General features: G+C 63.8%; 39 protein-coding genes and 1 pseudogene. 21 read left to right on the forward strand and 19 right to left on the reverse strand.

Annotation, left to right across the window (positions count from 1 at the left end; all coding sequences use genetic code 11):
- Positions 1 to 238: 238 nt before the first annotated feature.
- On the reverse strand, positions 239 to 1,168 hold the full coding sequence (locus AC0L21_RS33580) for a response regulator (protein WP_473265940.1): 930 nt from the start codon (positions 1,166 to 1,168) through the stop codon (positions 239 to 241).
- Entirely contained in the window at positions 1,152 to 4,523 is a 3,372-nt protein-coding gene (locus tag AC0L21_RS33585) for a hybrid sensor histidine kinase/response regulator (protein WP_473265941.1), read from the reverse strand. The genes AC0L21_RS33580 and AC0L21_RS33585 overlap by 17 nt, the downstream gene beginning before the upstream one ends.
- Before the next feature lie 166 nt (positions 4,524 to 4,689).
- On the opposite strand from AC0L21_RS33585, the gene urtA reads away from it, so the two are divergent.
- The 8 genes from urtA (at position 4,690) to AC0L21_RS33625 (ending at position 12,491) form a co-directional block, all read left to right on the forward strand.
- The gene (gene urtA / locus AC0L21_RS33590; protein ID WP_473265942.1) at positions 4,690 to 5,949 is read left to right on the forward strand and encodes an urea ABC transporter substrate-binding protein; all 1,260 of its coding nucleotides are present in this window, start codon (positions 4,690 to 4,692) and stop codon (positions 5,947 to 5,949) included.
- Between the two features lie 129 nt (positions 5,950 to 6,078).
- Positions 6,079 to 7,005, forward strand: a complete 927-nt coding sequence (gene urtB / locus AC0L21_RS33595; protein WP_473265943.1) for an urea ABC transporter permease subunit UrtB — start codon at positions 6,079 to 6,081, stop codon at positions 7,003 to 7,005.
- An 18-nt stretch (positions 7,006 to 7,023) separates the two neighbouring features.
- Positions 7,024 to 8,166 carry an urea ABC transporter permease subunit UrtC gene (gene urtC, locus AC0L21_RS33600; RefSeq protein ID WP_473265944.1) on the forward strand — a complete coding sequence of 381 codons (1,143 nt, stop codon included), beginning with the start codon at positions 7,024 to 7,026 and terminating at the stop codon, positions 8,164 to 8,166.
- A 64-nt stretch (positions 8,167 to 8,230) separates the two neighbouring features.
- Positions 8,231 to 8,986, forward strand: coding sequence for an urea ABC transporter ATP-binding protein UrtD (urtD, locus tag AC0L21_RS33605; protein WP_473265945.1), 756 nt, complete (start codon positions 8,231 to 8,233; stop codon positions 8,984 to 8,986).
- Between the two features lie 11 nt (positions 8,987 to 8,997).
- Positions 8,998 to 9,687: an urea ABC transporter ATP-binding subunit UrtE gene (gene urtE, locus AC0L21_RS33610; protein WP_007615918.1), complete on the forward strand. Its 690-nt coding sequence runs from the start codon at positions 8,998 to 9,000 to the stop codon at positions 9,685 to 9,687.
- Between the two features lie 27 nt (positions 9,688 to 9,714).
- Complete coding sequence (fmdA, locus tag AC0L21_RS33615; protein ID WP_473265946.1) at positions 9,715 to 10,944, forward strand: formamidase; 1,230 nt, start codon at positions 9,715 to 9,717, stop codon at positions 10,942 to 10,944.
- A 91-nt stretch (positions 10,945 to 11,035) separates the two neighbouring features.
- Complete coding sequence (locus AC0L21_RS33620; RefSeq protein WP_473265947.1) at positions 11,036 to 11,410, forward strand: FmdB family zinc ribbon protein; 375 nt, start codon at positions 11,036 to 11,038, stop codon at positions 11,408 to 11,410.
- A 40-nt stretch (positions 11,411 to 11,450) separates the two neighbouring features.
- Positions 11,451 to 12,491 carry an aliphatic amidase gene (locus AC0L21_RS33625; protein WP_473265948.1) on the forward strand — a complete coding sequence of 347 codons (1,041 nt, stop codon included), beginning with the start codon at positions 11,451 to 11,453 and terminating at the stop codon, positions 12,489 to 12,491.
- Between the two features lie 67 nt (positions 12,492 to 12,558).
- On the opposite strand, the gene AC0L21_RS33630 is transcribed toward AC0L21_RS33625, so the two are convergent.
- The 4 genes from AC0L21_RS33630 to AC0L21_RS33645 all read right to left on the reverse strand — a co-directional run bounded on the left by AC0L21_RS33630 (position 12,559) and on the right by AC0L21_RS33645 (position 18,953).
- The gene (locus tag AC0L21_RS33630) at positions 12,559 to 13,389 is read right to left on the reverse strand and encodes an MlaD family protein (protein ID WP_473265949.1); all 831 of its coding nucleotides are present in this window, start codon (positions 13,387 to 13,389) and stop codon (positions 12,559 to 12,561) included.
- 149 nt (positions 13,390 to 13,538) lie between these two features.
- Positions 13,539 to 15,758 (reverse strand): acetate--CoA ligase family protein, encoded by a 2,220-nt coding sequence (locus tag AC0L21_RS33635; protein WP_473265950.1) that lies wholly within the window; start codon positions 15,756 to 15,758, stop codon positions 13,539 to 13,541.
- A 191-nt stretch (positions 15,759 to 15,949) separates the two neighbouring features.
- On the reverse strand, positions 15,950 to 16,522 hold the full coding sequence (locus AC0L21_RS33640) for a class GN sortase (protein ID WP_473265951.1): 573 nt from the start codon (positions 16,520 to 16,522) through the stop codon (positions 15,950 to 15,952).
- A 169-nt stretch (positions 16,523 to 16,691) separates the two neighbouring features.
- Entirely contained in the window at positions 16,692 to 18,953 is a 2,262-nt protein-coding gene (locus tag AC0L21_RS33645; RefSeq protein ID WP_473265952.1) for a marine proteobacterial sortase target protein, read from the reverse strand.
- 183 nt (positions 18,954 to 19,136) lie between these two features.
- Here AC0L21_RS33645 and AC0L21_RS33650 point away from each other — a divergent pair, with 183 nt between their 5' ends.
- A complete protein-coding gene (locus AC0L21_RS33650) occupies positions 19,137 to 19,907 on the forward strand; it encodes a helix-turn-helix transcriptional regulator (RefSeq protein ID WP_473265953.1) in 771 nt (256 codons plus the stop codon).
- Between the two features lie 63 nt (positions 19,908 to 19,970).
- On the opposite strand, the gene AC0L21_RS33655 is transcribed toward AC0L21_RS33650, so the two are convergent.
- Positions 19,971 to 21,191 (reverse strand): ABC transporter substrate-binding protein, encoded by a 1,221-nt coding sequence (locus tag AC0L21_RS33655; protein ID WP_473265954.1) that lies wholly within the window; start codon positions 21,189 to 21,191, stop codon positions 19,971 to 19,973.
- Between the two features lie 88 nt (positions 21,192 to 21,279).
- On the reverse strand, positions 21,280 to 22,830 hold the full coding sequence (locus AC0L21_RS33660; RefSeq protein ID WP_473265955.1) for an acyl-CoA synthetase: 1,551 nt from the start codon (positions 22,828 to 22,830) through the stop codon (positions 21,280 to 21,282).
- Between the two features lie 264 nt (positions 22,831 to 23,094).
- On the opposite strand from AC0L21_RS33660, the gene AC0L21_RS33665 reads away from it, so the two are divergent.
- The 8 genes and pseudogenes from AC0L21_RS33665 (at position 23,095) to AC0L21_RS33700 (ending at position 33,192) form a co-directional block, all read left to right on the forward strand.
- Positions 23,095 to 24,231 carry an acyl-CoA dehydrogenase family protein gene (locus tag AC0L21_RS33665; protein WP_473265956.1) on the forward strand — a complete coding sequence of 379 codons (1,137 nt, stop codon included), beginning with the start codon at positions 23,095 to 23,097 and terminating at the stop codon, positions 24,229 to 24,231.
- Between the two features lie 131 nt (positions 24,232 to 24,362).
- A pseudogene (locus AC0L21_RS33670) lies at positions 24,363 to 25,527 on the forward strand (acyl-CoA dehydrogenase family protein).
- Positions 25,527 to 26,183, forward strand: coding sequence for a glutathione S-transferase family protein (locus AC0L21_RS33675; protein ID WP_473265957.1), 657 nt, complete (start codon positions 25,527 to 25,529; stop codon positions 26,181 to 26,183). Before AC0L21_RS33670 ends, AC0L21_RS33675 begins: the two are co-directional and overlap by 1 nt.
- A gap of 298 nt (positions 26,184 to 26,481) precedes the next feature.
- Positions 26,482 to 27,282, forward strand: coding sequence for an AraC family transcriptional regulator (locus AC0L21_RS33680; protein WP_354205983.1), 801 nt, complete (start codon positions 26,482 to 26,484; stop codon positions 27,280 to 27,282).
- 300 nt (positions 27,283 to 27,582) lie between these two features.
- Complete coding sequence (locus AC0L21_RS33685; protein ID WP_473265976.1) at positions 27,583 to 28,530, forward strand: IS110 family RNA-guided transposase; 948 nt, start codon at positions 27,583 to 27,585, stop codon at positions 28,528 to 28,530.
- Between the two features lie 116 nt (positions 28,531 to 28,646).
- Positions 28,647 to 29,513, forward strand: a complete 867-nt coding sequence (locus tag AC0L21_RS33690) for a beta-keto acid cleavage family enzyme (RefSeq protein ID WP_473265958.1) — start codon at positions 28,647 to 28,649, stop codon at positions 29,511 to 29,513.
- A gap of 92 nt (positions 29,514 to 29,605) precedes the next feature.
- The gene (locus AC0L21_RS33695; protein WP_473265959.1) at positions 29,606 to 31,222 is read left to right on the forward strand and encodes an acyl-CoA carboxylase subunit beta; all 1,617 of its coding nucleotides are present in this window, start codon (positions 29,606 to 29,608) and stop codon (positions 31,220 to 31,222) included.
- On the forward strand, positions 31,219 to 33,192 hold the full coding sequence (locus tag AC0L21_RS33700) for an acetyl/propionyl/methylcrotonyl-CoA carboxylase subunit alpha (RefSeq protein WP_473265960.1): 1,974 nt from the start codon (positions 31,219 to 31,221) through the stop codon (positions 33,190 to 33,192). The genes AC0L21_RS33695 and AC0L21_RS33700 overlap by 4 nt, the downstream gene beginning before the upstream one ends.
- A gap of 147 nt (positions 33,193 to 33,339) precedes the next feature.
- Here the strand turns inward: AC0L21_RS33700 and AC0L21_RS33705 are convergent, their stop codons facing one another.
- The 7 genes from AC0L21_RS33705 to AC0L21_RS33735 all read right to left on the reverse strand — a co-directional run bounded on the left by AC0L21_RS33705 (position 33,340) and on the right by AC0L21_RS33735 (position 41,848).
- Positions 33,340 to 34,326: an ABC transporter ATP-binding protein gene (locus AC0L21_RS33705; protein WP_473265961.1), complete on the reverse strand. Its 987-nt coding sequence runs from the start codon at positions 34,324 to 34,326 to the stop codon at positions 33,340 to 33,342.
- Entirely contained in the window at positions 34,323 to 35,330 is a 1,008-nt protein-coding gene (locus AC0L21_RS33710) for an ABC transporter ATP-binding protein (protein ID WP_473265962.1), read from the reverse strand. Before AC0L21_RS33710 ends, AC0L21_RS33705 begins: the two co-directional genes overlap by 4 nt.
- On the reverse strand, positions 35,330 to 36,223 hold the full coding sequence (locus AC0L21_RS33715; RefSeq protein ID WP_473265963.1) for an ABC transporter permease: 894 nt from the start codon (positions 36,221 to 36,223) through the stop codon (positions 35,330 to 35,332). Before AC0L21_RS33715 ends, AC0L21_RS33710 begins: the two co-directional genes overlap by 1 nt.
- A gap of 9 nt (positions 36,224 to 36,232) precedes the next feature.
- A complete protein-coding gene (locus tag AC0L21_RS33720; protein ID WP_473265964.1) occupies positions 36,233 to 37,180 on the reverse strand; it encodes an ABC transporter permease in 948 nt (315 codons plus the stop codon).
- Positions 37,181 to 37,215: 35 nt separating this feature from the next.
- Positions 37,216 to 38,814, reverse strand: a complete 1,599-nt coding sequence (locus AC0L21_RS33725; protein ID WP_473265965.1) for an ABC transporter substrate-binding protein — start codon at positions 38,812 to 38,814, stop codon at positions 37,216 to 37,218.
- 309 nt (positions 38,815 to 39,123) lie between these two features.
- Positions 39,124 to 40,674 carry an AMP-binding protein gene (locus AC0L21_RS33730; protein ID WP_473265966.1) on the reverse strand — a complete coding sequence of 517 codons (1,551 nt, stop codon included), beginning with the start codon at positions 40,672 to 40,674 and terminating at the stop codon, positions 39,124 to 39,126.
- 19 nt (positions 40,675 to 40,693) lie between these two features.
- A complete protein-coding gene (locus tag AC0L21_RS33735; protein WP_473265967.1) occupies positions 40,694 to 41,848 on the reverse strand; it encodes an iron-containing alcohol dehydrogenase in 1,155 nt (384 codons plus the stop codon).
- 282 nt (positions 41,849 to 42,130) lie between these two features.
- Between AC0L21_RS33735 and AC0L21_RS33740 the strand changes: the two genes are divergently transcribed.
- The 3 genes from AC0L21_RS33740 to AC0L21_RS33750 all read left to right on the forward strand — a co-directional run bounded on the left by AC0L21_RS33740 (position 42,131) and on the right by AC0L21_RS33750 (position 47,969).
- Positions 42,131 to 43,336 (forward strand): efflux RND transporter periplasmic adaptor subunit, encoded by a 1,206-nt coding sequence (locus AC0L21_RS33740; protein ID WP_473265968.1) that lies wholly within the window; start codon positions 42,131 to 42,133, stop codon positions 43,334 to 43,336.
- Positions 43,333 to 46,497 carry an efflux RND transporter permease subunit gene (locus AC0L21_RS33745; RefSeq protein ID WP_473265969.1) on the forward strand — a complete coding sequence of 1,055 codons (3,165 nt, stop codon included), beginning with the start codon at positions 43,333 to 43,335 and terminating at the stop codon, positions 46,495 to 46,497. The genes AC0L21_RS33740 and AC0L21_RS33745 overlap by 4 nt, the downstream gene beginning before the upstream one ends.
- Before the next feature lie 278 nt (positions 46,498 to 46,775).
- On the forward strand, positions 46,776 to 47,969 hold the full coding sequence (locus AC0L21_RS33750; RefSeq protein WP_473265970.1) for an ABC transporter substrate-binding protein: 1,194 nt from the start codon (positions 46,776 to 46,778) through the stop codon (positions 47,967 to 47,969).
- A gap of 159 nt (positions 47,970 to 48,128) precedes the next feature.
- On the opposite strand, the gene AC0L21_RS33755 is transcribed toward AC0L21_RS33750, so the two are convergent.
- The 4 genes from AC0L21_RS33755 to AC0L21_RS33770 are packed head-to-tail and all read right to left on the reverse strand — an operon-like array spanning position 48,129 to position 52,727.
- The gene (locus AC0L21_RS33755) at positions 48,129 to 48,515 is read right to left on the reverse strand and encodes an MAPEG family protein (protein WP_473265971.1); all 387 of its coding nucleotides are present in this window, start codon (positions 48,513 to 48,515) and stop codon (positions 48,129 to 48,131) included.
- 27 nt (positions 48,516 to 48,542) lie between these two features.
- A complete protein-coding gene (locus tag AC0L21_RS33760) occupies positions 48,543 to 49,625 on the reverse strand; it encodes a lipocalin-like domain-containing protein (protein ID WP_473265972.1) in 1,083 nt (360 codons plus the stop codon).
- Positions 49,615 to 52,077 (reverse strand): FtsX-like permease family protein, encoded by a 2,463-nt coding sequence (locus AC0L21_RS33765; RefSeq protein ID WP_473265973.1) that lies wholly within the window; start codon positions 52,075 to 52,077, stop codon positions 49,615 to 49,617. The genes AC0L21_RS33760 and AC0L21_RS33765 overlap by 11 nt, the downstream gene beginning before the upstream one ends.
- Positions 52,074 to 52,727, reverse strand: a complete 654-nt coding sequence (locus AC0L21_RS33770) for an ABC transporter ATP-binding protein (RefSeq protein ID WP_473265974.1) — start codon at positions 52,725 to 52,727, stop codon at positions 52,074 to 52,076. The genes AC0L21_RS33765 and AC0L21_RS33770 overlap by 4 nt, the downstream gene beginning before the upstream one ends.
- 145 nt (positions 52,728 to 52,872) lie before the next feature.
- Between AC0L21_RS33770 and AC0L21_RS33775 the strand changes: the two genes are divergently transcribed.
- Positions 52,873 to 54,219: an MFS transporter gene (locus tag AC0L21_RS33775; protein ID WP_473265975.1), complete on the forward strand. Its 1,347-nt coding sequence runs from the start codon at positions 52,873 to 52,875 to the stop codon at positions 54,217 to 54,219.
- Positions 54,220 to 54,416 lie beyond the last annotated feature (197 nt).

A 54,416-nucleotide genomic window follows, 5' to 3' on the forward strand; every position in this document is an offset into this window, starting at 1 on the left:
CCTTCAAAAACGGCCTCGAATACTTCCACGCCGTTGCAGCAGGATGGAGCCTTAGAGATATGTGCATGCCCTAGGGCGAAGGCCGGGACCCATACCGCGTGATCTGTCGACTGCGGTTGGTAGTAGTCCCACGATAACGAGTCATCGCCAAACTATGTCTTGTGGCTATGGGTCCCGGCCTGCGCCGGGACGACACTGGTTATTGGGGTGGGCAGGTCTCAACTCACCCGCAGCAAGACTACGAATTCCTTCTCGTCGCATTCGTTGCAATCGCCGCCGCAGCCGTCCGGTTCTCGACGCCGAGCTTGGCGTAGATCTGCTCGAGATGCTTGTCGACCGTGCGCGGGCTCAAGCCCAAAATCTGCGCGATATCGCGGTTGGTCTTACCCTTGCTGAGCCAGGTCAGCACCTCGCCTTCGCGGGTGGTGAGGCCGAGCTCGCTGGTAAATTCGGGTGGCGGCGCGGTGCCGGACTCCCTGGAGAGCCGCAGCAGGAACTCGTTCGGCGCGGTCTCGCCCATGTAGTACAGCCGGAGCTGAGGATTGTCGGGCAAGGAAGCCGCCTGAGACTTCGAACTGCCCTTGCCCTTCGCCTGCTCCAGCCATTGCAGCAATGATACTGGCAGGATGAAGTCGTCGTCGGCTTGCGCGCCGTGGTGGTCCGCCAGCAGCTTCTGCGCCTGCGGGGTCGCCCACAACAATTTGCCCTGGCGGTTGACAGCGAACAGGAAACGGCCGGAGACGTCGAGCGCGGCGCGTGCGCTTTGCGTCAGCCGCGCATTGCCGAGATGAACGCGGATGCGCGCCAGCATCTCCTCGATCACGATCGGCTTGGTCACGTAGTCGACGCCGCCGGCCTCCAGACCGCGCACGATGTGCTCGGTCTCGGCGAGCCCCGTCATGAAGATCACCGGGACATTGGCAAGGCCCGCATCACGCTTGAGGCGGCGGCAGGTCTCGAACCCGTCCATGCCCGGCATCACTGCGTCGAGCAGCACGATGTCGGGCGTGATCTGGTCGACGATGCGCATCGCGGCCGCGCCGTCGAGCGCCACCATCACCGTCATCCCTGCGCTGTCGAGCGCGTCGGTGAGCAGCCGCAGCGTCTCCGGGGAGTCGTCGACAACGAGCGCGACGTCGCGCTTTTTCGACTCAGTGCTCATACGCATGCAACGTCTTCAATGTGGCCATGTACTGGTCGAGATCGAAGCGGTCGACCAGCGACCGCATTTCCGCGACGAAGTCGGCATGTTCAGGGTGCTCGCTGCCAATCTCGTCCAGCTTCAACTGGATAGCCTTGACGTAGCCGATCTGACCGAGCCCGATCAGTGCCTCGACGTGTTGTACCGGCGGTCGCGAGCCGCTCTCCGGCCGCCACAGCGGCACCGCGATCTCCTCCGAGCCGTATTGCCATTCGACCTTGAGAAGCTGGCGGATGCTTTCCAAAAGCCTGGGAATGTCGATCGGCTTCATCAGATAGCCGTCGTGGAAAGGCTGTGCCAGCGGTGTGCCGTGGGCCTCGAGCGCGCTGGCAGACACCATCAGGATGCGCGCCTGATGGTGGCCGTTGGCGCGTAGCGTCTCCGCGACCGTCCAGCCATCCATGCCGAGCATGGAGATATCGAGCAAAAACAGATCGGGCCGGCAGTGCTGGGCCAGCGCCAGGCAACCAGGTCCGTCGGGCGCGCTGAGCAGGATGAAGCCGAGTGGTGTCAACACCTCACGCAGGAGGTCGCGATGCACGGGATCGTCGTCGGTGATGAGGATGGTCTTGCGCGCGCCGTGATAGCCTGAGATCGGGGCCTCCACCGGCGCAATACGCTGCGGATTGGTGACTTCCGAGAGCAGCATCTTGACCTTGAACGTGCTGCCGTTGCCGACCGTGCTCGAGACCTTGATGTCGCCGCCCATGACGCCGGCGAGCAGCCGGCTGATGGTCAGGCCCAGCCCGGTGCCGGTCTGCGGCTGCGAGACACCGAGCGCGCCGCGTTCGAAGGGTGCGAAGATGCGTTCGAGATCGTCGCCCTGGATGCCGGGTCCGGTGTCGATCACCTCGAACTCCGCGACCGGGCTGCGATAGTGCACCACGAACTGCACGCTGCCGGCCTGGGTGAATTTGATCGCGTTGGACAGCAGATTGATCAGCACCTGGCGCAGCCGCTTCTCGTCGGCATAGACCACGACCGGCAAATGCGCCGGCCGCCTGAACACGAAGTCGATGCTCTTGGCCGCGGCTTGAAGGCGGAACATGCCGACGAGCTGGTCGAGGAATTCGGTCAGGCGCACCTCGTCGCGCGACAGGTACAGCCGCCCCGCCTCGATCTTGGAGATGTCCAGAATGCCGTCGATCAGGCCGGAGAGGTGATCAGCGCTGCGGCGGACGACGCGGACCTGGTCGCGCGGCTTGGTGTTAAGCGTCGTATCCTGCTCCAGGAGTTGGGCATAGCCGCTGATCGCATTCAGCGGCGAGCGCAGCTCGTGGCTCAGGCCCACCACGTAGCGGCTCTTGGCGAGGTTGGCGGATTCGGCGATTTCCTTGGCGCGCTGGAGCTCCGCGTCGGTGCGCTTGTGTGCATCGATCTCCTGGATCAGCAGCGTGGTCTGGCGCCGGGTCTCGGCCTCGGCGGCCCGTCGGCTCTGCTGCGCCAGCACGAACAGCCAGGCCACCACGCCGATGATGATGCTGAGCGAGAAGAACACCTTCCAGAGCACGTTGGAGACGAGCATGTTCTCGCCGGGCACGCTGACGGAGGTCTGGAGGTAGATCAGCCCCAGCACCAGCGCGACGAGGCCCGCGGAGATCACGAACACACCGATGTAGTGGCCGAACTGCGAGTTGATCCGCTGGTAGATCGGCTGCGGTAAGATCCTGGCGAGCGCGTCGGCGAACTGCACCTGCGCCCGCGCATGCGGTTTGCACAAATCATGGCAGCGCGCATCGAGCGAGCAGCATAGCGAGCAGATCGGGCCGGCATAGGCTGGACAGGAGGTCATGTCCTCCGGCTCGAAATGGTGCTCGCAGATGCAGCACTGGATCGATTCGATATTGGCCCAGCTCCTCTTCGGCTTGCGCGCGATGTAGTATTTTCCGTCGGTGAGCCATGCGATGACGGGCGCGGTGACGAAGGCGACCGTCAGCGCGACAAAGGCCGCGAGCGCTTTCATGGTCGATCCGAACAAGCCGTAGAAGGCCGCGATCGAGACGATGGTCGCGATCGTCATCGCGCCGACGCCGACCGGGTTGATGTCGTAGAGATGGGCGCGCTTGAACTCCATCTGCGGTGGGCGCAGGCCGAGCGGCTTGTTGACCACGAGATCGGCCACCAGCGCGCCGACCCAGGCGATCGCGACATTGGAGTAGAGCGCGAGCGTCTGCTCCAGCGCCTTGTAGACGCCGATTTCCATCAGCAGCAGCGCCACCATCACGTTGAACACCAGCCAGACGACCCGGCCGGGATGGCTATGCGTCAGACGCGAGAAGAAGTTCGACCAGGCGATCGAGCCTGCATAGGCGTTGGTGACGTTGATCTTGAGCTGCGACAGGATCACGAACGCGCCGGTGAGTGCCAAGGCCATGTCCGGCTGCGACAGCACGTAGCGAAACGCTTCGAGATACATGTGCGCCGGCTCGGCCGCCAGCTCGCTGGAGAGACCGTGGCTCAGCGCGAAGAAGGCGAGAAACGAGCCCAGCAGCAGTTTCAGCGCGCCGAAGATGATCCAGCCGGGGCCCGCGATCAGCAGGGCGGCCCACCACGACGTTCGCGAGGTGCGGCGGTCGCGCGGCAGGAACCTGAGGAAGTCGACCTGCTCGCCGATCTGGGCCACCAGCGAAAACACCACGGAGGATGCGACACCGAACAGCAGCAGATCGAAATGTCCGCTGGGGTCGCCGTGCTCGCCGGCGAATTTCCGCCACTCCGTGAACGAATAAGGGTTGGCCCAGGCGATCGCGGCGAAGGGCAGGATGTGCAGAATGATCCAGATCGGCTGCGTCCAGAGCTGGAAGCGGCTGATCAGCGTGATGCCGTAGGTGACAAGCGGGATGATCGCAACCGCGCTGATGAGATAGCCGATCGGGCGCGGAATGCCGAAGCACATCTCGAGCGCCGTCGCCAGGATCACCGCCTCGATGGCGAAGAAAATGAAGGTGAAAGAGGCGTAGATCAGCGAGGTGACGGTCGAGCCGATATAGCCGAACCCGGCGCCGCGGGTGAGCAGGTCAATGTCGATGCCGCATTTGGCGGCATAATAGGCAATCGGAACGCCGCAGCAGAAGATGATGGTGGAGACGACGAGGATCGCGGCGGTGGCGTTGGTCACGCCGTAGTTCAGGGTGATGGTGCCGCCGATCGCCTCCAGCGCAAGAAAGGAGATGGCGCCCAGTGCAGTGTTGGCGACGCGGGCGGCGGACCACCGGCGCGCGCTCTTGGCGGTGAAGCGCAGCGCGTAGTCTTCCAGCGTCTGGTTGGCGACCCATTGATTGTACTGGCGCCTGACGCGATCTATCCGCTGCCGCCCTGCCACTTAACCCCCACTCCCGAACTCCCGGATCCCTCGCAAAACCTGTACCAAAAGCCTACGTCGTCATTTTGCGGTGCAGTATACGCGATCTTGCGTATGCTTGCAGTGCACAAATTCGAGCCATCCTCACGGCACCAATCGCGTGTCCTCGAACAACAGTGGGGTGCTCATGTCAGACGAAGCGAACAAGGGCCTGTTATCGCCGCTCCGGCGCAAATTATTGATGGGAATGGCGGCCGTGCCGGCCATCACCATGCTACCGCGAGCGTCTTTTGCGCAGACCCCGGCGACCTCCGCGGTCAATACCACGGGCCTCGCGGTCACCGACACCGAGGTGACGGTCGGCATCCTGCATTCGGCGACCGGCACCATGGCGATCTCCGAGACCGGCTCGATCGAGGCCGAAAAGCTCGCCATCGAGCAGATCAATGCCATGGGCGGTGTGCTCGGGCGCAAGATCAAGTTCATCCAGGAAGACGGCGCAAGCGACTGGCCGACCTTTGCCGAAAAGGCCAAGAAGCTGCTCGTCAACGACAAGGTCGCGGCGATCATGGGCTGCTGGACCTCGGCGTCCCGCAAGGCCGTGCTGCCCGTGATGGAGCAGTACAACGGCATGCTCTATTACCCGACCTTCTACGAAGGTCTCGAGCAGTCCAAGAACGTGATCTATACCGGCCAGGAAGCCACTCAGCAGATCCTCGCCGGCCTGAACTGGATCGCCAAGGAGAAGGGCGCGAAGTCGTTCTTCTTCATCGGCTCCGACTACATCTGGCCGCGCACCTCGAACAAGATCGCGCGCAAGCATGTCGAGAACGTGCTGAAGGGCAAGGTGGTCGGCGAGGAGTACTATCCGCTCGGCAACACCCAGTTCAACTCGGTCATCAACAAGATCAAGCTGACCAAGCCCGACGTGATCTTCACCGACGTCGTCGGTGGATCGAACGTCGCGTTCTACAAGCAGCTCAAGGCCGCCGGCATCGACCTCTCCAAGCAGGCTCTGCTGACGATCTCGGTCACCGAAGACGAGATCGACGGCATCGGCGGCGAGAATATCGCGGGCGCCTATGCTTGCATGAAGTACTTCCAGTCGCTCGACAATCCGAACAACAAGACCTTCGTCCCGGCGTTCAAGAAAATGTGGGGCGAGAAGACCGTGATCGGAGACGTCACCCAGGCTGCCTATCTCGGCCCGTGGCTGTGGAAGTTGACCGTCGAGAAGGCCGGGTCCTTCGACATCGACAAGATCGCGGCGGCGTCGCCGGGCATCGAGTTCAAGGGCGCTCCGGAAGGCTATGTGCGCATCCACGAAAATCATCACCTCTGGTCGAAGACCCGGGTGGGACGCGCCAAGCTCGATGGCCAGTTCGAACTGATCTACGAGACCGCCGACCTGGTCGAGCCGGATCCGTTCCCCAAGGGCTACCAGTAAGTCACGGCGTTCGCCGCCGTTTCCCTCTCAGGCAAAACCTCTCCCTGGCGTGGACCGCAAATCCACGCCCAAGACCCCGCGTCGCGAACCTGCTCGCGACGCGGGACCCCTTCCCGACGGAGGACATCGATGTTCGGCGACTACTCGCTTGGTGACCTTGGCTCCATCTTCGTCATGCAGGGCTTTGCAGGACTGATCCTGTTCTCCGTCTACGTGCTGATGGCGCTGGGTCTCGCGATCATCTTCGGCCAGATGGGCGTCATCAACATGGCCCATGGCGAGTTCATGATCCTCGGGGCCTACGTCACCTGGATGACTTCGAATTTCTTCCAATCCTATTTGCCGAGCCTGTTCAGCGGCTACTTTTTCCTCGCGATGGTCCTGGCCTTTGTCGCCTCCGGTGCGCTGGGGATGCTGGTGGAATGGGTGCTGATACGGCATCTCTACAAGCGTCCGCTCGACACTCTGCTTGCGACCTGGGGCCTCAGCCTGATGCTGCAGCAGGCCTATCGCTCCGTGTTCGGCGCGCGCGAGGTCGGCGTCGAGCTGCCGCAATGGATGCTTGGCTCGCTCCACGTGACCGACAGCATCGAAGTGCCCATCAACGGCGTCTTCGTGATGTGCCTCACTGTCCTGATCACCGTCGGTGTCGCCTACGTGATGTACAAATCGCGCTGGGGTCGGCAGGTGCGCGCCGTCGTGCAGAACCGCATCATGGCCGGTGCCGTCGGCATCAACACCGAAAAGGTGGATCGCTACACTTTCGGTCTCGGCTGCGGCATTGCCGGTGTCGCCGGGAGCGCCTTCACGATGATCGGCTCGACCGGGCCGACCTCCGGACAGCTCTACATCGTCGATACGTTCCTGGTGGTCGTGTTCGGCGGCGCGGCGAGCCTGCTCGGCACCATCGCATCGGCCTTCTCGATTTCGCAGACCCAATCCACCCTCGAGTTCTTCATGTCGGGCTCGATGGCCAAGGTGCTGACGCTGCTTGCCGTTGTCGGAATCCTGATGCTGAGGCCGCAAGGGCTGTTCGCCCTCAAGGTCCGCAAGTGAGAAACTGGGGCTGATGCAATGACCGACAATCGCTTTTTCAATCGATCGGAGCTCATCGGAATTCTGGTGCTCGCGGTCTTCCTGGTGGTGGTGCTGCCCCTCACGCTCGATGTCTTCAGGCTCAACCTGGTCGCAAAATACCTGACTTATGCCTTCGTTGCGTTGGGGCTGGTGGTCTGCTGGGGCTATGGCGGCATTCTCAGCCTTGGCCAGGGCGTGTTCTTCGGGCTCGGCGGCTACTGCATGGCCATGTTCCTGAAGCTCGAGGCGTCGAGCGTGGCGAACACCAAGATCCAGTCGACCCCCGGCATTCCCGATTTCATGGACTGGAATCAGATCACCGCGCTGCCGCTGTTCTGGAAGCCTTTTGGCAGCCTGACCTTCACGATCGCCGCCATCATTCTGGTGCCCGGCATCTTTGCTCTCATCATCGGCACTGCGATGTTCAAGCGCCGCGTCGGTGGCACCTACTTCGCCATCATCACCCAGGCGGTCGCGGCCATCCTGACCATCCTGATCGTGGGCCAGCAGGGCTACACCGGCGGCATCAACGGCATGACCGATCTGCGCACGCTGAAAGGATGGGACATCCGGCCCGACCACGCCAAAATCGTGCTGTATTTCTTCGAGGTCGGATGCCTGTTGGTCTGCATCATGATCGCGCAGTTCGTCCGGCACTCCAAGCTCGGGCGCATCCTGGTCGCGATGCGGGAGAAGGAGGACCGCGTCCGCTTCTCCGGCTACAGCGTCGCCAACTTCAAGATCTTCGCCTTCTGCGTCGCCGCGGTGTTCGCCGCCATCGGCGGCGCCATGTTCGCGCTCAATGTTGGCTTCATGTCGCCGTCCTTCGTCGGCATCGTGCCGTCGATCGAAATGGTGATCTACACGGCGGTCGGCGGCCGGTTGTCGATCCTAGGCGCAGTCTACGGCACGCTGCTGGTCAACTTCGCCAAGACCAGCCTGTCGGAAACCTTTCCTGAATTGTGGCTGTTCGGACTGGGTGGGCTGTTCATCGCCGTGGTGCTGGCGTTTCCGAACGGCCTTGCCGGGATCTGGGGCGATTATGTGCAACCGCGCATCGACAGCTTGATCTCGTCGCGCAAACCGAAGCCCGAAGGCTGGACCGACAGCTCGGTCGCCGACGGCGCCCCGGCGGAGTGAGGGGATCGTCATGCTCGTCGGTCATCACGATGCCGATGCCATACTGGCAGTGAGGAAATAGATCATGCTCATCGGTCATCAGCCCAAGGAATTCCTGCTCGCCGTCGAAGCGCTGACCGTGTCGTTCGACGGGTTCAAGGCGGTCAACGATCTCTCCTTCTATGTCGACGAGAACGAGATCCGCGTCATCATCGGTCCGAACGGCGCCGGCAAGACCACCGTGCTCGACCTGATCTGCGGCAAGACCAAAGCGACCTCCGGTTCGATCCAGTTCCGCGGCAAGGAGCTGACGCGGATGCGAGAGAACGAGATCGTCAAGACCGGGGTAGGCCGCAAGTTCCAGAACCCGTCGATCTATGACGATCTCACGGTGTTCGAGAATCTGGAGATTTCCTACCCGCGCGGACGCTCGGTGTTCGGGGCGCTGACCTTCACCCGCGATGCCGCCGTGCGCGACCGCGTGCATGAAGTCGCCGAAATGATCTTCCTGAAGGACCGGCTGAACGTGAATGCCGATCTGCTCAGCCATGGCCAGAAGCAATGGCTCGAGATCGGCATGCTGCTGATCCAGGACCCGGATCTGCTGATGCTGGACGAGCCCGTCGCCGGCATGAGCGTGTCCGAGCGCGCCAAGACCGCCGAGCTTCTCAACCGCATCATCAAGAACCGCTCGGTGCTCGTCATCGAGCACGACATGAAGTTTGTCGAGGACATCGCGCACAAGGTCACCGTGCTTCACCAGGGCCAGATCCTCTCGGAAGGGACCATGGAGAAGGTGAAGAACGATCCCAAGGTCGTCGAAGTCTATCTGGGTCACTAAGGAGCGCGACGATGCTGGCAATTTCTGATCTTCACGTCGCCTACGGCCAGAGCGAGGTGCTGCACGGGCTCAACGTCAAGGTCGCGCCCAATGAGATCGTGGCGATCATGGGCCGAAACGGCATGGGCAAGACCACGCTGATGAAATCGCTGATGGGCATCCTGCCGGCCAAGAGCGGCTCGGTGACCATGGACGGCGCCGAGCTCGGTGCCTTGCCGAGCTACGAGCGCGTCGCCAAGGGTCTCGCCTATGTGCCGCAGGGCCGCATGATCTTCTCCACCATGACAGTGAAGGAGAACATCGAAACTGGCCTCGTGGTCTCCGGCGGGACCGAGGTGCCCGGCGACATTTACGAACTGTTTCCGGTGCTGCTGGAGATGAAGGACCGCCGCGGCGGCAATCTCTCCGGCGGCCAGCAGCAACAACTCGCGATCGCTCGCGCGCTGGCGACCAAGCCAAAGGTGCTGCTGCTGGACGAGCCGACCGAAGGCATCCAGCCGTCGATCATCAAGGAGATGGCGCGCACGCTCAAGCGCATCCGCGACGAGAAGGGGCTTTCGATCGTGGTGTCCGAGCAGGTCCTGAGCTTCGCACTCGATATCGCCGACCGCGTGCTGGTGATCGAGAACGGCGAGATCGTCCGCGACGATCCGCGCGACGCCGTCGATGCCGCGCAGGTCTCGAAATATCTGTCCGTCTAACCAACCGTGTAAAAGGGGAGCATCTCGATGCCAGAGACACTGATCAAGGTCGATCTCACCAAATCGGCCTATGAAAATGACATGGTGCATAACCGCTGGCACCCCGACATTCCGATCGTGGCCTGGGTCAATCCAGGCGACGACTTCATCATCGAGACTTTTGACTGGACCGGCGGTTTCATCAAGAACAACGATTCCGCCGACGACGTGCGCGACATCGATCTATCGATCGTGCACTTCCTCTCGGGCCCGATCGGCGTCAAGGGCGCCGAGCCCGGCGACCTCCTCGTCGTCGATCTGCTCGACGTCGGTCCGATGAAGGAGAGCATGTGGGGCTTCAACGGCTTCTTCTCCAAGCAGAACGGCGGCGGCTTCCTCACCGATCATTTCCCGCTGGCGCAGAAGTCGATCTGGGACATCAAGGGCCTCTACACCTCGTCGCGGCATATTCCGGGCGTCAATTTCGCCGGCCTGATCCATCCTGGCCTGATCGGCTGTCTGCCCGATCCGAAGATGCTGGATACCTGGAACAAGCGCGAGGCCGAGCTGATCGCGACCAATCCGACCCGCGTGCCCGGACTGGCGAACCCGCCGTTCGCGCCGACCGCCCATGGCGGCCGCGCCAAGGGCGATGTCAAGGACAAGATCGGCGCCGAAGGCGCGCGCACCGTGCCGCCGCGCGAGCACGGCGGCAATTGCGACATCAAGGATCTTTCGCGCGGCTCGAAGATCTACTTCCCGGTCTATGTGCCGGGTGCCGGTCTCTCGATGGGCGATCTGCACTTCAGCCAGGGCGACGGCGAGATCACCTTCTGCGGCGCGATCGAGATGGCGGGCTGGCTGCATTTGAAGGTCGAGGTGATCAAGGACGGCATGGCGAAGTACGGCGTCAAGAATCCGATCTTCAAGCCATCGCCGATCACACCGAATTACAAGGACTATCTGATCTTCGAGGGCATTTCGGTCGACGAGGCCGGCAAGCAGCACTATCTCGACGTCACCATTGCCTACCGTCAGGCGTGCCTGAATGCGATCGAATATCTGAAGAAGTTCGGCTACTCCGGTGCCCAGGCCTATTCGATCCTCGGTACGGCACCGGTTCAGGGCCACATCTCCGGCGTGGTCGACGTGCCCAATGCCTGCGCCACGCTATGGCTGCCGACGGAGATCTTCGACTTCGACGTGATGCCGTCCTCGGCAGGACCTATCAAGCACATCAAGGGCGATATCCAGATGCCGATCTCACCCGACAAATAATCCCTGCGCGACGGGATGCGGGACGGCGTATCTGCCGCCCCCGCATCCGCCGCGGCAGTTCTCTCACAGACAACAGCGTAGGGATGATGCGATGCCGGTCTATGAATATCTCTGTGACGATTGCGGTCCGTTCAAGGATATGCGCCCGATGGCCGAATGCGACGATCCGCAGGTCTGCCCGCAATGTGAAATCATGGCGCCGCGCGTCATTCTGACCGCTCCGAATTTCTTCTGCATGCCGTCGGAGACGCGCAAAGCTTACGCTGTCAATGAGCGCAGCGCGCACGCGCCGCAGACAGTCGCGCAGTACAAGGCCTCCCATGGTCCCGGCTGCGGCTGCTGCTCCACGGGCAAGAATTCATCGAAGAACGCGTCGGACAAGAAGAAACCTGCGCGGCTGGTGACCAAGACCAGGAGCGGCGCGAAGGGTTTTCCGACTGCGCGGCCCTGGATGATCAGTCACTGATTCAGGCGGCAATCTCAAACAGGGTAGAGGAGCAATTCAAATGCTTCACGGTGACATCTCCAGCAGCAACGACACCGTCGGCGTCGCGGTGGTCAACTACAAGATGCCGCGCCTGCACACCAAGACGGAGGTGCTCGACAACGCCCGCAAGATCGCCGACATGGTGGTGGGCATGAAGACCGGGCTTCCCGGCATGGATCTGGTAATCTTCCCGGAATACTCCACCCAGGGCATCATGTACGACTCCAAGGAGATGTATGAGACCGCTTGCGCGGTCCCCGGTGAAGAGACCGCGATTTTTGCGGGGGCCTGCCGCAAGGCCAAGGTGTGGGGCGTATTCTCGCTCACCGGCGAGCGCCACGAGGAGCATCCGAACAAGGCGCCCTACAACACGCTGATCCTGATGAACGACAAGGGTGAGATCGTGCAGAAGTACCGCAAGATCATGCCGTGGGTGCCGATCGAGGGCTGGTATCCCGGCAATTGCACCTATGTCTCGGACGGCCCGAAAGGCATGAAGGTCAGCCTGATTATCTGCGACGACGGCAACTTCCCGGAGATCTGGCGCGACTGCGCCATGAAGGGCGCCGAACTGATCGTGCGCTGCCAGGGCTACATGTATCCGGCCAAGGAGCAGCAGATCCTGATTTCAAAGGCGATGGCATGGGCCAACAACGTCTATGTCGCGGTCGCCAACGCCGCCGGCTTCGACGGGGTCTATTCTTACTTCGGTCACTCCGCGATCATCGGCTTCGACGGCCGCACCCTGGGTGAGTGCGGCGAGGAGGATTACGGCATCCAGTATGCTCAGCTGTCGAAGCATCTGATCCGCGATGCGCGCCGCAACGGCCAGTCGCAGAACCATCTCTACAAGCTGGTCCATCGCGGCTACACCGGCATGATCAATTCCGGCGAAAGCCCGCGCGGCGTCGCCGCCTGCCCCTATGATTTCTACAAAAACTGGATCGCCGATCCCGAGGGCACAAGGGACATGGTCGAAGCGATGACGCGCGCGACGCCCGGGACCGCCGAATGCCCGATCGACGGCATCCCGAATGAAGCGGGACCGAGCAACTACTGAGCCATGGCCGGCACTAACCACTCGCTCTCACGCCGGCAAGGCGTCGTGCGGCACGCGTGATGAGGGTCTACCGCTTCTGCTGCGCCGGCTTGCGCGGCGGTCGTGGAGCAGCGGCCGGTGTGGGTGTTCCGCTCATCTTGTTAGCGGCCTCGCTGACGTCGAGCAGCGAGCGACGGATGTCTTCGAGGAAGTTCGCCGATTTCTTCCTCATGGTGTCGGCGAGCTCGTGCAATCCCTGGATCTTTTCGAACAGCTCGTCCGCCTTGCCGTCGGCGAAGCCGGGGACTACGCCTTCGATCTTTGTAACCGCCTTGTCGAAGCCCGCGAAGGCGCTGTCGACCTTGGCCATGACGGTATCGATTTCGCCGCCCTTGCTCCTGAGATCGGCGGTGTAGCTCTCGAACGTGCGCAGGCCCTCCTTGATCGCCGGGGCGTTGCTGACGATGGTGCGGTCGACACTATGCAGGGTGTCGACGATCGTTTCGGCGTCGCTGAGATCGGCGGTCAGCACGGGGACGCCGTCCGAATCCAGCGGCACCGGCGGTGCGGAGGGCGCGCCGCCGATCAGCGAGACCGCGGCGACGCCGGTGAGACCCAGGAACTCGATGCCCGCGACGGTGTCCTTGCGGATCGGCGCGGTATTGTCGAGCATCACCAGCGCCACGACCTTGCGCGGGTTGTCGAGCTTGATCGACAGGATCTGGCCTGCGGGAACGCCGTCGAAATTGACCGGCCCTCCGCGACGCAATCCGCCGGCGGAACCGCCCTCGAATACCACGCGCAATGGGCTGCGGCTCTGGAGAGTGCGCCATTTCTGCACGCCGAGCACACCGCCGAACGCCACGGCGATCACCGCCAGCGTCGCCGTTCCGATCACCAGATTGCTCGCGCGTGCCATGCGGGGTGATTTTACGGCCAAACGAGGGAAGTTGGAAGCAGCCCGGAAGAGGCTGTCGCGGCAATGTTAGGCCGGGTGGGTTAACGACTTATCCGGTGTTGCTCGAAGAGCGAAGGCGGATGCGCAACGATGATCCGCCCCACGCGACATCAATGCCCGACGGCGCGCTTCGCCGCAGCATTGTTCAGCACGATGAGGGCATCGACGGCGACGCCGGTCCTGGCATTGATCAGGAACGGATTGACGTCAATCGAGGCGATCCGGTCGCCGGCATCCGCGATCAGGTTGGAGAGGCCGACCAGCGCCTTCACCGCGGAGGCCTCGTGCAAGGCCGGCTTGCCCCGATAGCCGCGCATCTTGATACCGGCTTTGGTGCGGCCGATCAGAAGCCGGGCCTCGGCCTCGTCCAGTGGCGCACCGGCGAGGGCCACGTCCTTCATCAGCTCGATGTCGATGCCGCCGGTGCCGAACAGCACGACCGGACCCATCTCGGCATCGAGGGAGGCGCCGACCACGAGCTCCAGATCGGCCTTGACCTGTTGCGCGATCAGGATGCCGTCGAGCTTCGGCTTGCCCTTCAGCCTGTTCACCCGCGCGGTGATGTCGGCGAATGCCTTTTTCACCTCGGCCGGGCTGTTGAGATTCAGCACCACGCCGCCGATGTCCGATTTGTGCAGGATCTCGGCACTGACGACTTTGGCCACGACCGGGAAACCGATCTGCTTCGCGATCTTCACGGCCTCGGCTGCCGTCTGTGCGATTGCCTCCTTCGAGATCGGGATGCCATAGGCCTTCAGGAGCTTCTTCGAGGCGACCTCGTCGAGCGCGGCGCCGGTTGCCGATTTCAGCGCCTTTTCAAGCACGGCACGCGCGGCAGGTTTCGAGCTTGAGACGACATCAGGCACTTCCTTGCGTAGCTTGGCGTAGTCGAGCAGCGACTTGATCGCGGTCACCGCGCGATCCATGCCCTGCATGACCGCGAGATGTGGCAGCGACTTGCGCAAGGTCTTGGTGAACTCGGTGAAGCCGATCGACATCGCGCTGATATAGATCACCGGCTTGCCGGCCCGGCTCGCCATCTCGTCGACGATGCGCAGATTGCGCTCGCGCAGCTCGTGCGGCGCTTTCGGCAGCTCGGCATCGATGATGACGATGTCGATATCGGGGTCGTCGATCATCAGCCCGATCGATTTCATGTAGACGGAGGGATCGACCACCGCGGCAAAGCCGGCGTCGAGCGGGTTGCCGACAATCGAGCCCGGCCCGAGCATCTTTGCCAGCTCCGAGCCGACATGCGAGCTGAGTGGTGCGAAATTCAGGCCTTCTGCATCGAAGGCATCGATCAGCATGCCGCGCTTGCCGCCGGATAGCGTCACTGCGGCGAGCCGGTCGCCCTTGGGCACAGCGGCGTGAACGAAGCATTCGGTGGTCTCGATCAGCTCGTCGAGCCCGCCGACCCTGATGACCCCTTCGCGCGTTGCAATGGCGTCGAATGTCTCGATCGAGCCCGCGAGCGCGCCGGTGTGTGCCATCGCCGCCGCGCGGCCACCTTCGGACGCCCCGAGCTTGAGCGCGATCACCGGTTTGCTCGCGGCGCGCGCCGCCTTGCAGGCGTCCCGGAATGCCTTGGTGTTGCGCACGCCTTCGAGGTAGACCACGATCACCTTGATGCTCGGATCCTCGGCGAAATAGCGCATCAGGTCCGGCGTCTCGAGCCCGGCCTCGTTGCCGGTCGTCACCATGTAGCCGACCCCGACGCCGCGATCTTCCAGGGCTTGGCGGATCGCCATGACGATGGCGCCGGATTGCCCGGCAATCGCCACCGCGCCCTGTTCCATGGTGACGATACGGTCGTCGATATTAGTGAAGAGCTTTTCGCCCGCGCTCAAATTGCCGAGGCAGTTCGGGCCGGTGACCGCCAATCCCGTCTCGCGCACGGCCGCTTGCAGTTCGGCGGCGAGCTTCTGGCTTTCCTCATCCTGCAGTTCGCTGAAGCCCGAGGTGACGATGGTGGCCGAGCGGGCGCCGGCCGCGGCGGCATCGCGGATCACCTGCACGGCAAAGCGCGCCGGCACCAGCACCAGCACGTGGTCGGGCTTCTCCGGGAGGCTTGCAAAGTCCTTGTAGCAGGGGACACCCCAGATGTTGTCGCGCTTGGCATTGACCGGATAGAGCCCGCCCTCGTAGCCGTATTTGACCAAATTGTTCCAGATGCGCTCGGCATAGTTGCCGGGCTTATCGGTCGCGCCCACCAGCACGATGTTGCGGGGATGCAGCATGGCGTGGATGCCTTTGACGATGTCGCTGGCATCGGGCGGCGGTGACCATGGGCGCGACGAAGCGGAGGCGGCAGAAACGCGAGCTTCCATGGTGTGACCTCACCTGTTGTTCTTGTTGGCGGTGCGTTACTCTGTTCTATGGCGAGTTCTTCGGACTGGCAACCGCGTGGGCGGGTATGCCGTGTGAGGGAATGAGCACGCATCAAACGCTGGTCCACACGCGCTTGCGCCAGAACATCGTCTCTTGCCGAATGGAGTCGGCATAGCGCAATGCCTTCCCGTCATGGGCCGGTAGTTCCTATCAGCGTGGCATGCAGGATGTAGCGCTCGGGGCCGGACGCGATGGCGTCGAATGGCCAGCAGGTCGCGAGCACGAGCTCGAAGTCCTGAGTTGCGGGACCGATACCTGATGCATCAAAACGAACGACAGCAGAGGAATCCGCGCGATAGCGGAAGTGTTTGCCGTCACTGCGTGTGACATCGATCAGGTCACCAATGGCGACATTCCGCAGGAAGCGGAAATGAGTGTCGCGGTGCGCTGCATATACGGCAACACCCCGCTCGCCCGCGTCAGCCGTTTGGGCGAGATGGCCGGGTCCAAAAGCAAGCGCCTGGCCGCTCGCGCCTTCCAGCACGATCGCGCTGGCGCCGATCCGCCTCACCTCGATCCGCGCGATCGGCCAGGTATCCGCCCAGGACCATGGCCTGACCACTTCGCCGGTCGCAACACTCCGGTCGAACGCGCGCTCCAGCAGCACCTGCGCGAGCCACGCTTTGGCGTGGATGTAGGCGCCGTCGCCAAACAGGATGATGCCGATCAGGGCGAGAGCCAGGGGAGAGATGAAGCGGGGCATTGTTTCCACACTCGTCATTGCGAGCGACGCGAAGCAATCCAGAATCTTTCCGCGGAGGCAGCCTGGATTGCTTCGCTGCGCTCGCAATGACAACAAAAAGGCGCGCGCGGCCGTTGGTGTGGGACGGGCAGCCGCGCGCGCTAACAGAGGAGTTCGGGGGGCTCCTCTCTCAAGCGGCGTCAGTGAGCAAGGACTGACGCCGGTTGAACACGAACAGGATCAGGGCGAGCACGACCAGGATCAGGCCCGCGGTCATTTTCAGCTCGGCCGAAGTCGCGGTCTTGGGCAGGCGGATCGCATCCGGTGCGGCAGGCGTCGGCCGCCTCGTGGCGGGCTGGTTGCCTGCATCGGCGCGACGCTCGCGGAGCTGCGCGGGGACCTGCTGTCGTTCGCCAAAGACCTTCGCGAAATCCCAACCGGCCGGCAGGTTGATCGGCAATTCGCTGAGCTTGAGCGGCTCGCCTTCGGGACGGCTCGGTGTCTTGTCGACCGCGACGAGGCTGGTGAGCCGCGTGACGATCTGATGATCGAGCGCCAGTGCCAGGATTGCCTTGTCGGAATCTTCGGGCGTCATCTCGCGCAGGGTGCGCGCTACTTCGGCATCGTCGATCTTGCGCTTGGCCCAAAGCTTCGACAGGCCTTTGCCTTCCGCCGCATTTTGCAGCGGCAGCGTCACCGACCATGGGCGGTCGCCGACGCGGCCCTTGATCTCGACCGAGCCCGCGAGCGTATCGAGCCTTGCCGCCAGCACCAGCGGCTCGTCCCGATAGACGTCGGGAATGATCGTCGGTGTGACGTCGGCCTTGGCTTCGGAGAATTTTGCGCTCAGGCCGGTCACGGCCGGATTCTCGAGCTTGGCAAACAGGCCGCGCATGCGCTCCTCGACCTGCTCGACGGAGCCGATATGGGTGAAAGCACCGCGGCCGAGCTCGGCAGCGCGCGTCATCAGATAGGTGTTGGGCGCCGACCCGATGCCGACCATGAACACGCGCGAGCGGCCCCGCATCGCCGTGATCGTTTCGAACAATTGCTGCTCGTTGCCGATCGCACCATCGGTCAGGAATACGACCTGGCGAACCATGCCGGCGTCGCCGAGCTTGTCAGTCAGCGCGGCCCGCATCGCGGGCACCATCTCGGTGCCGCCACGCGCCTGCAGCGCGCTGACGAACGAGGTTGCTTCAGCGACACGCTCGGCATCCGCCGCCACTGAGGCCGGAAACAGCACGTCCATGGTGTCGTCGAAACGGATGACGTTGAAACGGTCGGTCGACTGGAGACGGGAGACCGCGTAGGTGAGGCTCGCCTTGGCCTGAACGATCGACGTGCCGCCCATCGAGCCGGAATTGTCGATCACGAATACCACCTCGCGCGGCCGTGGCTTCTGCGTCGCCTGCTCGGCGGCGGGCGGGGTGACGAAGGCGAGCAGATAATCGGCGTCGCCGACACGCTCGCGGAATAGACCGACCGACGGCGCCTTCACGGCGGCCGGCTTCCAGGTCAGTTCGAAATCGCGGTCGGCAGGCACCGCACCGTCGGCAAGCGTGACGATTCGCGTCGTATTGTCCGGGCTCTCGACCTTGACGTTGTGGTGGGGGCTCTTGACCTCGCCCAGCGCAAAGCCGGCGTTCAGGCGTACCGTGATGCTGGTCGGATTGACCGGCGGATTCCCGGCGGGATCCATCACGGGCGGCGAGATGCGGTCGCGGTCCGGCACCGGGTCCGAATTCGTCGCACCCCAGCCGGAGCCGTCGTTGCGGAAATCGACGCTCTGGACGATCGGCGCTGGATTGTAGCGCGGCCCGACCACCAGCGGTAGGCGCAGCGAATATTCGTTACCGGATTGATGCACCGGCTCCTGATATTCGATCTGCACCAGCACGGTTTCGCCGGGACCGATGTTGGCGACCGAGTTGGTGAAGATGTTCGGCCGCTCCTGTTCGGTGAGCGCGGCCTTCTGGCCGGCCCGGCGCGCCTCTTCGTAGATCACGCGCGCCTGCTGCCGCTCCTTGATGTCGCCGACGATGACGCGGTTGCCGACCACCATCTTCAGCGAATCGACGGCACCGCCGGCGGGGAGCGGATAGACATAGGTCGCCTCGACCCAGTCCTTCGTCGGGTTGCGGAAGATCTGGGTGACGCGGGCGCGCAGCGTCGGGCCTGATACCGTGATGTCGATATCGATGCCGAGGCGGATCGCTTCCGTGTGGGCCCCGTCCTCCTTCAGAAGCAGGGTGCCGGACTTGGCGTCGCCGGGCTGAAGCAGGCTGGCCTGCTCCGTCGTTGCCGACCAGCCGGGCTCCAAGCTCACCAGCAGGGCCACGAAGGCGACCAGCATCACTGCGATACCCTGCGCCAGAAGGAACAGTCCGACCACGATGAGTCTGCCCAGCCAAGGGTGTTCGTTGCTGTCCGTCGTGTCGTAAGTATCCATTTGGCCTGCTCCCGGGGATGTTTGCTGGCTCTGAGCATCCGCCGGGAGAGCCCGATTTCGCGAGCAGAATGATCGGCAATGATCCGCCGCGGCCGGCCCGCGCGGCCCGCCGCCGGGGGGCCAAGTGCGGTTTTGTGCTGGTTTGTCCGCCCTGCTAGGATGTCATCCTGGAGCAGGGCCACGATGCAGACGCAGGACAAATTCGCCGACAAGCAGCTTTCGGACGAGCAGAGTCGCGAGATCGCAGAGACCATCCGTGAGGAGCTTGCCAGGCGCCGGATCTCCCGGCAGGCGCTGGCCGAGCAGGCCAAGCTCAGCCTGTCGACTCTCGAGAAGGTGCTCGGCGGCCGACGGCCGTTCACGCTGGCGACCACAGTACGGCTGGAGCAGGCGCTGGGCGTCTCGCTGCGCAGAAGCGCCGTCGTGGTGACGCCTCCGGCCGCGAGCGATGTCGCGCCCGACAGCCTCGGCTCCTATGCCCATCGCGCGGTGACTTGGCTCGAGGACGTCTACATCACGCTACGACCGTCGTTCGGCGACAAGGACGCGATCTTCGCCTACCGCACCGAGATCATCTGGGAGCCGAAAGTCTCCTCATTGGTGTTCCGCGAGGGTGAGCGGACCGATGCGGCCTATGAACACACCGGCGAGGTCGCGGTGCCGCATCAGTCCGGCTTCATCTATCTCGTCATCATCAAGCACGGCCAGCATCGCGTGATCACGGTGTCGCGGCCGACGGTCGCCGGCGAGATGTACGGGATCATCTCGACGCTCCGCGCCGGCCCCGGCTCGCAATTGACGCCGATCGCGGCGCCGATCGCCTATGTGCCGCTCAGGAATGTTCAGAAGCCGTCGCTGGGACGGATCGGGCCCGACGATGAAAACCACGCGTCGTACCGAAAGCACCTGCGCCGCACGGTTGAGGAGTGCTTCGCGCTGTTCCTGCCGGGATAGCACACAAAAGAATAGCGACCTTGCGGCCGCTATTTTCGTCAAGGTCCGTGCGATCGTCGCGAACTAGCCGCCCGTTTCGGCGCTGATGATGTCGCCGAACAGCTCCCACTGGCCCTTCTTGAACCGCCACATCTTGAGCTGCTCGATCGGCGCGAAGTCCGTGGAAGAGGTGTTGATCTTGATGCCCGGGATCAGGGTGTCGGGAACGAAGTCCTTGAGGCTCGCTGCCTGCTTCATCACATTTTCACGGGTCAGATTGTCGCCCGCTTGCTTCAGCACCTGCACCATGGTCTGGGCTGCGGCATAGGCGTAAACCAGATTGGCGTCGGAAATATTTGCACCGGGGATGTATTTGTCGACGAAGACCATGAACTTCTTCATGCCCTCATCATCCTTCCACTGCGGATCCGACGCATCCTTCAGATAGCCGGCCGACAGCACGCCTTCGGATGCCTCGAGGCCGGCCGGCTTCATCACCGCGCCGATCGACACCGAGACATCGGTCATGAGATGCATCGGCTTCCATTCGAGCTCGGCGATCTTCTTGATCGCCTGCGCCGCGAATTTCGGGGTCGCGATGTTGACGAAGACGTCGGCGCCGGTGCCCTTGAGCTTGACGATATGAGCATCGATCGAGGGTTCCGACGTCTCGTAGCTCTCTTCGGCGACGATCATTTTCGATGCTCTGTCGCCGAACACGTCCTTGATGCCGGCGAGGTAGTCTTTGCCGAAATCGTCATTGGCATAGAAGATCGCAACCTTCCCGTCCGGCTTCTCCTTCAGAATATACTTGGCGAAGATCTGTGCCTCGACGCGGTAGCTGGGCTGGAAGCCCATGGTCCAAGGAAAGTTCTTCGGGTCGTTCCACTTGCTCGCGCCGGTGGCGAGGAACAGCTGCGGCACCTTCTTGGAATTGTGATACTTTTGCACGGCGGTCTGGGTCGGCGTGCCCAGCGCGTTGAATACCAGGAAGACCTCGTCGCTCTCGATCAGCTTGCGGATCTGTTCAACGGTCTTTGGCGGCGAGTAGCCGTCATCGTAGGAGATCCAGTTGATCTTGCGGCCGTTGATGCCACCCTGGTCGTTGATCATCTTGAAATAGGCTTCCTCGGTCTTGCCGATGACGCCGTAGGCGGAAGCCGGGCCGGAATAGGCCTCGACATTGCCGATCTTGATCTCGGTGTCGGTGACGCCGGTGTCGTACGCTTTTTGGGCATACGCGCTCTGGGTTGTGAGCAGTGCCAACGCCGTTGCTGCGGCAAGCAGGGAGAGTTTCTTGTTCATGAAAATTCCTTGAAATTCCTTGGGGTTTCTTCTGAGTTGGAGCAGGCACGTCGAAAATGAAAAGCGCCCGTGAGAGGGACCGCTTTGATCAGGCGTTGGCGGCTTTCTTGTCGGCTTCCGAGGCGCCTGAGAATTCCTTGCGCAAGGTCGGCTTGTGGATCTTGCCGGTGGCATTGCGCGGCAGAGCTTCGACGAAGCGAATCTGGCGCGGACATTTGAAACGCGCGAGATTCGCGGCGCAGTGCGCGAAGACATCGGCCTCGGTCAGCCGCTGGCCGGGCTTGGCCGCGACGATGGCGAGGCCAACCTCGCCCCATTGCGCATCGGGAATGCCGATCACGGCGGCTTCCGCGATGGCGTTGAGTTGATGCAGGACGTTCTCGACCTCGGCCGGATAGACGTTCTCGCCACCGGAGATGTACATGTCCTTCCAACGGTCGACGATGTAGTAAAAACCTTCGTCGTCGACGCGTGTGGCGTCGCCCGTGTGCAGCCAGCCATCGGTGAATGACGTCTTGTTCGCCTCCGGCCTGTTCCAGTAACCGGGCGTGATGTTCGGTCCCTTGACCCAGAGTTCGCCAAGCTCGCCGACATCGGCATCGCTGCCATCGGGACGCACGATGCGCACTTCCGTGTGCAGCACCGGCTTGCCGGCGGAGCCGGCTTTCCGTGCCGCATCCTCGCGGTCGAGCACCAGCACGGCCGGCGAGGTCTCGGTCATGCCGTAGCCCTGCTGGAGTGCGACGCCACGCGCCTCCCACACCTTGAGCAGCGGCACCGGCATTGGTGCGCCGCCGACACCACCGACGATCAGCCGGCCGAGGTCGGTGGTCGCGAAGGCCGGATGCTGGGCCATGAACTGGTAGATCGCGGGCACGCCGAAGAACACGTTGATGCCCTGCGCGGGATCACTGATCAGACCAAGCGCCGTGCCGGGATCGAAGGCGCGCATGATCATCACGGTGCCGCCAGCATGCAGCACCGGATTGGTGTAGCAATTCAGACCACCGGTGTGGAACAGCGGCAGCACGGTGAGCAGCACCGAGGACGGCCCGATGCAGGCGGGGCCGCCGAGATTGACGCAATTCCAGAAGGTCATGCCATGGGTAATGGTGGCGCCCTTGGGATGGCCTGTCGTGCCCGAGGTGTACATGATGGTCGAGACGTCATCGAGGGTGACCTCCTCGATTGTCTCAAGTGGCTTTGCGGCGGCGACGCCGGCCTCGTAGGTGCCGCCGGGGCCAAGCAGCAGGCTCGTCTCAATGCCGCAGAGCTTTGCCACGGCAAGCGCCGTTTCGGCGAGATCGGTGTCGTGGATCATCACCTTCGGCGCGCAATCTGCGGTGATGAACTGGAGCTCGGGAACGGTGAGGCGGGTGTTCAGCGGCACGAAGATCGCACCCAACCGGCCGCAGGCGAATTGCACCTCCAGCGTATCGGTCGTGTTCAGCGCCAGCACCGCGACCCGCTCGCCGCGCGAGACTTTCAGCGAATGGCGCAGAAATGACGCGAGACAAGAGATGCGCGCGTCGAGCTGCGCATAGGTGAAGCGGCGCTCGCTCGCGAGATCGATCACCGCAATCTTGTTCGGCGTGCGGCGGCCATAATGGGCGATCCAGTCGTAGTAGCGAACGGCCAAGAATTCCTCCCTCGGCGGTCTGGTGCCGCCCGCGTCCCTATTGCCATGCACCATGCCCGGCATGGCCCAGGGGCCAGCCGGAGTTTGTGCACCACGTCTTTTTTTGATCCGGAGTTGGCACGCGAGCGGTGAAAATCGTCTTGCGTTGAGTTGCTGGAGCGGGCCTGCTCGGCGGGAAGCCTTGGCCAGCCACTCCGCGCAAGTGAGCCGCTAAGGTTCCAGCCATGGTGAACGAGACGAATCCGCCAGCGAGGCGAGAGTGCGATGATGAGCCCGTTCTATACCGCCGAGCATGACGCCTTTCGGGACGTGATGCGCCGCTTCGTCGACAAGGAGATTGCACCCTTCGCCCACGAGTGGGACGAGGCCGGCGAATTCCCGCGCGCGCTTTATCGCAAGGCGGCCGAGATCGGACTCTTGGGGCTCGGATTTCCCGAGGAATATGGCGGGATCGCCGCCGACCAGTTCATGAAGATCGTCGCCAGCCAGGAGCTGGCGCGGGCCGGCGCCGGCGGCATCAGCGCCAGCCTGATGAGCCATACGATCGGTTCGCCGCCGGTCGCGCGGGCCGCGCGCCCCGAGGTCAAGGCGCGCGTGCTGCCCCAGGTGCTCGCGGGTGAGAAAATCTCCGCGCTCGCGATCACCGAGCCGGGCGGCGGTTCTGATGTTGCGAGCCTCCGGACCAAGGCGCGGCGCGACGGCGATCACTACGTCGTGAGCGGCGAGAAGACCTTCATCACCTCGGGTATGCGTGCCGACTATCTGACCGTTGCGGTGCGCACCGGCGGCGAGGGCGCCGGCGGCGTCAGCCTGCTCCTGATCGAGGGGGATACGCCGGGCTTGTCCCGGACTAAATTGAAGAAGATGGGCTGGTGGGCCTCCGATACCGCGACGCTGCATTTCGACGAGTGCCGCGTGCCGGCGGAAAATCTGATCGGCGAGGAAGGCCAGGGCTTCAAGATCATCATGCGGAATTTCAACAGCGAGCGCATGGGCATGGCAGCGGGCTGCACCGCGTTCGCGCGCGTCTGCCTCGACGAAGCGATCGCCTATGCCAAGGAGCGCAAGACCTTCGGCAAGCCGCTCGCGCAGCATCAGGTGATCCGCCACAAGATCGTCGACATGGCGCAGAAGGTCGCCGCTTCGCAAGCGATGCTGGAGATGCTGGCCTGGCGGCTGGAGCAGGGCGAAAGCCCGGTCGCCGAAATCTGCATGATGAAGAACCAGGCGACGCAGACCATGGCATTCTGCGCCTCCGAGGCTGTGCAGATTTTTGGCGGCGCAGGCTTCATGCGCGGCATCAAGGCCGAGCGCATCTACCGTGAGGTCAAGGTCAACGCCATCGGCGGCGGCACCGAGGAGATCATGAAGGATCTCGCGTCGCGGCAGATGGGGCTGTGAACGTCCCCTCCGTCATGCTCGGGCTTGTCCGGGCATCTACGTTCTTGCTGCCGGGTGACGAAGGCGTGGATGGCCGGGACAAGCCCGGCCATGACGAGCACATCAGAGATACCGAGAGCTGAGCTGACAAAATGCTGTTTACCGCCGATCACGACGAGATCCGCCGAAGCTTGCAAAAATTCATCGCTAACGAAATCAATCCTCATGTCGATGAATGGGAAAAAGCTGACATCTTCCCGGCGCACGCGCTGTTCAAGAAGATGGGCAGCCTCGGCTTTCTCGGGCTGAACAAGCCCGTCGAATTCGGCGGCTCCCGGCCTCGACTATTCCTATGCGCTGATGATGGCGGAGGAGCTTGGCGCCATAAATTGCGGCGGCGTGCCGATGGCGATCGGGGTGCAGACCGACATGGCGACGCCGGCGCTGGCGCGGTTCGGCTCCGATGAGGTGCGGCGCGAATTCCTGGCGCCCTCGATCTCTGGCGACTATGTGGCCTGCATCGGCGTCTCCGAACCCGGCGCAGGGTCTGACGTCGCCTCGATCAAGACCAATGCGCGCGCGGACGGCGACGATTACGTCATCGACGGCGGCAAAATGTGGATCACCAACGGCACCCAGGCCGACTGGATCTGCCTGCTCGCCAATACCGGCGACGGACCCGTTCACCGCAACAAGTCACTGATCTGCGTGCCCATGAAGACCAAGGGCGTCACCCTCGCGCGCAAGCTCGACAAGTTGGGCATGCGCTCCTCCGACACTGCGCAGATATTCTTCGACAACGTCCGCGTGCCCAAGCGCAACCGGATCGGCGAGGAGGGCAAGGGCTTTACCTACCAGATGATCCAGTTCCAGGAGGAACGGCTCTGGGGTGCGGCGGCCTGCCTGAAGGCGCACGAATACATCATCAACGAGACCATCGAATACACCCGCAATCGCAAGGCCTTTGGGACGTCGATCCTCGACAACCAGGTGGTCCACTTCAAGCTGGCCGAGATGCAAACCGAGGTCGAGCTGTTGCGCGCGCTGATCTACCGCGCCGGTGAGGCGCTGGTGGCGGGCGAGGATGTCACGAAACTTGCGACCATGGCCAAGCTGAAGGCCGGCCGGCTCGGCCGCGAGCTGACCGACGCCTGCTTGCAATATTGGGGTGGGATGGGCTTTACCAACGAGACGCCGGTCAGCCGCGCCTATCGCGACAGCCGCCTGACCTCGATTGGCGGTGGCGCCGACGAGGTCATGCTGATGGTCCTGTGCAAGATGATGGGCACGCTGCCCGGCAGCAAGGGAAGTTCCTGATGATCACGCTTTATCATTGCGACGGCGCACGCTCCTTCCGTCCGCTCTGGATGTTGGAGGAAATGGGGCTTCCCTACGAATTGAAGATGCTGCCGTTCCCGCCGCGGGTGTTCGCCAAGGAATACCTCGCGCTCAATCCGCTGGGTACCATTCCCTTCATGGTCGATGGCGAGACCAGGATGACGGAATCGTCCGGGATCTGCCATTATCTCGGCATCAAACACGGGCCGACGCCGCTGATGGTGAGACCTGAGGATCCCGCCTATGGCGCGTTCCTGAACTGGATGTATTTCAGCGACGCCACGTTAACCTTCCCGCAGACGCTGGTGCTCCGATACACCCAGCTCGAGCCGGAAGAGCGCCGCAATCCGCAGGTCGCCGGCGACTATGCCAAATGGTTCTTGGGCCGGCTGCGCGCCGTCGAGGCAGCCACCGCGAATACCGAGGCCTTGTGTGCTGGCCGCTTCACCGCCGCCGACATCGTGATCGGCTACGCGCTCCGCCTCGCCGATACTATCGGGCTTGCCAAGGATTTTGGGCCAAATGTCGCAGCCTATTGGGCGCGCCTGCAGCAGCGCGATGGTTTCAAGCGCGCGGTTGCTGCGGAGCAACAGGCCGGTGTCGAGCAGAACGTGGCGCCAAGAGTGAGGGCTTAATCGTCTTCCTGGCGAAAGCCAGGACCCATTACCCCAGGGATTAATTTGACGAAGGCCCGGGGTTGTCTCCCTCGCGCTGCAACTCCGCCCTGGGGTAATGGGTCCTGGATCGGCGCTCCGCTCCGCTGCGCTTGTCCAGGACGACGATGTTGGCAGGAGTTCCGGCTCGGCATCACCCCTCGCGGAGTGCCGACCTTTTGCGCTTCATGATAGCGCTATCCCGCCGTGACAGCGCCCAGATTTCCGCTAAGGTGACCTCCGTCCGCAGCGGCCAAAGAGCCGCGCGAGGAGGATCCCAATGGAAGATAACGGTCGCGAATCCGACCATTTGATGCTGATCACGCCGGAGCGGGTATTCTATGCCGGCCTGCTCGGCCGCCCCCGCAAGCGAACGCCCGGCTGCTGTCATGTCTATGTCGCGGTCAAGGGCAGCCTGCATCTGACGATCGACGATGCCCTCGCCACCGGCGAGCTGTTCGTCACCCTGCCGAACCAGCGGCATTCCATTGCCAGCGACTACCGCACCGCGATCAGCGTCACGCTGGAGCCGGAGAGCATGCCTGATGGCGTGATCGAGGTCCTGGCCGAGCGGCTCACCGGACCCGACAGGGCCGTCTATGCCCGCAAGATCCTCGCCGCCTACACGCTGCTGCGCCAGCGCCGCTACGGCGACATCACCACCGCCGAATTCGACGAGATGTGTTTTGGCGAAGCGCTGCCGCGCCGCGTGCTCGATCCCCGCGTGACGCGTGCGGTCGCCCGTATCGGCCGCTTCACGGGCGAGCCCGTGACGGCGGACACTTGTGCGGCGGACGCCGGACTTTCCGCTTCGCGTTTCCTGCATCTGTTCAAGGAGGAGACCGGCATCTCGTTCCGCTCCTTCCGCGCCTGGAAGCGGGCGCGGCACCTGCTGCACTTCGCCAACCAGGACCTCAACCTCGCCCATCTCGCGCAGGACATCGGCTATCCCGACAGCACCCATTTCAGCCACTCGATCCGCCGCTTCTATGGCTTGAAGCCACGCGCGATCTTCGTCGGCTCGCGCGATCTTGCGATCTATCGCAGCAGCGAGACGGTGAGGCTTGCGGAGGCGAGCTAGCATCGTAGGGTGGGCAAAGCGAAAGCGTGCCCACCACCTTCTTGAGGTGTTGAGAGATGGTGGGCACGGCGCAAGAGCGCCTTTGCCCACCCTTGTAATAGCGCGATCAGTTATCCTGGACACGTTCCGTGAGGAATGGCCTGCCGCGGTTTGCACCCCGCGACAGGCCGCTGGCGATCGGAGCGAGCCCACCCAGAGCAGTTTGTGGCTGCCCCGTAGCGTGATCGCGTCAGCACCTTCATCGGACCCGGATGGTTGCCGGAACAACTTGGTTCGCTTCACAAGGCAGGGTCGACGAAGATGACACAGACTAACATAACGACGGCCGGAATCGATACGTCCAAGGCCAAGCTGGACGTCGCGGTCCACGGTCGAACCGAACGCTGGCAGGTCGCCAATGCTTTACCGGGCTGGCGCGCTCTGGCAGCAAGCCTGGCCAAGGCCGGCGTCACGCGGGTCGGGATCGAGGCCACTGGCGGCTATGAACGCGGCGTGGTCGAGCATTTGCGATCGGCCGGTTTTACCGTGCTGTTGCTGCAGCCGCTTCAGGTCAAGGCGTTCGCCAAGGTCCATTTACGCCGGGCCAAGAACGACGCGCTCGACGCCGTATTGATCGCCGCCTGTGCTGCGGCGCTCGATCCCCCTGAGATCGCGCCGGATCCGCGATTGACGGAATTGGCCGACTATCTGACCTTTCTTGAGCAGATCGAGGAAGACATCCGGCGCTTCAAGACCCGTCTCGAGCACATCGACGAGCCTGCGTTGCGACGCATCGTCGACAGCGACATCGCCCGGTTGAAGGCACGCAAGGCGGCGCAGATCCGTGACATTGCCAAGCGGCTTCGTGCCTACGACGACCTCGCCAAGCGGCTCAAGCTGGTGCTGAGCGTTCCCGGCATCGGCGAGCGGACGGCACTGGCGATCGTCATCCGCATGCCCGAGCTCGGTCGCGTCAGCCGTGAGCAAGCCGCAGCCTTGGCCGGGTTGGCTCCGTTCGACGCGGATAGCGGACAACAACGCGGACAGCGCAAAATCGCCGGAGGCCGCAGCCGCCTGCGGCGATCCCTGTTCGCCGCCGCCCTTCCAGCTGCCTTCCGTTGGAACAAGGCTCTGATCGCGCTGTACGCCCGCCTCATCGCGAAGGGCAAAGTCCACAACGCAGCACTCGTCGCCTGCGCCCGCAAGCTCCTGATCTACGCCAATACTGTCGTACAACGCGGCACGCCCTGGACCGAAAAAGCCGCCTAGCCTTTAATGGTTGCTACGATTTCTCGCCTTTTTCCAGCTTCTCCGCGCAAGAAGCCGCATGCCGCCCATCACATGATCGCAAACGTTGAATTATCAACGTGCGAGACATTCAAGGCATGAGTGACAAGGCCGTCATCACCTGCGCGCTGAACGGCGTGCTCACCGACCCGAAGCAGCACAACGTGCCTGTCACGCCCGAGCAGATGGCGCGCGAGGCCAAGGCTGCGTTCGATGCCGGCGCGTCCATCATGCACATCCATCTGCGCCAGCAGGCGCCGGACAAGGGGCATCTGCCGTCCTGGGAGGTCAGCGTCAGCAAGGAGATCCAGCAAGCGATTCGCGAATCCTGCCCCGGCGTGATCATCAATCACACCTCCGGCGTCTCCGGGCCGAACTACAGCGGCGCGCTGGATTGCATCCGCGAGACCAGGCCGGAGATCGCGGCCTGCAACGCCGGCTCGCTGAATTACCTGAAGGTGAAGGCCGACAACAGCTGGGCCTGGCCGCCGATGATGTTCGACAATGCAGTCGAGAAGGTGAAGGACTACCTCGACGTCATGAACGCGGTCGGCAGCATCCCCGAATTCGAATGCTTTGACGTCGGCATCGTCCGCTGCGTTGGCATGTACCGCCAGGTCGGCATGTACAAGGGTCCGCTCGAATATAACTTCGTGATGGGCGTCGCCTCCGGCATGCCGTCGGATCCCGATCTGCTGCCGATCCTGATCAAGCTGAAGCGTCCTGAAGGGCATTTTCAGGTCACCGCGATCGGCCGCGAAGAGATCTGGCCGCTGCATCAGCGCTGCGCCGAGCTCGGCGGTCATCTGCGCACCGGTCTCGAAGATGCCTTCTATCTCGCCGACGGCAAGAAGGTGACGTCGAACGGCCAGCTGATCGAGGCCATCGCCGCCTGCGCCCGCCGTGCGGGCCGCGAGATCGCGAGCCCGGCGGAAGCGCGGAAGATTTTTGGGACGAATCGCTAAACGTCGTTCCGGGGCGTGCGAAAGCGCGAACCCGGAACCTCGAGATTCCGGGTTCGATGCTTCGCATCGCCCCGGAATGACGGAGTAAAACTGTGTCCATTCTCGAAAACACCATCTCCCCCGGCAGCGCAGCCTACCTTGCCAACCGCGACGGCATGCTTGGCCTGATCGACCGTATGCGCGCGCTGGAAGAGCGCACCCGTGCGGCGTCGGCCGCGGCGAAAGACCGTTTCCATAAGCGCGGCCAGCTGTTGCCGCGCGAGCGCGTCGCGCTTGTGCTCGATCCCGGCGCACCCTTCATCGAGCTGTCCACGCTCGCCGGCTACATGTTCGACCTGCCGGATGCCGACAAGAGCGTGCCCGGCGGCGGCGTCATCGCCGGCATCGGCTTCGTCTCGGGGATCCGCTGCATGGTCAGCGCCAACGATTCCGGCATCGATGCCGGCGCGCTTCAACCCTACGGCCTGGACAAGACGATACGCGTGCAGGAGCTCGCGCTGGAAAACAAGCTGCCCTATGTGCAGCTGGTCGAAAGCGCCGGCGCCAATCTGTTGCGATATCGCGTCGAGGATTTTGTTCGCGGCGGCAACATCTTCCGCAATCTCGCGCGGCTTTCGGCAGCCGGGTTACCCGTCGTGACCGTGACGCATGGCTCCTCGACCGCCGGCGGCGCCTATCAGACCGGCCTGTCCGACTACATCGTCATGGTCCGTGGCCGCACCCGCGCCTTCCTCGCCGGGCCGCCGCTGCTGAAGGCCGCCACCGGCGAGATCGCGACCGAGGAGGAGCTTGGCGGCGCCGAGATGCACACGCAGGTGTCGGGACTTGGCGACTACCTCGCCGAAGACGACCGCGACGCCCTGCGCATCGCGCGCGAGATCATGGCGGCGCTGCAATGGGAGCGGCCGGACAAGGGAGCTGCGCAATACAAGCTGCCACGCTACGACCAGGACGAACTGCTTGGCATCATGCCGATGGACCACAAGCGCTCCGTGGACATGAAACAGGTCATCGCGCGCATCGTCGATGATTCCGATTTCACCGAGATGGCGCCGAACTACGGCCCGGCCACTGTTTGCGGCCATGCCCGCATCGAAGGCCAGGCGATCGGCATCATCACCAACAACGGTCCGCTCGATCCGGCCGGTGCGAACAAGGCGACGCATTTCATCCAGGCTTGCTGTCAAACCCGCACGCCATTGCTGTATCTGAACAACACCACCGGCTACATGGTCGGAAAAGCTTACGAAGAAGCCGGCATGATCAAGCACGGCTCCAAAATGATCCAGGCGGTGACGTCGGCGACGGTGCCGCAGATCACGGTCTATTGCGGTGCCTCGTTCGGTGCCGGCAATTACGGCATGTGCGGGCGCGGCTTCCATCCGCGCTTCTGCTTCTCCTGGCCCAACGCCAAGACTGCCGTAATGGGCGGTGAGCAGGCCGCCGAGACCATGGCGATCGTCACCGAAGCCGCAGCAGCGCGCCGCGGCAAGCCGGTGGAGAAAGAAAAGCTCGATATTATGAAGGCGCAGATCGTCGGCGTGTTCGACGGCCAGATGGACGTGTTCTCGACCAGCGCGCGGGTGCTCGACGACGGCGTGATCGATCCGCGCGATACCCGCGCGGTGCTGTCGGAAGTGCTCGCCATCTGCCGCGAGGGCGATGCGCGTACACCCCAGCGCATGCAGTTTTCGGTGGCTCGCCCATGAGGAACGGATCAACGCAGCACCGGCCATTCTTCAAGCTCTTGGTCGCCAATCGCGGCGAGATCGCGTTGCGGGTGATGCGCAGTGCGCGGAAGCTCGGCCTCGGCGTCGTCGCGGTCTATTCGGATGCGGATCGCGACGCGCTCCATGTGCAAGAGGCCGACCAGGCCGTGCGCATCGGCGAGCCGCTCCCGGCGCAGTCCTACCTCAACATTCCCGCGATCGTTGCGGCCGCAAAGGCCAGCGGCGCGGATGCCGTTCATCCCGGCTATGGCTTCCTCGCCGAGAACGAGGAGTTTGCGCAGGCCTGCAAGGATGCTGGGCTCGTCTTCATCGGCCCGTCGCCGCAGGCGATCGAGTCGATGGGCAACAAGGCCGGTGCCAAGGAGATCATGAAAAAGGCCGGCGTGCCCGTCGTGCCCGGCTATCAGGGTGCCAATCAGGGCGATGAGGTGATGCTGGCGGAAGCCAAGGAGATCGGCTTTCCCGTGATGATCAAGGCCGTCGCCGGCGGCGGTGGACGCGGCATGCGGCTCGTGACGGACGCGGCGTCGTTTCCTGATGCGCTGCGTAGCGCGCGGTCCGAGGCAAAGGCGGCGTTTGGCGATCCGACCGTGATCCTCGAACGCGCCATCCAGAATCCCCGTCACATTGAAATTCAGGTGTTCGGCGACAGCTATGGCAACGCCATCCATCTCGGCGAACGCGATTGCTCGGTGCAGCGGCGCCACCAGAAGCTGATCGAGGAGGCACCGTCGCCCGCTGTGACGCTGGAACTGCGCGCGAAGATGGGCGACGTCGCGGTCGCTGCGGTGAAGGCGCTGCGCTACGAGGGCGCCGGCACGCTCGAATTTCTGCTCGATGCGAGCGGCGAATTCTACTTCATGGAAATGAACACCCGCCTCCAGGTCGAGCATCCCGTGACCGAGGCGATCACCGGGCTTGATCTCGTCGAATTGCAGCTGCGCGTCGCGCGCGGCGAGCCATTGCCGGTTAAGCAGCAGGACATTCGCTTCACGGGCCACGCCATCGAGGTGCGGCTGTGCTCGGAGGATGCCGCGCATGATTTCATGCCGCAGTCCGGGCGCATGGCGCGCTGGCAGGTGCCGGAAGGCATCCGCGTCGAGCATGCGCTGCAATCGGGCTCCGAGATTCCGCCGTTCTACGATTCCATGATCGCCAAGGTGATCGGCCATGGTGCGAGCCGCGAGGAGGCGAGGGGGCGGCTGATCGTCGGTCTGGAGCAACTGACCGGATTCGGTGTGACGACCAATCAGGCGTTCCTGATGTCCTGCCTGCGTCATCCCGGCTTTGCCAAGGGCGAAGCGACGACGGCGTTCATTGGTGCGCACAGCGACGAGTTGCTGGCGCCGCGCGCGGACGCTGCATTCGATATGGCTTTGGCCGGCTTGCTGCTCTACGTCACGAACCCGCAGGCACCGTCGTGGCGCCGCGGACGGAGCCTCGCGGCAACGTTCCCGCTACCGGCGAAAATCGAGATCGCAGGCCACGCGCTTGAGCTCGAAGTCACGCGGGAGCGCGATGGCAGCTACACCGTTGCCAGTGACGGCCGTCGAGACAAATTCGAGATCGACCAGCTCGATCTCGACATGATTCGCTTCCGCCATGACGGCGTGACGGACAGTGCAAAATTCCTGCGCGATGGCGAACGTCTCCACCTCCAGCGCCGCGGCATCCCGCTCGCGGCGACCGATCTCACGCTCGCCGCGCCGAAGGCCGCCGCAAGCAACGGAGACGGCAAGGTTCGTGCTGCCATGAACGGCCGCGTCGTTGCCGTCCTGGTCAAGCCGGGCGACCGCGTCATCGTCGGTCAGCCGGTGCTGACGCTGGAAGCGATGAAGATGGAGCACGTCCACAAGGCCGGCATCGACGGCGTCGTCGCCGCGATCGGCGTCGCCGAGGGCGAGCAGGTTACGACCGGCCGGATCGTGGCCGAGATCGGGGCGGAGTAGCGCACCCCGAACTCAACCCGTCGTCCCGGCGAAGGCCGGGACCCATACTCCTAGGCAGCGGTTACAGGGCGAGCAGGTAACTCCGAGTCTTCGCCAAACCCGATCCTGTGGCTATGGGTCCCGGCCTTCGCCGGGACGACAGCGCAGCTATTGGCTCCGCCCCGTCCCGTCATTGAGCAAACACGCGACCTGGTGCCCGTCGCCCGCGTCCACCAACGCCGGCCGTTCCGTCCTGCATCGCTCCATCGCAAACCGGCAGCGGGTGTGAAACGCGCATCCCGGCGGCGGATTGACCGGGCTTGGCACATCGCCGTCGACCAGCGGCACGAGCTTCTTGGCGAGCGGGTTGGCGACCGGCACCGAGGCGAGCAGCGCCTGTGTATAGGGATGGCGCGGATTTGCGAACAACTCGTCCTTGCCGGCAATCTCGACGATGCGACCTAGATACATCACGGCCACGCGGTGACTGATATGGGCGACCACCGCGAGGTCATGCGCGATGAAGAGGTAGGAGAAGCCGTGCTCGCGTTGCAGGTCGATCAGGAGGTTGATCACCTGCGCCTGGATCGAGACGTCGAGCGCGGAGACCGGCTCGTCGCAGACGATCAGCCGCGGCCCCAGCGCCAGCGCGCGGGCGATGCAGATGCGCTGGCGCTGGCCGCCGGAGAATTGGTGCGGAAAATTCCGCATCTGGTCCGGCCGCAAGCCAACCTGCTCGAACAGGTTGGCGGTACGCGCCTCCAGCGCTTTGCCGGTCGCGAGCCCGTGCACGAACAGCGGCTCGCCCACGATGTCTCCGGCAGTCATGCGCGGGTTGAGCGAGGCGAACGGATCCTGGAACACGATCTGCATTGAGCGGCGATGCGGACGCAGCGCGGACTTGGAGAGATGCGTGATGTCCTCGCCTTCGAGGCGGATCTGGCCGGAGGTCGGCTCGACCAGCCGCAGCACGCTACGCGCCACCGTGGACTTGCCGCAACCGGATTCGCCGACGAGGCCCAGCGTCTCGCCGACCCCAACCGAGAACGAGACGCCGTCGACTGCATGCACTGTGCCAATTTGTCGGCGCAACACGCCCGCGCGCACCGGATAGTGCTTCTTGAGGTCAGTGACTTCGAGCAGCGCCTCGGTCATGCCACCTCCGCGACTTCAGCGGCGCGCCAGCAGGCGGCGAGATGGCCGCCGCCCCAATCGATGAGCGGCGGATATTCGGCCTCACAGCGCTTGATCGCGAGCTTGCAGCGCGGCGCAAACGCGCAACCCTTCGGCAGCCGCACCAGCGACGGCACTGTGCCCGGAATTTCGTTCAGCCGTGCCGGCGCGGCGATGCCGGGCGCCGGCACCGCCGGGATCGACGCCATCAATCCGCGCGTATAGGGATGTTTCGGCGCGGCGAACAGCGCCTCGACGCTCGCTTCCTCGACCTTCCGTCCCGCATACATCACGATGACGCGCTGCGCTGTCTGCGCGACGACACCGAGATCATGCGTGATCAGCACGAGCCCGGTACCGAGCTCCTTCTGAAGGTCCAGGATCAGCGCCAGGATTTGCGCCTGGATGGTGACATCGAGCGCAGTCGTGGGCTCGTCCGCGATCAGCAGCGCCGGCCGGCACGCCAGCGCCATGGCGATCATGGCGCGCTGGCGCATACCGCCGGACAGTTGATGCGGATATTCCCGCGCGCGCCGAGCCGGTTCGGGGATGCGCACCAGGCGCAGCATCTCGATCGCGATGTCCCGAGCCTCTTTACTCGACATGTTCCGGTGCAGCCGCACGGCCTCGACGATCTGGTCGCCGATCCGCATCACCGGATTGAGCGACGTCATCGGCTCCTGGAAGATCATCGAGATACGGTTGCCTCTGACGGCACGCATCTCAGTCTCGTCCAGCGTCAGCAGATCAGTGCCTTCAAGCGTGACAGAGCCGCCGACGATGCGGCCGGGCGGATCCGGCACCAGCCGCATCAGCGAAAGCGCAGTGACGCTCTTGCCGCAGCCGGATTCGCCGACGATCGCCAGCGTCTCGCCGCGCTTCACCGTGAAGGACACATCCTCGACCGCCCTAAACAGACCGGAGTTGGTGAAGAACACCGTCTTCAGGTTCTTCACCTCGAGCACGAGATCGGATTTGTCAGCCATCAGCCGCGCTGCCGGGGATCGAGGATGTCGCGCAAGGCGTCGCCGAACAGGTTGGCGCCGAACACCGCGAGGCTGATGGCGATGCCGGGGAAGATCACCAGCCAGGGCGCCGTGCGGACATATTCGGCGGCGGATTCGGAGAGCATGCGGCCCCACGACGGGTACGGCTCGGGAATGCCGAGGCCGAGGAAGGAGAGCGAGGCTTCCGTGAGAATGGTCGAGCCGAGCTGGGCAGTCGCAAGCACGATCAGTGGCGCCAGCGTGTTCGGCAGTACGTGACGGAGCGCGATGCGTACCTCGCTCATGCCGATCGACTTGGCGGCCTCGATGAATGGCAGCTCGCGCAACGCCAGCGTGTTGGCGCGGATGACGCGCGAGACAGTCGGGATCAGCGGAATGGCGATCGCGATGATGACGTTCGGCAAGGACGGCCCAAGCGCCGCGGTCATGATCAGGGCCAGCACCAGTAATGGCAGCGCCTGGAGGACATCGGAGATGCGCTGGAACACGAGATCGACCCAGCCGGAGAGATAGCCGGAGGTCAGGCCGACGATCACGCCGATCGAGCCACCGAGTGCCGTCGAGCCGATGCCGACCGCGAGCGAGATCCGCGCGCCATGAATGATGCGGCTGAAGACATCGCGGCCGAAGGAATCCGTCCCCATCCAGTGTGCCAGGCTTGGGCGCGCCAGTGCCCGGGCAGCGTCGATCGTCAGCGGATCGTAACGCGCGATGAAGTCGGCGAAGATCGCGGTGAACACGAACAGGGTCATGATGACGAGCCCGGCCGCGCCCAGCACATGCCGCTGCGCCAAAAACAGCACGCGCCGCCAGCCGACGGTCGCGTGCGCCCCGGCGCGCCTCAGTTCAACGTCATAGTCGATCGCGGCCAACAGGTTCTCCTAATCCGTGTACCGGATACGCGGGTCGAACACGGCGTACAGCATGTCGACGATGAAGTTCGCGCTCACCACGACCACAGCAATCAGCATCACCAGGTTCTGCACGATCGGATAATCGCGCCAGCGAATCGCCTCGACCAGGAAGCGTGCGACGCCGGGGATGTTGAACACGGTCTCGGTGACGATGAGGCCGCCGATCAGGAACGCCGCCTCGATACCGATCACGGTGATGACGGGCAAAATCGCATTCTTCAGCGCATGCTGATAGTTCACGGCGGCATCCGATGCGCCCTTGGCACGCGCGGTGCGGATATAGTCCTGCCGCAGCACCTCCAGCATCGAGGATCGGGTGATGCGCATGGTCAGCGCCGCGCTGCGGAAGCCGACGGCGGCGGCGGGCACGGCATAAGTCGCGAAGGCCTCCAGCCAGGTCTGCGGATTGGGATTGAAGATCGGCATCTGGTTGAACATCGCCACCGATGCGGTGAGGATGAGCAGGCCGAGCCAGAACGACGGCAGCGACAATCCGCTCAGGCTCACCACACGCAACGCGTAATCGAGCCTCGTTCCCTGCTTCACCGCGCTGATGACGCCCAGCGGAATGCCGATCGACGCCGAGAACAACAACGCCAGCCCGGCGAGCCGTGCGGTAATCGGGATCCGTGGCAGGATCTCCTGAAGCGCCGGTTTCTCGGAGACGTAGGAGTAGCCGAAATCGCCGCGCAGAAAACCGCTGATCCAGTGCCAATATTGCACCACCAGCGGCTGGTCGATGCCGAGCTCTTTTTCCAGATTGGCCTTGTCGGCGGGATCGACATAGCCGGCCGCGGCAAACAGGATATCGACGATGTTGCCGGGAACGATACGCAGCAGGAAGAAGATGACGACCGAGATCCCGAACAGGGTCACGAGCATCAGAAACAGGCGCCGCACCAGATAGGCAAACATGCATCGCCTCCCGTCGAACCCGTCAGCCGCCCGCGCTACTTGTCCATCCAGACATCCTCGTAACGATATCCATTATACGAGCTGTTCGACATCACCGTCACGCCCTTGACGTAAGGCTGCCAGCAGCTGCCGGTCCGTGCGTGGAAGATGATCGGGCGGGCGACGTCCTCCTGCAACTTCTTGTCGATGTCCCACACCAGCTTCTTGCGCTTGTTGACGTCGGTCTCCTGGGACTGCACGTCGAACAGCTTTTCGATCTCCTTGTTGCAGTAATTGGTGTAGTTGCGCTCGGAGCCACAGGAATAGTTCTCGTAAAACGACTGGTCGGGATCGTCGACGGCATTGCCGGTCAAATTGAGCCCGAGCATGTAATCCTTGCGCGCGATCTTCGGGAACCAGTTCGCGGTCTCGACCACGTCGAGCTCGCCGTCGATATAGATGCTCTTGAGCTGGTCGATCAGGATCACCGCGGGATCGCGGTAGACCGGAATATTGCGGGTCGAGACCTTGACGGCGAGATGCTTGTCCGGCCCATAACCGGCCTTCTGCATCAGTTTTTTTGCTTGCTCGCGGTTGGCGTTGATGTCGGGTCCGTAGCCCGGAATGCTCTCGAGCATCTCCTTCGGCATGCCCCACAGCCCGTTCGGCGGCGGCAGCATGGTGCCGCCGATGTCGCCCTGGCCTTCGAACATGATCGAGATGAAGGCTTTGCGATCGAGCGACAGCGCCATGGCGCGGCGGATGTCGATATTGTCGAACGGCGGCGCAGACGAATTGACGATGATGTTGGTCGCGACATTGTTGGGTTCGACCACGCAGACCGCGTTCGGCGCCTGCGATTTGACGTCCTTGAGAAGCGGGATGCTCACTTCGGTCGGGAAGGCCATGTCGAACTTGCCGGCGACGAAGGCGAGAATGGCGGTCGAGCGGTTCGGGATGATGGTGAACTCGATGCCGTCGAGATAGGGCCGCCCCTTGCGCCAATAATCGGGATTGCGAGTCAGCTTGATCGATTCATTGGCTTTGAACTCGACGAACTTGAACGGGCCAGTGCCGATCGGGTGCGTGCGCATGTCGCCGGGTGAGACGTGGCAGGGATAGACCGGCGTGTAGCCCGAGGCCAGCAGTGCAATTAGCGAAGGCTGCGGCCGCTTCAGATTGAAGGAGACCTCGAGATCGCCGTTGGTGGAGACGTCGTTGACCTGTTCGTACCAGCTCTTGCGCGGGTTCTGCCGGAACTTCTGCTGCGACTTGCCCATCAGCATGTCGAAGGTGCATTTGACGTCCGCCGAGGTGAACGGCTTGCCGTCGTGCCACTTCACGCCCTGGCGCAATTTGAAGGTCAGTGTCTTGTTGTCGTTGACCCAGGCCCAGCTCTCGGCGAGCTCTGGCACGATGGTGTCCATGCTGTTCTGCGCCACGTCCTGCTTGTAGATGACGAGGTTGTTGAACACCGGCATGAAGGGAACATTGAGCGAGTAGGTCGCGCCTTCGTGGATCGAGGCATTGCCGGGACTGTCGCGGTGATACATCCGCAAAATACCGCCCTGCTTGGGCTCGCCGGCGAGTGCAATGGTCGAAAACGCCAGCAAAGATAGCGCCGCCGTCGCGGCGAGCGCTCGTACGCTCCGCATCCTCGTCCTCCCTGGACATCTTGTTGTCTTTTGGGCCTTTGCGGCCTGTTTGAGGGGACGATAGCGACGCGCGCGCGGTCAGGCAACCGGCAAGGTCTGCTCCTCTCTCGGCAATTCGGATGACGCAAGGCCGCAGGGGTTTTCCCTCACAAATTGAGAGACGTCGCTCCCGCGTCGTCCTGGCGAACGCCAGGACCCATGACCCCAGGGAGGTGTTTGGCGAAGACTGGTCGCTCGGCATTGCTACCTTCTTCAGTTGCGGAATCACGCGGTATGGGTCCTGGCGTTCGCCAGGACGACAGTGGCCCCTCACACGATCCTTGACGCCTTGTTCCCCCAATACCGGTCCCGCAGCAGCCGCTTGTACAGCTTCCCCGTCGGCAGCCGCGGCAACTCCTTTTCGAAATCGACCGACCGCGGCACCTTTTGCCGCGACAGCGATGCTCCGCAGAACGCGATCAGCTCTTCCGCGAGTGCCTCGCCCGGCACGACGCCGGGCATCGGCTGCACCACCGCCTTCACCTCTTCGCCGAGATCGGGATTGGGCACGCCGAATACCGCGGCGTCAGCGACCTTCGGATGGGTGATCAACAAATTCTCGCATTCCTGCGGATAGATGTTCACGCCGCCGGAGATGATCATGAAGGTCGCGCGGTCCGTTAAATAGAGGAAGCGGTCCTCGTCGACATAGCCGACGTCGCCGACCGTGCTCATGCTGCCGTCGGCCGAGCGCGCTTCCTTAGTCTTCTCCGGGTCGTTGAAATATTCGAATGGCGTGGCCGTCTTGAACCAGACCTGTCCCGGCGTGCCGGTCGGGCATGGCTTCATGTTTTCGTCGAGAATATGGAGGTCGCCGAGTAGCACCTTGCCGACGGTGCCGCGATGGGCCAGCCATTCCGCGCTGTTGCAGGCGGTGAAGCCAAGGCCTTCGGTCGCGCCGTAATATTCGTGGATGATCGGTCCCCACCATTTGATCATGTCGTCCTTGACCAGCGCCGGGCAGGGCGCGGCGGCATGGATCGCGATCTCGAGCGACGACAGGTCGTAGCGCGTGCGCACCTCCTCCGGCAGCTTGAGCATGCGCGAGAACATCGTCGGTACGAGCTGGGTGTGGGTGATACCCCACCGCTCGACGAGCTGGAGGTAACGCTCGGGATCGAAATTTTCCATGATGATCGCGGTGCCGCCCATCCGGATCGTCAAATTGACCGCGGCCTGCGGCGCGGAATGATAGAGCGGCGCCGGCGAGAGATAGATCATGCCCTCCCGGTACTGCCAGAGCTTTGTGAGGAACTCGAACAGCGGCAGGTTGTGCTTCGGCGGCTCCTCCGGCAGCGGGCGGATAATGCCCTTCGGCCGTCCCGTCGTGCCCGATGAATACAGCATGGCGGTGCCGAGCCATTCATCCGGGATCGGCGTCTTCGGCAGCTCGGCGGTCACCTCCGTGAGGCCGACGATGCGCTCGCTCTCGCCGGGACCATCCGCGACGATGCACAGCCTGATGTCGGGGCAGACCTTGATCGCCTCGCGGGCGATATCGAGCTTCGCGAGCGATGTGATCAGGATTTTCGACTGGCTGTTGACCAGGAGATAAGCGAGCTCGCCCGGCGTCAGGAACGAGTTGATGCAGGTGTAGTAGAGGCCGGAGCGCTCGCCCGCGCCGCAGGCTTCGAGGTAGCGGGAATTGTTCTCCATGAAGATCGAATAGTGGTCGAGCCGCTTCAAGCCGTGCTTGCGGAACAGGTGCGCCAGCCGATTGCTGCGCGCATCGAGCTCGCGATAGGTGACGGCCTCGCCTGTTACCGCCATGATGAAGGCGGGCTGGAGCGGGCGCAGGCGGGCATGCTGACCTGGATACATCAGTCCTCCGGCTTTTAGATCATGCGGCAAGAAGCAGGATTTCGCGCAACTGCGCGGGGCCGTCGATCTTGCGCGGGTTGCGCGGAATCCAGTTCGTGCGCATCGCAGCGTCCGCTATCGCGTCGAAATGCTCCGGCGAGACGCGTACATCGGCGAGGCTGCGCGGCATGCCGAGCGAGCGGATGAAGGCATCGAGCACATCGCCCGCGGCGTGGCCGGGAAAGCCCATTGCGGCCGCGACGATCATCTGGCGCTCGGCATTGTCGCGCGCATTCCAGCGCATCACCGCCGGCAGCATGACGCAGGAGGTGTAGCCATGCGGCACGTCGAAGGCCGCGCCCAGCACGTAGCCGATACCGTGGCTTGCCCCCATCGGCACGCCGGCGGCGAGGGCGCCCATCGACAGCCAGGTGCCGATCTGCGCATCCATTCGCGCCTCGAGGTCAGCAGGGTCAGCCTTCACCCGTGGCAGCGCGTCGGCGAGCATCGCAAGGCCTTTGACCGACTGCGCGTCGGCATAGGGGTGCGTCTCGCGCGAGCAGATCGCCTCGACGCAATGATCGATGGCGCGGATGCCGGTCGACAGGAACAGCCATTCCGGCGTGTGCACCGTGATGGCGGGATCGAGGATGGTCGCGCGGGGAACGCTGAGCGGATGCCGCAGCATCTGTTTCACATGGGCGGTGCGCTCGGTGACACCTGCGATCGAGCTGAACTCGCCGCCGGCGATCGTGGTCGGGACGCTGATCTGACGCACGGTCGGCGCCGTCATCTCCGGCGCGACCCCCTTGTGCACGCGGATGCGCTCGATGCCGTCGACATCGTCGATGCCGTTGGCGAGGCAGAGCTGCACCGCCTTGGCGCCGTCGGTGATCGAGCCGCCGCCCACGGTGACGATCAGGTCGGCGCCCGCTTCGCGCGCCGCATTGGTCGCGGCGATCACCGCCTCCCGCGGGGTGTGCGCCGGCATCGCATCGAACACGCCCGCGCAATTTGTGCCCAGGGCCTGTTTGATTTTCGCGATTTCGTCGGTCTGCCGGTTGAGCGTGCCCGACACCATCAGGAAGGCGCGGCGCGTCCCCAGCCGGTCCATCTGGGCGACCACGGCCTCGGCCGCGGGGTGGCCGAACACGACTTCCTCGATCGCGCCGTAAACGACACGTCCCTGGTGCACGCCTGTCCTCCCCGGACACTTCGTCTTGTTTTATGAGGGGTAATCTAGCCGAGCCGGCTCCGCCCGTCATGTGCGAAGACGCTGGCGCACTCTCATCTTGCCTCTCCCCGTTCTTGCCGGGAGAAGCGAAGAAGCCCTGTCAACCCGTCATCCGGCCAGGGCATTCCTCCGAGCATTGCGCGTGCTGTGGTCTTGAAGAGTTCATCATTGCCACCCATCTTGTGGCGCCCGCGGGTGCAGGCGTACCCTGCTATTACCGCGGTTTTTATGCGAGGACCTGGGATGACTGGACCGGACGGAAGCGAGCAATTTGTCAAAACGCACGATTTCGTTTCGCCTCGGCCTTACGCCATCGTCGGCCTTCTCGCCGCGGCGTTCGTGCTCACCGGTTGCGGCCAGCCGGCCTCGCAAGCGAGCGCTCCCCCGCCGGCGCCGGTGACCGTCGCCCAGCCGGTCAAGCGCACCGTTACCGATTGGGACGAGTTCACCGGCCGCTTCGAGGCCGTCGAGGAGGTGCAGGTCCGCCCGCGTGTCGGCGGCTTCGTCAACTCCGTCGAATTCCAGGACGGCGCCATCGTGCATCAGGGCGATCTGCTCTACGTCATCGACCCGCGCCCGTTCGAGGCGGTGGCCGAGCAGGCGGACGGCCAATTGTCCGATGCGCGCGCCAAGGTGGAGCTTGCCAAGCGCGAGCTCGACCGTGGCCTGAGCCTGGTCCAGACCAGCGCGGTCTCCGAGCAGGCCGTCGACCAGCGGCGCCAGGCCTTGCAGGCCGCGCACGCCGCGGAGACGCAGGCCGCAGGCGCGCTGAAGGCCGCGCGGCTCAACATCGAATTCACCCATGTGACCGCGCCGCTCACGGGCCGTGTCAGCCGTCATCTCGTCAGCCCCGGCAATCTGGTGCAAGGTAGCGATACCGGCTCCTCGACGCTGCTCACCTCGATCGTCGCGCTCGATCCGATCTACGTCTATTTCGACATGGATGAGGCGACCTTCATCAAGTACAGCAAGCTGTGGTTCGAAGGTAAGCGCCCGAGCTCGCGCGACACGGCGAACCCGGTGCAGGTGACGCTAGCCGGCGAGAGCAAGCCGTCGCATGAGGGCACCATCAACTTCCTCGACAACCGTCTCGACGTCTCCACCGGCACGCTACGCAGCCGCGCCGTGGTCAAGAACGCCGATCTCTCGATCCTGCCCGGTCAGTTCGGCCGTATCCGGCTGATCGGCAGCGCGCCCTATGAGGCGCTGCTGATCCCCGACGTCGCGGTCGCGACCGACCAGTCGCGCAAGATCGTGTTCGTGGTCAAGCCGGACGACACCGTCGAGGCACGTCCCGTGACGCTCGGGCCGCTCGACGAGGGCCTGCGCGTGATCCGCGAGGGATTGAAGGCGGACGACCGCGTCATCGTCAACGGCATCCAGCGCGCCCGCGTCGGTGCCAAGGTCGCGCCGCAGACGGCACCAGCGCCCGCCGGTGGCAAATCATGAATCTTGGCCGTCTCTCCATCAACCAGCCCATCCTGGCGATGGTGCTGTCGATCGTGCTGCTGATCGTCGGCGCGCTGGCCTATACCACGTTGCCGGTCTCCGAATATCCGCAAGTAGTGCCGCCGACGGTCGTCGTGACCACGCAGTATCCCGGCGCCTCCGCGCAGACCGTGTCCGACACGGTTGCAGCTCCCATCGAGCAGGAGATCAACGGCGTCGAGGACATGCTGTATCTCTACAGCCAGGCGACCTCGAACGGCCAGCTCACCATCACCGTCACTTTCAAGCTCGGCACCGATCTCGACAAGGCCCAGGTGCTGGTGCAGAACCGCGTTGCGATCGCGCAGCCGCGTTTGCCTGAAGAGGTTCAACGCAACGGCGTCACCACGCGCAAGAACTCGCCCGACATCCTGATGGTCGTGTTCATGCTGTCGCCCGACGACACGTTCGACCAGCTCTACATCTCGAATTACGCGCTGCTCCAGGTCCGCGATCAGCTGCTGCGGATCGACGGCGTCGGCGACATCCAGATCTTCGGCGCACGCGACTATTCGATGCGGTTGTGGCTCGATCCCGACCGGATCGCCAATCTCGGCCTGACCGCGACTGAGGTGCTCGCCGCGATCCGTGCGCAGAACGTGCAGATCGCGGGTGGCCAGATCGCCGAACCGCCGATCGCCGACCGCGCCTTCCAGCCGAACCTCACCTTCACCGGGCGTTTGAAAGACCAGAAGCAGTTCGAGGACATCCTGATCAAGGCCGGCTCCGACGGCCGCACGGTGCGTCTGCGCGACGTCGCCCGCATCGAGCTCGGTGCTCTCGCGTACTCCACCAACAGCTTCCTGCTGCGCAAATCGGCGGTCGCGATGCTGGTGACGCAGCGGCCTGGATCGAACGCGCTCGCAACCGCGAAGCACATTTCGGACACGATGACGAAGCTGAAGGAGACCTTTCCGAAAGGCCTCGACTTCAATATCGGCTACAACCCGACCGAGTTCATCGCGCAGTCCGTCCATGAGCTGATCAAGACGATCTATGAGGCCATGTTGCTCGTGGTCGTCGTGGTGCTGGTGTTCCTGCAGGGATGGCGGCCCGCGATCATTCCGATCATCGCGATCCCGGTTTCGCTGGTCGGCACCTTCGCGGTGATGGCAGCGCTCGGCTTCTCCATCAACAATCTCACGCTGTTCGGCCTCGTTCTCGCCGTCGGCATCGTTGTCGACGACGCCATCGTGGTGGTCGAGAATGTCGAGCGGCATCTCGAGCACGGCATGAGCCGGCGCGATGCCGCGCTGAAGACCATGGAGGAGGTCGGCGGCGCACTGGTGTCGATCGCGCTGGTGCTCTGCGCGGTGTTCGTCCCGACCGCGTTTCTGGGCGGCATTTCCGGTCAGTTCTTCCAGCAATTCGCCGTCACCATTGCGGTTGCGACCGCAATCTCCTGCTTCTGCTCGTTGACGCTGTCGCCGGCGCTGGCCTCGCTTCTCCTTGTCCCCCATGAGGAGAAACGGCCGCCGGCGCGCTGGAATCTTGTTGCACGTGGCTGGAACGCTTTCACGGGCGTGTTTAACCGCGTGTTCGATCGTCTCGCGCATGGCTACGCCGGCCTCGCCAATTTCGTGATCCGGCATTCGGCGGTGATGATCCTGATCTACGTCGTGCTGATCGGCAGCGCCGGCTGGCTGATCGGGACCACGTCGCAAGGCTTCATTCCGGCGCAGGACCGCGGTTACGTCATCATCTCCGTGCAATTGCCGGGCGCGGCGTCGCTGGCGCGCACCACCGAGGTCGTGCGCGAGATCGAACGGATCTCGCTGGATACACCGGGTATCGTCCGCGTTGCCGCTTTCGCGGGCTTTTCCGGCGCAACGCGCACGCAAGCCGGCAATGCTGCGGCGCTGTTCCCTGTTTTCGACGAGCCCGAGGTGCGGATCAAGAAGGGGCTGACTGCGAACGCCATCACGGCCGAGCTGCGCAAGCGGCTCGCTGCAATCCAGGGCGCGTTCATCATTGTGATTCCGCCTCCGGCCGTGCCCGGCATCGGCACCGGCGGCGGCTTCGCCATCCGCATCCAGGACCGCCAGGGCCGCGGGCCGGAGCTGCTCGCCGCGGCCACCGACGAGCTTGTCGCCGCGGCGCGTAAATCGCCCTCGCTGCTCGCTCCCACGGTGTTCTCGCCATTCTCGGCCAATACGCCGCAGCTCTTCGTCGATATCGACCGCACCAAGGCGCAGAAGCTTGGCGTGCCCATCGCCAACATCAACGACACGATCCAGACCTATTTCGGATCGACCTATGTCAACGACTTCAACCTGTTCGGCCGCACCTACCACGTCACCGCACAGGCCGACTTCCCGTTCCGGAAAGAGCCGAGCGATCTTTCGCGGCTGCGCACGCGCAACGCCTCCGGGGACATGGTGATGCTCGGCAGCGTGGTCGACTTCAAGGATGTTTCCGGCCCTGACCGCGTCGCGCGCTACAATCTCTATGCAGCATCCGAGCTCCAGGGCGAGCCGGCGCCGGGCACCAGCTCGACCACCGCGCTCAACGCCATCAAGAAGCTCGCCGACGACACCCTGCCGAGCGGCTTCAGCTTCGAATGGACCGATCTGTCCTACCAGCAGATCACGGGCGGCAATGCGGGTCTCTACGTGTTCCCGATCTGCGTGCTGTTCGTCTATCTCGTGCTCGCCGCGCAATATGGCAGCTGGACCTTGCCGTTCGCGGTGATCCTGATCGTGCCGATGTGCCTGCTGGCCGCCACGATTGGCGTGCGCATCATGGGGCAGGACGTCAACATCCTGACCCAGATCGGTTTCGTCGTGCTGGTGGGGCTGGCGGCAAAGAACGCGATCCTGATCGTCGAGTTCGCCCGCGACATCGAGAACGAAGGCAAGCCGCGGCTGGAGGCCGTGATTGACGCCTGCCGGTTGCGCCTGCGGCCGATCCTGATGACGTCCTTCGCCTTCATCCTCGGCGTGCTGCCGCTGGTGATCTCGTCCGGCTCCGGTTCGGAGATGCGGCAGGCCGTCGGCGTCGCCGTATTCTTCGGCATGATCGGCGTCACCCTGTTCGGGCTGTTGTTCACGCCGATCTTCTACGTGGTGGTGCGGAACCTGGCCGAGGGGAAGAACGAGGGGAAGCCGAGGGCGGTGGCCTGATCGTAGTCGGTGCGGCCAGCGCATCAACGCCCACAGTGTCGTCCCGGCGAAGGCCGGGACCCATAGCCACCGGGCGGAGTTTTGCGAAGACTCGTGGTTACCAGCTTCGCGTCGCAACCACTTTTTGGGAGTATGGGTCCCGGCCTTCGCCGGGACGACACCGCTTCTTTGACGCACACCTCCATACTAACGGCCTAGGCCGAAATGGATGGGCACCGCCGGGGTTCTTCACTAGTATCCGCGCGATTTCAAAACAGAAAACTGCTGGGAGCTAACACATGAAATCAGCCCTTTTGGCCGCTGTCGCAATTTCGGCTTTGCTGCTGACCGCGCCGGCCTCTGCGCAAGGCGTCAAGATCGGCATCCTCAACGACCAGTCCGGCGTCTACGCCGATTACGGCGGCAAATGGTCCGTCGAGGCCGCCAGGATGGCGATCGAGGATTTCGGCGGCGAGGTGCTCGGCCAGAAGATCGAGCTGGTCACCGCCGACCACCAGAACAAGCCGGATCTCGCCACCTCGATCGCGCGCCGCTGGTACGACGTCGAGAACGTCGACATGATCACGGAGCTGACGACCTCATCGGTCGCGCTCGCGATCCACGAGCTCTCCAAGGAAAAGAAGAAGATCGACATCGTCGTCGGCGCTGCGACCTCGCGCCTCACCGGCGATGCCTGCCAGCCCTATGGTTTCCACTGGGCCTATGACACCCGCGCGCTCGGTGTCGGCACCGGCGGCTCGCTGACCAAGGCCGGCGGCGACACCTGGTTCTTCCTCACCGCGGACTACGCCTTCGGCTACGCGCTGGAAAAGGACACCAGCGAGATCGTCGCCGCCAATGGCGGCAAGGTGCTCGGTTCGGTGCGCGTGCCGCTCAACTCCTCGGACTTCTCCTCCTTCCTGCTCCAGGCGCAGAGCTCGAAGGCGAAGATCGTCGGCCTTGCCAATGCCGGCCTCGACACCACCAATTCGATCAAGCAGGCGTCCGAGTTCGGCATCGTCTCCGGTGGCCAGAAGCTCGCGGGCCTCTTGATGACGCTCGCCGAAGTGAACGGCCTCGGCTTGCAGGCCGCGCAAGGCCTGGTGCTGACCGAGGGCTATTACTGGGATATCAACGATCGCACGCGCCATCTCGGCGAACGCTTTCTCAAGCGCACCGGCCGGATGCCGAACATGATCCAGGCCGGCACCTATTCGGCGACGCTGAGCTATCTCAAGGCGGTCAAAGCCGCCGGCACCAAGGATCCGGATGCGGTCGCCAAGAAGCTGAAGGAGCTGCCGGTCGACGACGATTTCGCGCAAGGCGGCAAGGTGCTCGAGAACGGTCGCATGGTCCACGACATGTATCTGTTCGAGGTCAAGAAGCCCTCGGAATCGAAGAAGCCTTGGGACTATTACAAGCAGCTCGCGGTCGTTCCCGGCGAGAAGGCGTTCTTCACTGCCAAGGAGAGCGGCTGCCCGCTGACGAAGTAGGTCTCTCTATGTCGTCCTGGCGAAAGCCAGGACCCATTACCCCGATAGCGGCTTGTTGAAACAAGCAGTGGCCACGATCGTGCCCATAACCACGCCCTGTGGTTATGGGTCCTGGCTTTCGCCAGGACGACGGCGGGGAGAGTCGTCGCAGCCCGCCCCTCACACCAGCCGCAGCACCGCCGCTCCCAGCGCCCCGGCCCACAGCGCAATGGCCGCGATACCCTGAATAAAAAATCCCGGGCCGCGTTTTGCGGCGGCCTTCGAATAGCCGATGAAGTAGACGATGCGGCCGACGATCCAGAGCGCGCCGATCGCCGCTGCACCGGCATCGCTGATGTAGATCGCAAACAGCCAGAGCGACGGCAGGAAGATCGGCATCCATTCCAGCGTGTTCATCTGGATTCGGAACGCGCGCTCGAAATCCGGATGGCCCGACATTGCTGGCACCTTGACGCCGGTTCTGGTGCGCGCGCGCGACACGTTGATGGTGATGAAGAAGTAGAACAGGATCGCCAGCAGCGTGACGAGGGCGGTGAGGTGATACATCGCTAGTTCCTTCGAAGAAGTCCCGGTTCAATACCCCGTCAGCTCGAGATAGCCAACGCCGTGATGCGTGCCGGCAAAGCTGATCGGCCCTTCCCAATAGGAAAAACCGGTCCCCATCCACGCCTTTGGATTGAGCGGCTTGCAGAGGATCGAGAACGACCGCGAGGGGATCGCGATCTGCCACTCCACCGGCAGCTTGCGCCCGGCCACCTCAGCCGTCGCCGTTGGAATCATCTGGATGTCGTCGCCCGCAATCATGTGCGTGTCGCCTGTGGCGCTGATCCAGTTGCCGAATGGATAGTCCTTGCCGTCCTTCTGGCGCAGCCGGTACAGCATCAGCTTGTCGCCGGATGACAGATGCAGCGACAGCCAGTCCCAGCCGGTCTGGTCGGCGTCGAGCGGCTGGCTGCTCCATTCGCGGTCCATCCAGGCCTGGCCGGAAACATCGACCGGCCTGTCGTCGATGGTGAGCGTGCCGCGGGCGCGATAGAACGGCTGGCTGTAATAATAGGAGGCCTGTCCGCGCTCCGACTTGCGGCTGTAGCCGCGATCGCCCTCCAGCACCACGGGACGATCGGCCTCCAGCGTCAGCGCGTAACCGAAGTCGGCGCCCGAGGCTTTCAACGTCAGCGGCGCCAAGGTGCGATCCTCGGTGCGCTCGGATCCGTTCATCGCCCAATCGTCGATCCAGGCTGAGAACGGTTTCGCCGTGACGCCGGCCTGTCCCACGCCGCCGCGGGAAAACAGCTCGCTGAAACGATGGGTGTCGGCGCGCGTCACCGCGGCGTGCGCCATCCACACCTGCTGATTGGCCCAACCTTCGCCCTGCGGCCCCGGCTGTGTCGCCTGCCGGAACAGCGTCCATTGCAGGCCGCACGCCGCGCCGCTGCTATCGACGAGATTCGCCGTGAGATACCACCACTCGATGCGAAACCCCGGATGCGGTCCATGATCGTCCGGAAAGACGAACGTCTTCCCGGGCGTTACCTTCGCAAAGCCATCGGCCGTCTCGCCGAGCCCGGCATAGCCTTGTGCGCCCGCGCGGCGGACAGCCGCGAGCGCGGCGATGCCGCCGGCGAAGGTGCGCCGCGAGATCCTGTCAGCGCTCATTGGCAAACACCTTGACGAGGCTCGCCGGCTGCATCCGGGCCAGCCGGATCATCGGCAGCAGGGCGGCAAGCAATGAGGCGAACAGCGCGACCGCGACCAGCTCGACCAGTTGCAGCGGAAAAACATGGAATGGCAGGCGCCAGCCGAACGCCTTCACGTTGACGATCGCGATCAGGCACCACGCCACCAGCAGCCCGAGCGGCACCGCCAGCAGAGACGTCAAGAGCGCGACCGACAGCGTCTTGGTCAATTCGATCGCGGCAAGGCGCGGCCTTGTGATGCCGATCGCCCAGAGCGGCGCAAGCTGCGGCAGGCGCGAGTTCGCCAGCGTGAGAAGGCTGGTCAGAAGCGCGATCCCGGCGACGCCGAGCGTGAACGCGTTCAGCGCCGAGGTCACCGCGAAGGTGCGGTTGAAGATCCGGATCGATTCCGCTTTCACCGTCGCCTGGTCGGCGACGCTGCGATCGTCGAGCGCAAACTGCTTCTGCAGCGCCGCGATCAGGCCGGGGATATTCTCCTTCGCAACGATCAGGCCGATGCGCGTCTGCGGCGTTTGCGGAAACTGCCGGATCAGTGCCGCGACGTTCACCGCAAGCTGTCCCTTGGGATTGCCGTAGTCGGCATAGATGCCGACGATGTCGAGCTCCCAGGTCGCCCCCGGCGCCGGGACTTCAACGACATCGCCAACGCGGACGTTGAGGCGGCGGCTCAGTTGCTCGCTGATGAACGCCGCATTGCCGGGCACGAGCCGTGTCCAGGCCCGCGGCGCGGCTTCCAGCAGCGGCCAGCGCTCGCGATAAAGCGCATGATCGGGCAGACCGAGCAATTCCACCGGCTGCCCCTGTACCTGCGCGTCGGCGCGTCCGCCCGACAGGATCGCCTCGACATCGCGGCGCTCCTTCAGCCAGTTGCGGATCGCGACGCCTTTCGCATTATCGGAGGCGCTGATGTAGACGTCGGCTGCGAGCCGCCCGTTGAGCCAGCCGACGAAAGTGCGGCTAAACGTTTCCACCATGGTGGACACCCCGACATTGACGGCGAGCGCGAGCAGCAGCGCCATCAGCGCCAGCGACAAACCCGAGAGCTGCTGCCGGCTGTCCGCCCAAAACCACAGGGCGAGCGGCCTCCGCGCCAAACGCTGCCCGGCCAGCAGGATGAGTTCGAGGAACGCGGGCAGGATCAACGCGGCGCCGAGCATCAGCGCCGCCAGCACGCTAAAGCCCGCGATCAGCGATTGCCCGTACTGGAGCAGCAACAGCGCGACCGCGAACACGGCGCAGGCAGCTCCGCTTTGCAGGATCAGCCAGCGGCGCTGCCTCTGTTGCCAAGCGCGCGGCTGCGCGGTCGTCAGCACCGGCATCCTGATCGCCTTGATCAGGCTGGTCGCCGCGGCAACAAGCGCGCCGGCAATGCTGATGCCGATGCCGGCGAGCCACCATTCAGGTCGCAGGCTGAGCTGCCCCGGGATCTGCGCGCCATAGAGTCCACGCAGGGATGCTGCGACGTCCGGCAAGAGCGCGGCCGCAATGAAATAGCCGCAGGCAAGCCCGATCAGGCCTGCGACCAGCGCAAGTGCCACGAGCTCGACCACCAACACGGTGTTGACCAGTCGCGCCGAGGCACCGCAGGCACGTAGCGTGCGCAGCATCGGCAGCCGCTGCTCGAAGGCGAGACCGACGGCAGAATTGACGATGAAGAGGCCGACGAAGAACGACAACAGGCCGAAGGCGGTGAGGTTGAGGTGAAAGCTGTCGGTGAGGCGCTCCAGCTCAGTCTCCGCATCCGGCTCAACCCGCTGCAAGCGGTCGCCGACGACGCTCGCCAATGGCGCAGGCTTGCCCTTCGGTTTGCCGATCAGAAGCCGCGAGATCTGGTTCGGCTTGCTCAGCAGCCGCTGCGCCACGCCGATATCGACCACGAGCACGTCGGGCACGAGCTGCGGCAGCACGCGCAGCGGCGGCAGTTTTGCCCCGTTGCTGATCGCTGGTGCCGCACCCTCCTGCTCCTGCAAGTCGATCAGGGTTTCCTTCGCCACCAGCGTCTGGCCCGGCGGCGCGACGAAGCTGCTTAGATCGGCGGCGCCGAGCCGAGGTGCATTGCCGACGTCGACAGGCAGCGTCACCGGCTCGATGCCGAGCAGCCGGACCGAACGGCCGTTGACCTGGACCCGTCCCTCCAGCATCGGCGAGACTGGCCAGCCGGCGCGGCGCAGCTTGACGAACAGCTCCTGCGGAAAGGTCGCGGCATCAGGCGCGACCAGCATCGGCGTCCGCGCGCCGCCGAAGGTTGCCGCGGCGCGGTCATAGGCGTTGCGGGCCTGCTGGTTGATCGCCTGCACGCCGCTCCACAGCGCGGTCGCCGCGATCAGCCCGATCAGGAGCGTCGCGAACTGCATCTTGTGGCGCCGCCAATGGCTGAGCAGCACCGCGAGGACCCAGAGCGCGCGCCTCATGCGATCCGCCCGACATGCAGATTGACGTGGCGATCGAGTGTCGCGGCCAGATGCAGGCTGTGCGTCACCATCAGAAAGCCGCAGCCGGTGCGCGTGACGAGGTCGCGCGTCAGGGCCAGCACATCCTCCGCGGTGGCCTCGTCGAGATTGCCGGTCGGCTCGTCCGCCAGCAGCAATGACGGCTTTGTCGCCAGCGCTCGGCCGATCGCGACCCGTTGCTGCTGTCCGCCCGATAATTGTTCTGGATAACGCTTGAGCAGGCCGCCAAGCCCGAGGCGTTCGATCAGCTCTTTATACCAGGCTGCGTCGTATCGGCCCGCGATCCGCGCCTGAAACACCAGGTTATCCCCGACCGACAGGCTCGGGATCAAATTGTACTGTTGAAACACCAGGCCGATCCGGTCGCGCCGCAGGCCCGCGCGGCCCGCATCAGACAGCTTGGTGATTTCGGTGTCTTCCAGTCGGATCGTGCCGCCATCAGCGTCATCGAGCCCTGCGATCAGGTGCAACAGCGTGCTCTTGCCGCTGCCAGATTCGCCGGTCAGTGCGACGCGTTCGCCGGCCTTGAGGTCGAGATCGACGCCGCGCAGGACATGGACCGGCTCACCGGCCGAAGAGAACGTCTTGGAGAGGTTTCGGATGCTCAGCACGATGAATGGCGCCGGACGGAATTAGCGGAATTGCTGCGTAGCACACTTGCTGCGGAAATGCCGGGTTGCGTTGCTATTGAAGCCGTTGTTAGCTCCTAAGAGGACCACATCAAAAAAGTGCCAAAAAGGGACGACGGGGAGAACGATGAGCGCTCAGGCAACGCAGTCCGCGGCGGGCAAGATCACGGGGACATCCACGGGAACGCCCAGGGAAACACCAAAGGGTGCCTGGACCGTCACGTTTCTCCTGTTTCTTTTCATGCTGGTGAACTTCGCCGACAAGATCGTCGTTGGTCTTGCGGGCGTTCCGATCATGACCGAGCTGAAGCTCGAGCCCGAGCAGTTCGGCCTGCTCGGCTCGTCGTTCTTCTTCCTGTTCTCGATCTCGGCCATCGTGGTCGGCTTCATCGTCAACAAGGTACCGACCCGCTGGGTGCTGTTGACCCTCGCGGTGATCTGGGCGCTGACGCAGTTTCCGATGGTCGGCACCGTCTCTTTCACCACGCTCCTGATCTGCCGCATCGTGCTCGGCGCGGGCGAAGGCCCGGCGGCCTCGGTGGCGATGCACGCGGTCTACAAATGGTTCCCCGACGAGAAGCGCACGATGCCGACCGCGATCCTGTCGCAGGGTTCGGCCTTTGGCGTGATCCTGGCGGTGCCGGCGCTGAACTGGATCATCGTCAACCATTCCTGGCACTATGCGTTCGGTGCGCTTGGAATCGTCGGCCTGATCTGGGTCGCGGCCTGGCTCGCGCTCGGCAAGGAAGGCCCGCTGGACACCCACGCATCGGCCGTGGTCGAACCGAAAATACCCTATCTCCAGCTCCTGACATCGCGCACCTTCATCGGCTGCGTGACCGCGACCTTCGGCGCCTATTGGGCGCTGTCGCTCGGGCTCACCTGGTTCACGCCCTTCATCGTCAAGGGCCTCGGCTTCTCGCAGTCTCAGGCGGGCTTCGTGTCGATCCTTCCCTGGGTGTTCGGGGCGACCATCGTCATTCTCACCGGCTGGATCTCGCAGGTGATGCTGGCACGCGGCTACACGTCGCGGATCTCCCGCGGCGTGCTCGGCTCGGTGCCGCTGATCGTCGGCGGCCTGATCCTCGCGATGATGCCGCATGTCCAAGGCGCGGGCCTCCAGATCGCCCTGCTCGTGGTCGGCTCGGGCCTGTGCGGCGCGATCTACGTCGTCTGCCCACCCATGCTCGGCGAGTTCACGCCGACGTCGCAGCGCGGCGCGGTTCTCGCGATCTACGGCGCGCTCTATACGCTTTCGGGCATCATCGCGCCGCTGGTGATGGGCAGCGTGATCCAGCGCGCCGGCAGCATGCTCGACGGCTACATGACCGGCTTCACCATCAACGCTGCGATCATGGTCGGCTCCGGTGCGCTCGGGCTGCTCCTGCTCTGGCCCAACACGGAAAAGGCCAGGCTGACCGGTGGAGCTACGCCGCAGGCCGCGCCGCTGAAGAGCGTGGTGTCGCCGACGTAAGGGGCGGTTAACGCGTATCACAAATACAACTGTCGTCCCGGCCAAGGCCGGGACCCATAACCACGACTTTTGGTTTGGCGAAGACTAGCCATGACCAGTTCGCGCCACGACTACTTGAGTGCGTATGGGTCCCTGTGTCTTGGAAGTCTGTCAGGATGAGGGTGGGCGGGAAGCCGTTGGGTCCTTGGCGCTTGACG

The sequence above is a fragment of the Bradyrhizobium sp. WSM4873 genome, from assembly GCF_055811355.1.

Coding starts and splice junctions, on each gene's coding strand:
- AC0L21_RS33760 (WP_473265972.1), bottom strand. CDS start 49,625: ATGAGCGCTGACAGGATCTCGCGGCGCACCTTCGCCGGCGGCATCGCC.
- AC0L21_RS33665 (WP_473265956.1), top strand. CDS start 23,095: ATGATGAGCCCGTTCTATACCGCCGAGCATGACGCCTTTCGGGACGTG.
- AC0L21_RS33645 (WP_473265952.1), bottom strand. CDS start 18,953: ATGGATACTTACGACACGACGGACAGCAACGAACACCCTTGGCTGGGC.
- AC0L21_RS33705 (WP_473265961.1), bottom strand. CDS start 34,326: ATGACCGAGGCGCTGCTCGAAGTCACTGACCTCAAGAAGCACTATCCG.
- urtA (WP_473265942.1), top strand. CDS start 4,690: ATGTCAGACGAAGCGAACAAGGGCCTGTTATCGCCGCTCCGGCGCAAA.
- AC0L21_RS33635 (WP_473265950.1), bottom strand. CDS start 15,758: ATGGAAGCTCGCGTTTCTGCCGCCTCCGCTTCGTCGCGCCCATGGTCA.
- AC0L21_RS33685 (WP_473265976.1), top strand. CDS start 27,583: ATGACACAGACTAACATAACGACGGCCGGAATCGATACGTCCAAGGCC.
- AC0L21_RS33755 (WP_473265971.1), bottom strand. CDS start 48,515: ATGTATCACCTCACCGCCCTCGTCACGCTGCTGGCGATCCTGTTCTAC.
- urtD (WP_473265945.1), top strand. CDS start 8,231: ATGCTCATCGGTCATCAGCCCAAGGAATTCCTGCTCGCCGTCGAAGCG.
- AC0L21_RS33750 (WP_473265970.1), top strand. CDS start 46,776: ATGAAATCAGCCCTTTTGGCCGCTGTCGCAATTTCGGCTTTGCTGCTG.
- AC0L21_RS33625 (WP_473265948.1), top strand. CDS start 11,451: ATGCTTCACGGTGACATCTCCAGCAGCAACGACACCGTCGGCGTCGCG.
- fmdA (WP_473265946.1), top strand. CDS start 9,715: ATGCCAGAGACACTGATCAAGGTCGATCTCACCAAATCGGCCTATGAA.
- urtC (WP_473265944.1), top strand. CDS start 7,024: ATGACCGACAATCGCTTTTTCAATCGATCGGAGCTCATCGGAATTCTG.
- AC0L21_RS33680 (WP_354205983.1), top strand. CDS start 26,482: ATGGAAGATAACGGTCGCGAATCCGACCATTTGATGCTGATCACGCCG.
- AC0L21_RS33640 (WP_473265951.1), bottom strand. CDS start 16,522: ATGCCCCGCTTCATCTCTCCCCTGGCTCTCGCCCTGATCGGCATCATC.
- urtB (WP_473265943.1), top strand. CDS start 6,079: ATGTTCGGCGACTACTCGCTTGGTGACCTTGGCTCCATCTTCGTCATG.
- AC0L21_RS33580 (WP_473265940.1), bottom strand. CDS start 1,168: ATGCGTATGAGCACTGAGTCGAAAAAGCGCGACGTCGCGCTCGTTGTC.
- AC0L21_RS33675 (WP_473265957.1), top strand. CDS start 25,527: ATGATCACGCTTTATCATTGCGACGGCGCACGCTCCTTCCGTCCGCTC.
- urtE (WP_007615918.1), top strand. CDS start 8,998: ATGCTGGCAATTTCTGATCTTCACGTCGCCTACGGCCAGAGCGAGGTG.
- AC0L21_RS33720 (WP_473265964.1), bottom strand. CDS start 37,180: ATGTTTGCCTATCTGGTGCGGCGCCTGTTTCTGATGCTCGTGACCCTG.
- AC0L21_RS33730 (WP_473265966.1), bottom strand. CDS start 40,674: ATGTATCCAGGTCAGCATGCCCGCCTGCGCCCGCTCCAGCCCGCCTTC.
- AC0L21_RS33745 (WP_473265969.1), top strand. CDS start 43,333: ATGAATCTTGGCCGTCTCTCCATCAACCAGCCCATCCTGGCGATGGTG.
- AC0L21_RS33655 (WP_473265954.1), bottom strand. CDS start 21,191: ATGAACAAGAAACTCTCCCTGCTTGCCGCAGCAACGGCGTTGGCACTG.
- AC0L21_RS33765 (WP_473265973.1), bottom strand. CDS start 52,077: ATGAGGCGCGCGCTCTGGGTCCTCGCGGTGCTGCTCAGCCATTGGCGG.
- AC0L21_RS33620 (WP_473265947.1), top strand. CDS start 11,036: ATGCCGGTCTATGAATATCTCTGTGACGATTGCGGTCCGTTCAAGGAT.
- AC0L21_RS33700 (WP_473265960.1), top strand. CDS start 31,219: ATGAGGAACGGATCAACGCAGCACCGGCCATTCTTCAAGCTCTTGGTC.
- AC0L21_RS33630 (WP_473265949.1), bottom strand. CDS start 13,389: ATGGCACGCGCGAGCAATCTGGTGATCGGAACGGCGACGCTGGCGGTG.
- AC0L21_RS33775 (WP_473265975.1), top strand. CDS start 52,873: ATGAGCGCTCAGGCAACGCAGTCCGCGGCGGGCAAGATCACGGGGACA.
- AC0L21_RS33740 (WP_473265968.1), top strand. CDS start 42,131: ATGACTGGACCGGACGGAAGCGAGCAATTTGTCAAAACGCACGATTTC.
- AC0L21_RS33690 (WP_473265958.1), top strand. CDS start 28,647: ATGAGTGACAAGGCCGTCATCACCTGCGCGCTGAACGGCGTGCTCACC.
- AC0L21_RS33725 (WP_473265965.1), bottom strand. CDS start 38,814: ATGCGGAGCGTACGAGCGCTCGCCGCGACGGCGGCGCTATCTTTGCTG.
- AC0L21_RS33650 (WP_473265953.1), top strand. CDS start 19,137: ATGCAGACGCAGGACAAATTCGCCGACAAGCAGCTTTCGGACGAGCAG.
- AC0L21_RS33710 (WP_473265962.1), bottom strand. CDS start 35,330: ATGGCTGACAAATCCGATCTCGTGCTCGAGGTGAAGAACCTGAAGACG.